This is a genomic window from Providencia vermicola (assembly GCF_020381325.1).
GTDB classification, from domain to species: domain Bacteria; phylum Pseudomonadota; class Gammaproteobacteria; order Enterobacterales; family Enterobacteriaceae; genus Providencia; species Providencia vermicola.
In genome coordinates this window covers 1-57671 of the sequence record NZ_JAGSPI010000011.1, presented here as the reverse complement: position 1 = coordinate 57671, position 57671 = coordinate 1, and the positions used below count along the sequence as shown (strand labels likewise).

The 57671-nt window shown below is 43.1% G+C and carries 46 protein-coding genes and 1 pseudogene (1 of these 47 running past the window's edge); 33 read left to right on the top strand and 14 right to left on the bottom strand.

The window, feature by feature from the left end; genetic code table 11:
• From KDJ85_RS16105 to hycI, 6 genes and pseudogenes are all read left to right on the top strand, one after another.
• Nucleotides 1-102, top strand: partial view of a hydrogenase 4 subunit F gene (locus KDJ85_RS16105; protein WP_225820516.1) — the final stretch only. It extends 1476 nt beyond the left edge of the window; 102 of the gene's 1578 nt are visible here — the last part of the coding sequence; its start codon lies off the left edge, out of view; its stop codon occupies nt 100-102.
• A gap of 1 nt (nt 103) precedes the next feature.
• A complete protein-coding gene (locus tag KDJ85_RS16100; RefSeq protein ID WP_225820515.1) occupies nt 104-1837 on the top strand; it encodes a hydrogenase large subunit in 1734 nt (577 codons plus the stop codon).
• A gap of 14 nt (nt 1838-1851) precedes the next feature.
• A complete protein-coding gene (hyfH, locus tag KDJ85_RS16095; protein ID WP_225820514.1) occupies nt 1852-2400 on the top strand; it encodes a hydrogenase 4 subunit H in 549 nt (182 codons plus the stop codon).
• The gene (locus KDJ85_RS16090; RefSeq protein ID WP_225820513.1) at nt 2400-3182 is read left to right on the top strand and encodes an NADH-quinone oxidoreductase subunit B family protein; all 783 of its coding nucleotides are present in this window, start codon (nt 2400-2402) and stop codon (nt 3180-3182) included. Before hyfH ends, KDJ85_RS16090 begins: the two co-directional genes overlap by 1 nt.
• Nucleotides 3175-3594, top strand: a pseudogene (locus tag KDJ85_RS16085) (formate hydrogenlyase maturation HycH family protein); the annotation flags it as partial. The gene KDJ85_RS16090 and the pseudogene KDJ85_RS16085, both read left to right, overlap by 8 nt.
• Nucleotides 3595-3708: 114 nt before the next feature.
• Entirely contained in the window at nt 3709-4161 is a 453-nt protein-coding gene (hycI, locus tag KDJ85_RS16080) for a hydrogenase maturation peptidase HycI (RefSeq protein WP_225820620.1), read from the top strand.
• A 54-nt stretch (nt 4162-4215) separates the two neighbouring features.
• Here the strand turns inward: hycI and hybG are convergent, their stop codons facing one another.
• From hybG to hydN, 3 genes are read right to left on the bottom strand one after another with little or no spacing between them, the layout of a single operon-like run.
• Nucleotides 4216-4488: a hydrogenase maturation factor HybG gene (gene hybG / locus KDJ85_RS16075; RefSeq protein ID WP_225820512.1), complete on the bottom strand. Its 273-nt coding sequence runs from the start codon at nt 4486-4488 to the stop codon at nt 4216-4218.
• Nucleotides 4489-4509: 21 nt separating this feature from the next.
• Complete coding sequence (gene hypA / locus KDJ85_RS16070) at nt 4510-4851, bottom strand: hydrogenase maturation nickel metallochaperone HypA (RefSeq protein WP_225820511.1); 342 nt, start codon at nt 4849-4851, stop codon at nt 4510-4512.
• A gap of 10 nt (nt 4852-4861) precedes the next feature.
• Nucleotides 4862-5410: an electron transport protein HydN gene (gene hydN, locus KDJ85_RS16065; protein WP_225820510.1), complete on the bottom strand. Its 549-nt coding sequence runs from the start codon at nt 5408-5410 to the stop codon at nt 4862-4864.
• Between the two features lie 397 nt (nt 5411-5807).
• Here hydN and KDJ85_RS16060 point away from each other — a divergent pair, with 397 nt between their 5' ends.
• Complete coding sequence (locus KDJ85_RS16060) at nt 5808-7424, top strand: sigma 54-interacting transcriptional regulator (RefSeq protein WP_225820509.1); 1617 nt, start codon at nt 5808-5810, stop codon at nt 7422-7424.
• Between the two features lie 283 nt (nt 7425-7707).
• Here KDJ85_RS16060 and fdhF read toward each other — a convergent pair whose 3' ends face one another.
• On the bottom strand, nt 7708-9855 hold the full coding sequence (gene fdhF, locus KDJ85_RS16055) for a formate dehydrogenase subunit alpha (protein WP_225820508.1): 2148 nt from the start codon (nt 9853-9855) through the stop codon (nt 7708-7710).
• 185 nt (nt 9856-10040) lie between these two features.
• Nucleotides 10041-10862 (bottom strand): LysR family transcriptional regulator, encoded by an 822-nt coding sequence (locus KDJ85_RS16050; RefSeq protein ID WP_225820507.1) that lies wholly within the window; start codon nt 10860-10862, stop codon nt 10041-10043.
• 109 nt (nt 10863-10971) lie between these two features.
• On the opposite strand from KDJ85_RS16050, the gene KDJ85_RS16045 reads away from it, so the two are divergent.
• Nucleotides 10972-11703 carry an SDR family oxidoreductase gene (locus KDJ85_RS16045; protein ID WP_225820506.1) on the top strand — a complete coding sequence of 244 codons (732 nt, stop codon included), beginning with the start codon at nt 10972-10974 and terminating at the stop codon, nt 11701-11703.
• 98 nt (nt 11704-11801) lie between these two features.
• Complete coding sequence (gene olsF / locus KDJ85_RS16040; RefSeq protein ID WP_225820619.1) at nt 11802-13502, top strand: bifunctional ornithine lipid synthase OlsF; 1701 nt, start codon at nt 11802-11804, stop codon at nt 13500-13502.
• 57 nt (nt 13503-13559) lie between these two features.
• On the opposite strand, the gene pgtP is transcribed toward olsF, so the two are convergent.
• Nucleotides 13560-14939, bottom strand: a complete 1380-nt coding sequence (gene pgtP, locus KDJ85_RS16035; protein WP_225820505.1) for a phosphoglycerate transporter PgtP — start codon at nt 14937-14939, stop codon at nt 13560-13562.
• 493 nt (nt 14940-15432) lie between these two features.
• On the opposite strand from pgtP, the gene KDJ85_RS16030 reads away from it, so the two are divergent.
• Genes KDJ85_RS16030 through pgtA form a run of 3 tightly spaced genes read left to right on the top strand, consistent with a single transcriptional unit; the run spans nt 15433 to nt 19944 of the window.
• Complete coding sequence (locus KDJ85_RS16030) at nt 15433-16701, top strand: ABC transporter substrate-binding protein (protein ID WP_225820503.1); 1269 nt, start codon at nt 15433-15435, stop codon at nt 16699-16701.
• Complete coding sequence (pgtB, locus tag KDJ85_RS16025; RefSeq protein WP_225820502.1) at nt 16698-18704, top strand: two-component system sensor histidine kinase PgtB; 2007 nt, start codon at nt 16698-16700, stop codon at nt 18702-18704. The genes KDJ85_RS16030 and pgtB overlap by 4 nt, the downstream gene beginning before the upstream one ends.
• Nucleotides 18697-19944 (top strand): two-component system response regulator PgtA, encoded by a 1248-nt coding sequence (gene pgtA, locus KDJ85_RS16020; protein WP_225820501.1) that lies wholly within the window; start codon nt 18697-18699, stop codon nt 19942-19944. The genes pgtB and pgtA overlap by 8 nt, the downstream gene beginning before the upstream one ends.
• A 72-nt stretch (nt 19945-20016) precedes the next feature.
• On the opposite strand, the gene KDJ85_RS16015 is transcribed toward pgtA, so the two are convergent.
• From KDJ85_RS16015 to KDJ85_RS16000, 4 genes are all read right to left on the bottom strand, one after another.
• Nucleotides 20017-20841: a MetQ/NlpA family ABC transporter substrate-binding protein gene (locus tag KDJ85_RS16015; RefSeq protein ID WP_206083340.1), complete on the bottom strand. Its 825-nt coding sequence runs from the start codon at nt 20839-20841 to the stop codon at nt 20017-20019.
• 64 nt (nt 20842-20905) lie between these two features.
• A complete protein-coding gene (locus KDJ85_RS16010; protein ID WP_377210621.1) occupies nt 20906-21592 on the bottom strand; it encodes a methionine ABC transporter permease in 687 nt (228 codons plus the stop codon).
• Between the two features lie 2 nt (nt 21593-21594).
• The gene (locus KDJ85_RS16005; protein WP_225820500.1) at nt 21595-22593 is read right to left on the bottom strand and encodes a methionine ABC transporter ATP-binding protein; all 999 of its coding nucleotides are present in this window, start codon (nt 22591-22593) and stop codon (nt 21595-21597) included.
• A gap of 255 nt (nt 22594-22848) precedes the next feature.
• On the bottom strand, nt 22849-24117 hold the full coding sequence (locus KDJ85_RS16000; protein WP_225820499.1) for a cytosine permease: 1269 nt from the start codon (nt 24115-24117) through the stop codon (nt 22849-22851).
• Between the two features lie 631 nt (nt 24118-24748).
• Between KDJ85_RS16000 and KDJ85_RS15995 the strand changes: the two genes are divergently transcribed.
• The 3 genes from KDJ85_RS15995 (at nt 24749) to KDJ85_RS15985 (ending at nt 28128) form a co-directional block, all read left to right on the top strand.
• Nucleotides 24749-25411 (top strand): ABC transporter ATP-binding protein, encoded by a 663-nt coding sequence (locus KDJ85_RS15995; RefSeq protein WP_225820617.1) that lies wholly within the window; start codon nt 24749-24751, stop codon nt 25409-25411.
• Between the two features lie 61 nt (nt 25412-25472).
• On the top strand, nt 25473-26405 hold the full coding sequence (locus KDJ85_RS15990) for an ABC transporter substrate-binding protein (protein ID WP_377210623.1): 933 nt from the start codon (nt 25473-25475) through the stop codon (nt 26403-26405).
• Nucleotides 26406-26469: 64 nt separating this feature from the next.
• Nucleotides 26470-28128: an ABC transporter permease gene (locus KDJ85_RS15985; protein ID WP_225820497.1), complete on the top strand. Its 1659-nt coding sequence runs from the start codon at nt 26470-26472 to the stop codon at nt 28126-28128.
• Nucleotides 28129-28173: 45 nt separating this feature from the next.
• On the opposite strand, the gene yghU is transcribed toward KDJ85_RS15985, so the two are convergent.
• A complete protein-coding gene (gene yghU, locus KDJ85_RS15980) occupies nt 28174-29013 on the bottom strand; it encodes a glutathione-dependent disulfide-bond oxidoreductase (protein ID WP_225820496.1) in 840 nt (279 codons plus the stop codon).
• A gap of 480 nt (nt 29014-29493) precedes the next feature.
• Between yghU and KDJ85_RS15975 the strand changes: the two genes are divergently transcribed.
• The 7 genes from KDJ85_RS15975 to KDJ85_RS15945 all read left to right on the top strand — a co-directional run bounded on the left by KDJ85_RS15975 (nt 29494) and on the right by KDJ85_RS15945 (nt 38432).
• Nucleotides 29494-31011, top strand: a complete 1518-nt coding sequence (locus tag KDJ85_RS15975; RefSeq protein ID WP_225820495.1) for a class I adenylate-forming enzyme family protein — start codon at nt 29494-29496, stop codon at nt 31009-31011.
• A 68-nt stretch (nt 31012-31079) separates the two neighbouring features.
• The gene (locus KDJ85_RS15970; RefSeq protein WP_225820494.1) at nt 31080-32648 is read left to right on the top strand and encodes an acyl CoA:acetate/3-ketoacid CoA transferase; all 1569 of its coding nucleotides are present in this window, start codon (nt 31080-31082) and stop codon (nt 32646-32648) included.
• A 26-nt stretch (nt 32649-32674) separates the two neighbouring features.
• Nucleotides 32675-33412 carry a 3-oxoacyl-ACP reductase FabG gene (fabG, locus tag KDJ85_RS15965; RefSeq protein WP_225820493.1) on the top strand — a complete coding sequence of 246 codons (738 nt, stop codon included), beginning with the start codon at nt 32675-32677 and terminating at the stop codon, nt 33410-33412.
• A gap of 9 nt (nt 33413-33421) precedes the next feature.
• Nucleotides 33422-34606 (top strand): thiolase family protein, encoded by a 1185-nt coding sequence (locus tag KDJ85_RS15960; protein WP_225820492.1) that lies wholly within the window; start codon nt 33422-33424, stop codon nt 34604-34606.
• Nucleotides 34607-34725: 119 nt separating this feature from the next.
• Nucleotides 34726-36066 (top strand): MFS transporter, encoded by a 1341-nt coding sequence (locus KDJ85_RS15955; protein WP_225820491.1) that lies wholly within the window; start codon nt 34726-34728, stop codon nt 36064-36066.
• A 33-nt stretch (nt 36067-36099) separates the two neighbouring features.
• The gene (locus KDJ85_RS15950) at nt 36100-37263 is read left to right on the top strand and encodes a glycerate kinase (RefSeq protein ID WP_225820490.1); all 1164 of its coding nucleotides are present in this window, start codon (nt 36100-36102) and stop codon (nt 37261-37263) included.
• A gap of 14 nt (nt 37264-37277) precedes the next feature.
• A complete protein-coding gene (locus tag KDJ85_RS15945; protein WP_225820489.1) occupies nt 37278-38432 on the top strand; it encodes a CdaR family transcriptional regulator in 1155 nt (384 codons plus the stop codon).
• A 12-nt stretch (nt 38433-38444) separates the two neighbouring features.
• Here the strand turns inward: KDJ85_RS15945 and narL are convergent, their stop codons facing one another.
• Together narL and narX are read right to left on the bottom strand one after the other, a co-directional pair.
• Nucleotides 38445-39101: a two-component system response regulator NarL gene (gene narL / locus KDJ85_RS15940; protein ID WP_225820488.1), complete on the bottom strand. Its 657-nt coding sequence runs from the start codon at nt 39099-39101 to the stop codon at nt 38445-38447.
• 21 nt (nt 39102-39122) lie between these two features.
• Nucleotides 39123-40850: a nitrate/nitrite two-component system sensor histidine kinase NarX gene (gene narX / locus KDJ85_RS15935; RefSeq protein WP_225820487.1), complete on the bottom strand. Its 1728-nt coding sequence runs from the start codon at nt 40848-40850 to the stop codon at nt 39123-39125.
• Between the two features lie 334 nt (nt 40851-41184).
• Here narX and KDJ85_RS15930 point away from each other — a divergent pair, with 334 nt between their 5' ends.
• The 5 genes from KDJ85_RS15930 to narI all read left to right on the top strand — a co-directional run bounded on the left by KDJ85_RS15930 (nt 41185) and on the right by narI (nt 49347).
• Nucleotides 41185-42582: a NarK family nitrate/nitrite MFS transporter gene (locus tag KDJ85_RS15930; protein ID WP_275967695.1), complete on the top strand. Its 1398-nt coding sequence runs from the start codon at nt 41185-41187 to the stop codon at nt 42580-42582.
• A 69-nt stretch (nt 42583-42651) separates the two neighbouring features.
• Complete coding sequence (locus tag KDJ85_RS15925; protein ID WP_225820486.1) at nt 42652-46413, top strand: nitrate reductase subunit alpha; 3762 nt, start codon at nt 42652-42654, stop codon at nt 46411-46413.
• The gene (gene narH, locus KDJ85_RS15920; protein ID WP_225820485.1) at nt 46413-47954 is read left to right on the top strand and encodes a nitrate reductase subunit beta; all 1542 of its coding nucleotides are present in this window, start codon (nt 46413-46415) and stop codon (nt 47952-47954) included. The genes KDJ85_RS15925 and narH overlap by 1 nt, the downstream gene beginning before the upstream one ends.
• Complete coding sequence (gene narJ, locus KDJ85_RS15915) at nt 47951-48673, top strand: nitrate reductase molybdenum cofactor assembly chaperone (protein ID WP_225820484.1); 723 nt, start codon at nt 47951-47953, stop codon at nt 48671-48673. The genes narH and narJ overlap by 4 nt, the downstream gene beginning before the upstream one ends.
• The gene (gene narI, locus KDJ85_RS15910; RefSeq protein WP_219244761.1) at nt 48670-49347 is read left to right on the top strand and encodes a respiratory nitrate reductase subunit gamma; all 678 of its coding nucleotides are present in this window, start codon (nt 48670-48672) and stop codon (nt 49345-49347) included. Before narJ ends, narI begins: the two co-directional genes overlap by 4 nt.
• A 120-nt stretch (nt 49348-49467) precedes the next feature.
• Here the strand turns inward: narI and KDJ85_RS15905 are convergent, their stop codons facing one another.
• A complete protein-coding gene (locus tag KDJ85_RS15905; protein ID WP_225820483.1) occupies nt 49468-50250 on the bottom strand; it encodes an IclR family transcriptional regulator in 783 nt (260 codons plus the stop codon).
• A 253-nt stretch (nt 50251-50503) separates the two neighbouring features.
• On the opposite strand from KDJ85_RS15905, the gene KDJ85_RS15900 reads away from it, so the two are divergent.
• Genes KDJ85_RS15900 through KDJ85_RS15875 form a run of 6 tightly spaced genes read left to right on the top strand, consistent with a single transcriptional unit; the run spans nt 50504 to nt 56776 of the window.
• On the top strand, nt 50504-51499 hold the full coding sequence (locus tag KDJ85_RS15900; protein WP_225820482.1) for a 2-dehydro-3-deoxygalactonokinase: 996 nt from the start codon (nt 50504-50506) through the stop codon (nt 51497-51499).
• Nucleotides 51500-51531: 32 nt separating this feature from the next.
• A complete protein-coding gene (locus KDJ85_RS15895) occupies nt 51532-52158 on the top strand; it encodes a 2-dehydro-3-deoxy-6-phosphogalactonate aldolase (protein ID WP_225820481.1) in 627 nt (208 codons plus the stop codon).
• An 18-nt stretch (nt 52159-52176) separates the two neighbouring features.
• Nucleotides 52177-53613 carry an N-acyl-D-amino-acid deacylase family protein gene (locus tag KDJ85_RS15890; protein WP_225820480.1) on the top strand — a complete coding sequence of 479 codons (1437 nt, stop codon included), beginning with the start codon at nt 52177-52179 and terminating at the stop codon, nt 53611-53613.
• A gap of 12 nt (nt 53614-53625) precedes the next feature.
• Nucleotides 53626-54021 (top strand): RidA family protein, encoded by a 396-nt coding sequence (locus tag KDJ85_RS15885; RefSeq protein ID WP_206083793.1) that lies wholly within the window; start codon nt 53626-53628, stop codon nt 54019-54021.
• Nucleotides 54022-54045: 24 nt separating this feature from the next.
• Nucleotides 54046-55497, top strand: coding sequence for a sodium:solute symporter family protein (locus KDJ85_RS15880; RefSeq protein ID WP_225820479.1), 1452 nt, complete (start codon nt 54046-54048; stop codon nt 55495-55497).
• A gap of 22 nt (nt 55498-55519) precedes the next feature.
• On the top strand, nt 55520-56776 hold the full coding sequence (locus KDJ85_RS15875) for an amino acid deaminase (protein WP_225820478.1): 1257 nt from the start codon (nt 55520-55522) through the stop codon (nt 56774-56776).
• The last annotated feature ends 895 nt before the right edge of the window (nt 56777-57671 follow it).

Genomic DNA, 57671 nt, shown 5'->3' with positions numbered 1-57671 from the left:
ATTGTCTTAACCGATAGCGCAGCATCAACAGAATCTACTCAAATATATTATCAATGGCCGTGGGGTGCTAGCGCCTCTACCGCATCAGTGCAGGAGAAATAACGTGAGCTATCAGAACTATACAGATACCCTTCAAGGCGTTCGTAAAGGCGTTGGCTACCTGGCACAAGTCCGCGAGAAATTTCCCCATGCGGTACTGGATGAAGAGTGGCAAACCGCTAATCAGCTCACCATTACCGTAAAAACGGATATGCTACCTGAAGTGGTAGAGTTTCTTTACTACGGCTGTGGCGGTTGGTTACCTGTTTTATGGGGCAATGATGAGCGCCCGCTCAATGGCCAGTTTGCCGTGTATTACGCGCTTTCCATGGAAGAGGGGGAGAAATGTTGGGTAACGGTAAAAGCGTTTGTCAGCCCAATCACCCAAGAGTTCCCGTCTGTAACGCCGCGTGTCCCTGCTGCAGTGTGGGGAGAACGTGAAATCCGCGATATGTACGGCCTGCGTCCTGTTGGTTTACCTGATGAGCGTCGCTTAGTGTTGCCCGATGATTGGCCTGAAGATTTATACCCGCTGCGTAAAGACACGATGGACTATCGCCAGCGCCCAGCACCAACCACAGATACTGAAACCTACGAGTTTATTAACGACAGCAAAACCCAGAGCCGTGTTGTGCCAATCGGCCCATTGCATATTACTTCTGATGAACCAGGTCACTTCCGCTTATTCGTCGATGGTGAGCGTATTGTCGATGCGGATTACCGTATGTTCTATGTGCACCGTGGGATGGAAAAACTCGCGGAAACTCGTATGGGCTATAACGAAGTGACGTTTTTATCTGACCGTGTCTGCGGGATCTGCGGCTTTACTCACAGTGTGGCGTATACCTCATCCGTAGAAAATGCTCTTGGTATCTACGTGCCGCAACGTGCGCACACCATTCGCAGTGTCCTTTTAGAAGTTGAGCGTCTTCATAGCCACTTGCTAAATATTGGCCTAGCGAGTCACTTTACGGGGTTTGACACAGGGTTTATGCAGTTTTTCCGTGTGCGTGAAAAATCCATGACCATGGCGGAGTTACTGACAGGAGCGCGTAAAACTTACGGAACTAACCTGATTGGTGGTGTTCGCCGTGATTTTCTCAAAGAACAGCGCGTAAAAACCATTCAATTGGTACAAGAAATGCGCCGCGACGTCACTCAATTAGTGGATATGCTACTGAGTACGCCAAATATGGAGCAGCGTACCGTGGGGGTGGGACGTTTAGAACCACAAGTTGCTCGTGATTACAGCCCTGTCGGGCCCATGATCCGCGCGAGTGGTTTTAAACGTGATGTGCGCTTTGACCACCCATTTGCTGATTATGGCAACTTACCAAAAACCTTATTCAGTCTTGATGGCTGCGATGTGTATTCAAGGGTGATGGTGCGTATTAAAGAAACACTGGATTCCTTGTCGATGATTGAATACGCACTGGATAACATGCCAGAAGGGCCAATCCTCACAGAAGGCTTTACCTATCAACCGCATAAATTTGCGTTGGGCTATACCGAAGCGCCGCGTGGGGAAGATGTTCACTGGAGCATGTTAGGGGATAACCAAAAACTGTATCGCTGGCGTTGTCGTGCGGCGACCTATGCCAACTGGCCAGTGCTGCGCTATATGCTGCAAGGTAATACCGTTTCTGATGCGCCGCTGATCATCGGTAGTCTTGACCCTTGTTACTCTTGTACCGACCGTGTGACGCTGGTGGACGTGAAAAAACGTAAAGCGAAAACAGTGGCATACAAAGAACTTGAGCAGTACAGCATCGACCGTAAAACGTCGATAATGAAATAGGCGGAGGGCATATTATGTTTAAACTGTTTAAAACCCTTCAAAATGCAGGAACGGCAACGGTGAAATACCCGTTCAAGCCTCTCGAAGTGGCACACGGATTTCGCGGTAAACCCGAGTATGACCCACAGCAGTGTATTGCCTGTGGGGCTTGTATTTCGGCATGTCCCGCCAATGCATTAACCATGGAAACTGACTTAGCAAATGGTGAGCGTCGTTGGCAGTTATTTCTCGGGCGCTGCATCTACTGTGCCCGTTGCGAAGAGGTGTGCCCGACTCGTGCTATCCATTTAACGGAAGAATTTGAAACAGCAGTCATGAACAAGGCTGACTTGTACATGAAAGGTACTTTCCGCTTACAACATTGCCGCGAATGTGGCGAAGCATTCGCCCCTAAAAAATCGGTGGATTACGCGATGGCATTAATGGTGGCATCAGGTATCGAAGAAAGCGGTATTGAAGCACTCCGCCCAATGTATGAAACCTGTCCATCTTGTAAACAAAAAAACAATTTGCTGAACAATGGCCGCCAAAATTTCCGCTTGCACATTGAGGGAGATAAATAATGAGTCTGCCAGATATTCCTGTTAATCATCACGTTAGCCAGCCTATCCAATTGGATGAGCAAGTGGCTAAACTGAAAAGTACGCTGCTCAAAGACATCAAGCGCTCTGCCTATGTGTATCGTGTTGACTGTGGTGGCTGTAATGGCTGCGAAATCGAAATTTTCTCGGCAATTACCCCCGTTTTTGATGCCGAACGTTTTGGGATTAAAGTGGTTGCCTCCCCGCGTCATGCGGATATTTTGTTATTTACTGGCGCAGTGACTCGCGCCATGCGCATGCCAGCACTGCGGGCTTATGAGTCCGCACCCGACCCAAAAATTTGTATCTCGTATGGGGCGTGTGGTTGCGGCGGCGGTATTTTTCATGATTTGTATTGTGTGTGGGGTGGCAGCGAGCACATCGTGCCAATTGATGTATGGATCCCTGGTTGCCCACCCACACCTGCGGCGACCATTTATGGTTTTGCTGTAGCACTGGGCTTACTGAAACAAAAATTGTCAGCGCAAGATCACCATGAAGCTGATGGTGAACGAGTAGAGCTTCTATTGCCATCAATTCCATTAGCCACTCGTGTGATGATCGAACGTGAAGCGCGCCGTCAAGCGGGTTATTACCAAGGCCGTGAAATTAGTGACCAATTTTTATCTTTATTAGATGGCGCAAGCCCTGCCCAAGTTCAAAGTACGTTACAAACGTGGCTTAACGAAGAACAAGACCCCCGTCTGCGTGACATTGTTAACCGTTTAGTCACTGTGTTGAAGCAAGGAGGCATTCATGACTAGTCCAGCTTCGGCTAGCGCTTTGCCAACGGAAGGCGAAGTCTTTTTTTGGTCTTTGCGCCAAAAGTTTGTCGACAGTGACGATGACATTCCAGAAGATGCCCAACAAGTGATGTATTACTCACTGGCGATCGGCCACCACGTTGGGATGATTGATTGCTTGAAAACCGAGTTAGTTTGCCCGCTAGCAGGTTATCAGTCTTGGGTTCAAGCCTTACCTGAGGGGGAGGCTCGTCGTAAGTTACAAGGCTTAATCACCTTTGGTGAAATTAATATCGACTCGACCCACACCAATATGTTGGCGCTGGCATTAGATGGCTTTGCCAAAGACCCGCAGTCCCCTTACCAAGCGTGGAGCGAAACGCTGATTCAGCTTCTAGGCGAAATTGAGCGAGAACCCGCCATTTATTTGATTGTGAAGCGACAGGGGGTAGGGCATACAACCCGACAAAGTTCGTCATCACTAGGCGATGAATGGGCTACCGAAAAAGTATTGCCCAAACAGAACCAACAGCCTGTGCAAAACCTGATGCTGGCAGTTGGTAATAGCATGATGGGGGATGACGGTGCAGGGCCGATGTTATTCGATTTAATGGAGGCTAACCCGATTGAAGGCTGGCAGGCAATTAACGGCGGGAGCAGCCCTGAAAGCGTGTCTCACCAAGTACGTGCATTAAAACCCCAGCGCTTGCTGATTGTGGATGCTGCCGATATTGGCTTAGCAGCAGGGGAAATACGAATTATTGACCCCGATGATATCGCTGAAATGTTTATTATGAGTACCCATAATTTGCCGCTCAATTTTTTAATCGACCAATTAAAAGAGGATATCGAAGAGATTATTTTCTTGGGTATTCAGCCAGACTTAGTGGGTTTTTATATGCCAATGAATGAGAAGGTGATTTCGGCAGTGCAACAAGTGTATGCCGCATTACCTCAGTGGCAAGGGTTAGGCGGATTTACCCTGTTTGAGGGGGAGTAAACAGTCCCTCAGGGGAGATCGCAGTGCGGTGAGGCACTGCGATTTGTCCTCGGTTTAAGCATTACCTCGTAAAAAGTAGCCTACATCTTCCTCGACTTCTTCCATTGCCATTAATGCGGCGAGGGTGTCTTGTGCTTCTTGTTCATCAATGATACTCATCGCAAAGCCCACGTGGACAAGCACCCATTTGCCAATCATTGCAGCAGTTTCCCCTTCACACACCAGCGCAATATTCACATCGCGTTTGACGCCGCAGACTTCAACTTGGGCGGTATCCATTGGGGACTCGCCTACGCTGACCACTTTTCCAGGGATGCCTAAACACATAACAAACTCCTACATAGAATATTATTCAACTTCAATCTGTTTGACCTGCATGCTACTGCTGCTGTCTACGTGCAAGTTTCGGCTGCCACAGTGTGGGCAGCCCGTTTCAAATTGGGTAATTTGCACGGTACGTTGGCAATCGCGGCATTGTGCCTGCGCGGGCACGGTAGACACATGGAGTGTAGCCCCTTGCGCAAGGGTATTGCGGCAAATAATGTCGAAGCAAAAATGCACTGCAGACTCTTCAACACAAGAGACCGCACTTAATTCGAGCCAAACCCCTGTGACGCGCTGTGCATGGTTTTGCTTAGCGTGCTGTTCAATGATTTCAAAGGCATTTTGGCATAATGCGACCTCATGCATGGCACGCTCCTTACAATAAGATTTCAGGGGGAATTTCAAAGGCAGCGCGGCGTCGACGTTCTTTAACGATTTCATCCATGCGGTTTCTATCGACAATCATTAATGCTTCGGTTGGACACACTTCTACACACGCAGGCCCGCCTTCACGGGTATGGCACAAATCACATTTATGGGCTTCAGCACGGTATTGTGGAATGGTATTGAGTGCGGTCACTTGTTGGTCGACTTGGCGGCTAATGACTTCCATGGTGCCGTAAGGGCAGGCGATGACACAGGTTTTACAGCCAATACATTTTGATTGGTCAACATAGACAAAATCATCTTTACGGCTAATCGCACCATTTGGACACACATTAGCACAAGGGGCATCCTCACATTGGCGGCATACCACCGCCGTACTGACGGTATAACCTTTTAGTACATGAATACGCGGGAAAAATTCATCTTTGACGACCGTGGCGATCCCCGTTTCTTGTTCTTGGTGGGACACCACACACGCAACTTCACAGGTATGGCAGCCAATGCATTTTTTTGGATCTGCAATGATGAAACGGTTCATCCTACTCTCCTGAATGATAGATAAGACAATACATTCAACGTTCCGATGTAATTGTTTTCAATTTAGATACTCAGTTATAAGCATGGATCGTGCCAAATTGATGGAATAATTAAATTCAGTTAAATCAGCGAATTAATAAATAACGAGGTGTTTTATTTGTGGAGAAAAATATATTCGACACGTTTTCGACAATAATGACGATGTTTAATTTTAATCGTTATATAAAAAAATATATTACATTTTAATTTACATAAAAAAATAGGGGATTGGATCAAAGTTAAATCAGTCAATGATATTATTTTTCTTTAGAGTCATTACAATAATCTTATTTGGTGTCGTATTGATGTTCAATTATATCAATGGCCATTAGTTTGAGTGTTTATAACATCTCAAGGAAATGATTAAAAAGAATGGGGTATTTGTGGGGATCTCTGAAAGCAATGAACGTATACGCCATGAACGCGACCAATATCGAATACTGGTAGATATTACTAATTCCGTTTTATCACACTTAGAAATGGATGGATTAGTTGCAGAAGTGTCTCGGGAAATTTACCGTTTTTTCGGTATTAGCCAAATTAGTATCGCCCTGTGTGATAATTATAGCTCCGCGGTATACCTTTGTTATTCAAGTTATTATCGCCGCGGAAAACCCGTCGAAAAGACCCAATATCACTTAAACGAATTACACCCTGATTTAACACAAGTACTTGAAAATAACCAATCTATGCGGTTGACTCTTGACCAATCTACCCAAGACCCGCTGTATCAACACGTGTGTGCTCAAGGGATGATGGAAACATTATTACTACCGTTAGCATTTAACCACAAACCCCTTGGTGTTTTGGTATTATCCCATGAAGATACCCGCATTTTCACCGACGATAACTGCAATTTACTCAAGCAGATTGCGGCGCGTTTTGCGATTGCGGTGGATAATGCGGCGGCATATGGTGAAATTACACGTTTAAAAGATAGCCTAAAAAATGAAAATCTCTGGCTGAATGAGCAAATTCACGGCAATGAAAGCTTTAGTGAAATTATTTTCCAAAGTGCAGCCATGCGTAATGTGCTCGACCAAGTGGATTTAGTGGCACGCAGCGACAGTACCGTATTGATTTTAGGGGAAACAGGGACAGGTAAAGAGCTAATTGCTCGCGCTATTCACAGGCTAAGTGACCGACATCGCCGTGCAATTATTAAAATGAATTGCGCCGCTATCCCTTCAGGCTTGTTAGAAAGTGACTTATTTGGTCATGACAAAGGCGCGTTTACTGGGGCAACGACCACGCACATTGGCCGCTTTGAAATGGCGGATAAAAGCACGCTTTTTTTAGATGAAATCGGCGATATGCCATTGGAATTGCAACCAAAATTACTTCGCGTGCTGCAAGAACGTGAAATAGAACGTATTGGAGGTAACAAAGTCATTCCTGTGGATGTGCGCTTGATTGCGGCAACTAACCGTGATTTAAAGGGCATGACGGATGAGCGTGAGTTCCGCGAAGATCTGTATTATCGGCTGAATGTGTTTCCGATTATGATCCCTCCGCTACGTGAAAGGCCTGAAGATATTCCGTTACTTGCGACCCATTTTACGCAAAAAATTGCGCAGCGTATGAACCGTAAAGTTGAGTGTATCCCCCGTGATGCACTAGCGCAGCTATCATTGTATCCATGGCCAGGTAATGTCCGTGAGTTGGAAAATGTCATTGAGCGGGCAGTGATTTTAACCCGCGGAAATACCTTGAATTTACAACTGCATGAACTCAATATCCCAAAGCCCTCACGCCTTAAAAATGCGTTTGAAAAACCGAGCGCTATAGAAAAGCGCATGCAAACTGCCGCCCCCGAGAGTGACGACGAAGAACGGGATCGAATTATTGCGGCGCTACGGGCAACAAATGGTGTGGTCGCTGGGGCGAGGGGGGCGGCAACTCGCTTAGGGTTAAAACGCACCACATTATTATCACGTATGCAGCGGTTAGGGATCTCGGTTCAAGATTTATTCTAATTCTTTATTCTTTTATTATATTTATCAGGTTGGTTATTGTTATTTTTGTATAATTGGTGGTCATATGAAAATAAATAATAATTTCCTTAATGAAATTAATTATTATTTATATTTAGAAGTCACTACTGTGATTAAATTTATTCAAATATAATTTAATTTTTTTGAAATCAGACTGAATAACAAATTATCAATATTTCATTAATATATTTATTGTTAACCAACTAAATAAAAAAAGCCAATGGTTTGATTGAAACCATTGGCTTAATTGATTGTTTAACGCAAATTAAAGGCCTTCTGCAGCCTCGCGTAAACGACGTTTAATTCCAGTGTATTCCTGAACAACGAAATACTCGGCTTTTTGTTGATCCGCAATTGGTTCAACTCGCACTGCACAGTACTTATATTCAGGGGTCTTGGTGATAGGGCTGAGGTTTTCTGCCACGAGCTCATTACAGGCACCAATCCACCACTGATAAGTCATATATACCGCGCCTTTATTGGGTCGGTCACTGATATTGGCTCGAGTAATGACTTTGCCTTGCCGTGATGCCACCCAAACCAGCTCCTGATCTTTTATCCCTAACGCTTTTGCATCTGCGGTATTGATTTGCACAAAACCAGGTTCATCCGCTAATGCTGCCAACGCTTTACAGTTCCCCGTCATTGAGCGACAGGAGTAATGACCCACTTCACGCACTGTCGCTAACACCATCGGGTATTCCGTGCTGACTTGATCAATCGGTGGACGCCAGTCGCAGGTAAAGAATTGGCCTTTGCCATTTGGCGTGTCGAATTGACCCCCTTCGTACAAATACTCCGTGCCGGGGCTTTCTAATGTCTTACACGGCCACTGAATATAGGCTAAGTCCGCCATTTTTTCATAGGTCGCGCCATAGTAAATCGGGCACAATTCACGTAACTCATCCCAAATTTCTTTGGTGTTGTTGTAGTGCATTGGGTAACCCATGGCTGTTGACATTAGGCTGATGATTTCCCAGTCTGTTTTCACGTCACCAACAGGTTCAACAGCTTTATAAAAGCGTTGGAAACCACGGTCAGCGGCGGTATATACCCCTTCATGTTCCCCCCAAGAGGTGGCAGGGAAAATCACATCGGCAATCGACGCAGTTTTGGTCATGAAGATATCTTGAACAATCAATAGCTCGAGCTTATCGAAGGTGCGGCGGATAGTGGCGAGGTCTGGCTCTGTTTGTAGTGGGTCTTCCCCCATCACATAGTGGGCTTTTAATACGCCCTCATCAATAAAGTGTGGCACTTCGCTAAGTGGAATACCGTTTTCTGCAGGCATGCTTTCAATACCCCAGAATTTGGCAAATTTTTCCAGTGCAGCGGCATCCGACACATATTGATAGCCTGGTAGAGTATTTGGTAGTGCCCCCATATCGCAGGCACCTTGCACGTTGTTTTGACCACGAACAGGGCCAACGCCAACATGTGGTTTACCTAAATTCCCCGTTAATAGTGCAAGGCTAGTAAGGGATTGAACAGTTTCAACACCTTGATAGAACTGGGTGACACCCATGCCCCACAAAATTGTCGCGCTTTCTGCTTTGGCGTACATGCGAGCCGTTTTGCGAATGTCTTCTGCTTTGATACCTGTCGTTTCTTCCACTGATTCAGGAGTATAAGGTGCGACTAAGGTACGATATTCATCGAATTTTTCAGTATGTGCATCAATAAACGCTTTGTCATACAGATTTTCTTCGATGATCACATGGGCAAACGCATTCAGTAACGCAATGTTTGACCCATTTTTCAAAGGTAAGTGAATATCTGCAATGCGCGCAGTTTCAATATAACGCGGATCGCAAACAATAATTTGAGCCCCTTTTTCTTTCGCTTTTAAAATTCGGCGAGCGACAATAGGGTGTGAGTCCGCGGCATTGTAACCGAAGACAAAAATACATTTGGTATCCTCAATTTCAACAATTGAGTTGCTCATGGCGCCATTACCGACCGAACGCTGCAGACCTGCAACCGAAGGGCCGTGTCAGACACGTGCGCAGCAGTCGATATTATTGCTACCGACTGCCGCTCGAACAAATTTTTGCATCACAAAGTTGGCTTCATTCCCTGGGCCGCGGGATGAACCTGTCGTCATGATAGCTTTAGGGCCGTATTTTTCTTTGATTGCCAGTAATCGAGAACTGGCAAATTCAATGGCTTCTTCCCATGAAACCACTTCAAGTTTGCCACCACGCTCACGACGGATCATCGGATTTTTTAAGCGAGGCGTTAAGATTTTCGTATCGTGAATGAAGTCCCAGCCATAATAACCTTTTAGGCAGAGCTCCCCTTCATTGGTGTGACCATTTGCGCCCTCTGCGCCGATGATCTTCCCGTTTTCCACCTTCAGGTATATTTTACAGCCTGAGGCGCAATACGGGCAGACGGTGATGACTTTTTCCATCAACATTGCTCCTGTGTTTTTATGTAGCGGTCATTGCCGCCTTAACACTTAAGCTAATGCAGGGTTTATGCCAATTTTTAAGGTAAATTTATTGTTATCTAACTGATTGAATTTATTGTTTTTGATGTGTCTAACATCGTGTTTTACTGTTTGGCGAACTCTGTGATCGTCAAAAGTGTCGACGGCTATTGACGAGCCAAATGGTTGATAAGCTGCTCTACCGCAGGGGAAGATAATGATTGGATGGCATAACACACGCCAATACGCCGGGAAAGTGCATGAGTTGGCAAAGGGTGAAAAACAATATTGGCATGTTCACTAGCAAGGGATTGCGGCACGATTGCCACGCCTAAGTTGAGCGCGACTAGACCAAGCGCGAGGGAAAAGGTGCTGGCATGGGCTGAAGGGGAGTTTGCCGTCGCGCCGTAAATCGGTAAAAAACGCTGGTGCCAAGTGAGTTCAGGGCACATAACCCAACATAAACCGTGTAAATCAGCGGGTTGAATGGCGTCTTTACTTGCAAGAGAGTGCTCTGGTGACATGGCTAAAACAAATGGCTCACTCGCGAGTGGAATAAACAGTTCATCCTCACAACGCATTTCTTCGCAGGCAAGGCGAATATCCCCTTTGCAACCCGACTCCAAGGTAATTAATAAATGAAAATCAGGGTCTTGAACCTGTTTGACAAACGCACAGACATGCTGGTTAGCGATGTCCTCTTCAATGCCAATTTGCAGAGGCTGGCGGTTTTTTTCACGTTTAAAGCTACTTGCCAGCGTGTCTAGTTCAGCCACCATGCGTTGTGCGTGAGGGTATAAAATTCGCGCATCTTCAGTGACATCAACGCCTCTTGGTAAGCGCTTAAACAGCTGAGTGCCTAGGTTATCTTCCAGCGTTTTGATCGTTGCTGAGAGCGCAGGCTGTGTGAGAAATAACCGTCGTGCTGCCGTGGTGATATTGCGTTCTTCGAAAACGGCGATAAAGGCGTGAAGTTGGCGATAATCCATAGGTTTTTTTGATGTCTGCGAGAAGAATAAACCATTTTAATGTAACTTTCGGATGAAATATAGTCTGCTCATGGTTTTAGGTATCAATTAAATTTATATGGGACGCAATATGCAAAACGTAAAATCATTAGTGGTGATTACTGGCGCGAGCTCAGGTATTGGCCTTGCGACGGCAAAAATGTTATCCAATGAAGGTTATGCACTTTTATTACTGGCACGCCGTATTGAGCCAATGTTGGCATTAAATTTACCTAATACGTTATGTAAAACTATAGATGTTACGGATAGAACCGCATTTTTGAATGCCGTTAAAGAAGCAGAGGTGCAGTTTGGCCCTGTTGATGGCTTAGTCAATAACGCAGGTGTTATGCTTTTAGGTGATATGACTAATCAAGACCCTAACCAATGGGATACCATGGTGGATGTGAATATTAAAGGCGTGTTGAATGGCATTCATGCCGTTGTTGATGGCATGGTCGCGCGTAAAAGAGGCACCATCATTAATATTAGTTCAGTCGCAGGACGAAAAACCTTTCCAAATCATGTGGCGTATGTGGGAACCAAATTTGCTGTGCACGGTATTTCTGAAAATTTACGCGAAGAGCTTGCCCCACATGGTGTTCGTGTGATCACTATTGCTCCAGGGGCGGTTGAAACGGCGTTACTTAGCCATACCACAGATGAAGGGATTAAATCAGGTTATCAAGAGTGGAAAAAAGAGATGGGGGGACTTGTGTTGTCAGCAGAGGATGTTGCCAATACCATTCGTTTTGCTTACCAACAGCCACAATCGGTGTGTATCCGTGAGATTGTTTTAGCAGCAACTCGGCAGCAGGCTTAGTCTGTTCATTGTTTCATCATTTTGTCATAAAACTACCATCATGTTGTCATGCATCTGACTTAAGTTCGCAGTAACTCAGCTTGGATGGAGATAACATGATGTTTAGTGTCGATGCTTTGCTCCACGATATATACCCACATCAAGCCCCGCCTGCATGGAAACGCAGTGTATTAAAACGCCTACTTTTCGAAAAAGAATTTAGTCAATTTGCCCAAGATTACCCCCATTTGAAAGGGTTGGATCTTATTGAACAAGTCATTGAGCATTTCAATATTCGCTGTGAATTAACAGAGGGTGACTTGGAGAATATCCCCGCAGAAGGCCCTGTTGTTTTAGTGGCAAACCATCCAATAGGTTCATTGGATGGGTTAGCGCTATTAAGAACCGTCGCAACGGTGCGCCCTGATGTGAAAATCGTTGCAAACCAGTTGCTTAATTATATTGAGCCATTAAAAAGTCTATTTATTGCCGTTGATAATATCAGCAACCGCACTAATCGCCAGCAAGTGGAAGCGATGCAGCAGCACTTGGATAACCGCGGGGCGCTAATTGTATTCCCAGCGGGAGAGGTTTCACGGCTCAGTAGTAAAGGTATTCGCGATAATCACTGGCGCACGGGTTTTTTACGCTTAGCCGCGAAAGCGCGCGCTGCGATTGTGCCAATGCATATTCAGGGGCGAAATAGCCATTTGTTTTATTTGGCTTCATTGCTTTACAAGCCGTTGTCCACGCTGATGTTAGTCAGGGAAATGTTTCAACAACGGGGTAAAAAACTCAAGATTCGTGTTGGAGGGCGTATTCCTTTTAGTCATTGGTATGATGGCCACACGAAAGCCCACGAATTGGCTGAACGCTTTCGCCGCCATGTCTATTTATTAGGAAAAGAGAAAGAAGGGCTGTTTTGCAGCGAAGCGGCAATTGCGTTACCTGAAGACCGACTTGAGCTAAAAAAAGCCTTGGCGGCTTGTGAGCGTTTGGGGACATCGCCAGATGGCAAAGCGATTTACCTTTATCAGCGCCATCAAGAGGTTCGTTCGCCCATATTGCGTGAATTAGGGCGACTTCGTGAAATTTCGTTTCGTGCAGTAGGGGAAGGTTCAGGCAAGCGCCGTGATTTAGATAGCTACGATGATGATTATTATCACTTGGTGTTATGGGATGACGATGAGCTCGATATCGTTGGCGCTTATCGTTTTATCCCCACTGAAAAGCAAATTGAAGCCAAAGGGTTAGCAGGGATCTACAGCTCTAGCTTATTCCACTATGATGAAGGCATGTTTCCCATTCTTGCTCAAGGTATTGAACTAGGGCGTAGTTTTATTCAGCCTAAATATTGGGGAAAACGTGGGTTGGATTATTTATGGTTAGGCATTGGGGCTTATTTAGCCAAATACCCCCAATACCGTTATCTATTTGGCCCTGTCTCTATTTCGGGAGCGATGCCGATTGCGGCGCGTGATTTATTGATCACGTTTTACCGCTTATATTTTTCTGCTGAACAGTCAATGGCGCAATCTCACAAGCCCTATCCAGCCTCTTTACCGCAGGTGTTGGCGCAATTCGCCGGTGATAATTACCAAGAAGACTTGGTGAAACTCAAAAGCTTATTAAATAACATCGGGTGTTCTATTCCGACACTTTATAAGCAGTACACTGAGCTGTGTGAGCCTGGTGGCGTGCAATTTATGGATTTTGGTACAGACCCATCATTCAATGATTGTATTGATGGTTTGGTGTTGGTGGATTTAACCAAGCTAAAGCCAACACGTTATCAGCGATATGTTGGGGTGCACTTATAACTTTTCATATATTCATCGTGTGCTTTTATTTATTGCACACGATGAATAGCTTGAGGTTTATGCATTCGCTAACTGAACAGGTTTTGACGCTTCTTGGCGATTACGTTCTAATTCTAGAGCCCCTAAATGAGACAGAATACAGAAGATGATGCAGCAAACAATACCACCTAAAAGTAGATAGAAACCTGCGTGCCAGCCCATGCGGTCAACAATGAAACCGAACAAACTTGTTCCTAACGTTGCGCCTAAAATGTAGCTTAGAAAGCCGCGTAAACCCACCGCTGAACCGACGGCGAAACTTGGTACAATTTCCATTGTTTGTACAGAGGCTAAGAATTGAGGCACGTAGATCAAGCAACCAACAACCGCGGCAAAGAAAGTCACGAGTGCAAGGGATTGGCTCTGCCAGTAACCAATTAAGCAGAAGAAAATCAATATCATGCACATAATAGCTAATGGCATTCTGCGGCCTTTAAACAGTTTATCTGTTAACCAACCTGCCAATAATGTGGAAGGAATTGCTGCCCACTCGAAGAATAAGAAAGCCACACTCATTTGGTCTTTAGAGAAGTTTTTCTCTGTGAGTAAGTAAATTGGTAACCAGCTGATCACCCCAAAGCGCACCATGTAAACGAACACATCCACGAACGAGATATACCATGCATTTTTATTTTTCAGCACATAAGTACAGAAAATTTGGAAGGCACTCATATTTTCTGGTGATTTGTCTTTCTGCTCGGTGGTGAGGAGGACTTGTTCTTCAGGCATCATTTTATCAAGGGCAGGTAAACCTTCTTGAACAGGCGTGCCTTTACCTAAAATTAAGACCACAGCCGCAAATAAGATAGCGATAACTGCAGGCACCATATAACTGGCACTTTGCCAATGTTCAGTACCGAGTACTGCAAAAGCGGCACCCACAATAGGTGCGACGATACCGCCCCCGACATTATGGGAAATATTCCAAAACGCGCCGATTCGACCTCGTTCTTTACGTGGGAACCAATTAGCAATGGTAATAAATGAAGGCCCTACCCCCATTCCTTGAAATAAACCATTAAGAATAACAAAGCCCACAAATAACCAAAAAGCGTTACTGAAACCCATACCAAAGTTAACGATAGCACAGAGGATCAATCCAAACGCCATAAAGGCTTTTGGACTCGCTTTATCGGCTAAGCTGCTCATAACACCTTTACTAATACCATATGCAATTAACATGCAGCTACTTAACATACCAATTTGCGTGGTGGTTAAATCTAAATTTTCTTTTAAATAGGGCGTAGAGAGAGTGAAATTATTACGAACAATATAATAAGCTAAATAACCAAGAAATACACTGAGTAGTGCTTGAACACGATAACGTTTATAGGTTGCAGAAATATCTTTGGATGCAACACTATTTTTTGCCGTAGCGGGTTTTAAAAATGACAGCATAAATTCACCTGTGTAAATAATTTTAAAAAATATTTTTTGAATTTTTGTCGTTTTTTATTGTTGACCCGTTCATCATGTTCTTCTTTAAAAAATATCTCAATATCATGTATTTGAGTCAATTTTGACTCAATTTTAGAAAAGTAAGAGTCATTTTGACCCAGGGATATAACTCGCTCATTTTATTTTTATTCAGAATGTGTTGGCGGTTACATTAATGGCTTAAATAGAGGAACAATGAAAGAAAACGCGATAAACTTATCACTATTGTTTTATTTAATTATTGGTTTCTATTCCTCTTTCAGTCGTATTTCAGGATATTTAAGCATCCCAATAATTCGCAAAAATGATATTTGATTTTTTTTAGTTATTTCAAAGAAATAAAAAATAAAGATAAAAGGGTGAAAAATGCCTCAAACACCTTTTTCGCTAAAATAAAAAGATTGTTACTTTCTTGATGTAAATCACATCTGCTCACAGGGCTTAGGATCATCGTATGCAGAAAAATACAATTCGACTTAAGATAGTATTTTTAATATTGCTAATACCTATCATAGGGTTAGCCTTTCCTAGTCGTTTGGCTGCCCTGCAAAATGACGAACTGGTGATTGCAACAACGCTCTCTCCTGAAGCCACTATCCATATTATGGAGAGTTGGAATGCCTTGCCAGATGCAATACCCATTCGCACCATTAACCGAACAAGTGCCTCTTTAGAACGTCTACTTGATACACAGGTAATGGAAAATGTGGATTTAGTTTTGACCTCTTCCCCAATGTTAATGCAACATTTACAACAACATGACCGTCTAGCGACGTTGCAAGATCCTCCAAATATTTCACAGAGCCTAGTCCCTGCATCATTAAAAGGCACCGTGGCTGCTGTCGCATTTTCTGGCTATGGTATTTTTGCTAACCGCCACTGGATGGCAGAAAACCAGTTACCGATCCCGAAAACATGGAACGAGCTAACCGATAGCCGTTATCAAGGCATGTTATTGATCAGTAGCCCATCGCGCTCAGATACTTACCACCTAATGATTGAATCGCTGTTACAACAGCGGGGATGGGATGAAGGGTGGCGAATTTTACTCAATGTATCAGGGAATTTAGCGACAGTATCATCACGCAGTTTTGGCGTTGCAGATAAAATTAAAACGGGGTTAGGGGGAGCGGCGCCTATTATCGATAACTATGCTAACTTACTGCTCGGGGAGCCTGACCTTGAGTTTCATTATTTACCTGACTCAGCGACACTTCCCACTTTTATCGCGATTACTCGCTACAGTTTGCATCAAGAAAAAGCTCTGCAATTTATCAACTTTTTGTTGAGTGAACAGGGGCAAAAAATATTGGCAGATAGTAATACAGGAAAATACCCAGTAACGCCATTGCCTGATAGCGACCCACGTAAAGTGCAGCAAAGCCAGTTACTAAATCAACCCAAGTTATTAGATGAACATTTAGTGTTAAAGCGCCAACGTCTCGTTCAGCAATTATTTGATTATGCGATCACTTACCGTTTGATGGAGTCTAAAGATGCATGGCGAGCGGTTTATATGGCTGAATCCCAATTGAAAAAGCCGTTACCTGAAGCACGTGCGTTACTGACCGCAGTGCCAGTCACTGAGGCGGAAAGCCGTGATCCTGAATATTATTCACGCTTCGAGGATAGTGGCAAAGCTGAAGTCGAATATATGCGTTGGCAGCGCTTCTTTCAGGAGCAACAACGCCGTGCCATTGCTTATCTGGAAACGGTCAAATGAAGCGCTGGATTATTCATTATTTAGGTTTATTTAGTTTAAGCGGAATTTTGCGCAGTGCATTTATTGCGGTGACGTTGATGACATTAATTGTCAGCGGTGCAAGCTTGTATGCATGGCACGAGCAAAACCAACAAATTCGTTATGCATTGGGGGATTATTTTCCACGTATTCAATCGTCATTCTTAATTGATGGGCAATTAAATACGTTAGTTGAAGAACTCAATGAATTTCTAAAAGCCCCCAATACAGGCACTCGGCTGCAACTGCGCAATCAAATTACGGAGCATTTGAGTAAAATTGATGGGATCAATCAAAATTTAACGGGGCGTGACCATCAGCAGATTGCTGAAATCATTTCTGAAAGCCAAGATTTACTTTCTCAACTTGATAAAGCGCTCTACACATTGTTTTTAGCCAATGAAAAAGTGAATACGTTATCAGCGCGTATTAGCTGGCTACATGATGACTTTAATACGGAACTGACATCGTTATCGCAAGATATTAGCTTACAGCAAGGGTCTTTATTAGATAAGTTTGAGCAAGAACCAAATCAGGCAAAAGCCTTGCAGAGTCGGTTGCGTAGTGTACAAAGCGAGCTGCAATTAATTTATACCTTGGCACGCTTAGAAGATCAGATAGTCAACGTGTTGGTTAACCGACTCAAAAGCACGCAAGATAATATCTCGCAAGATACACAAGAAGAAAATAATAGTTATATCCGCTACTTACGTTACTTAAAAAGCAATATTGCAGGGAATGAAGGGGCATTAAATCAGTATCCAAGCACGGTGACACTCTACCAAACTATCGATGAACTTCTCGATATTGGTTTATCTGAAAGTAAAATGCCCTCAGCGTTGCAAAATTACCAAAGTGCGAAAGCTGCGCTAGCAGAGATGACAACGGAAAAAGACCGAATTCTGGGGCGTTTTCGCAGCCAGCTTGACTTGCAATTAGGCAATAGCCACTCTCAGTTACAGACCTTAAATCATCATTTATCGGACATTATGTCACTTAGTGGCACGGTGATTATTATTACCGCCTCATTAGCTTTATTACTGGCGGTGTTATTTAATTATTTTGTGATTCGCTCACGACTTGTTAAACGCTTTAATTTGTTGAATCAGGCGGTAGTAAAAATTAGCCTTGGGGATCTAACAACACAAATTCCTGTTGAAGGGCGAGATGAGTTAGGGCGTATCGCGATGCTGCTACAAAGAACCTTAGATCAAATTAATCAACAAAAATATCAACTAGAGCAAGAGATTAGCGATAGAAAAGTCATTGAGCAGAACTTAAGAACCACGCAAGATGAGCTGATCCAAACCGCAAAATTAGCTGTCGTTGGGCAGACCATGACATCATTGGCACATGAAATTAACCAACCGTTAAATGCGCTATCGATGCATGTGTATATGGCCAAAAAAGCGCTGCAACGGGAAGATAACGAAGGTGTTATTGCCTCACTTAATAAGTCGGAATCATTAATTGCGAGAATGGACGGGATTATTCGTTCATTGCGGCAATTTGCTCGTAAACGAGATAGCCAAGAAGTCTTACAACCTATTGATTTAGTTAGAAGCCTAAAAAGCGCGTGGGATATTTTATTATTGCAGCGTAAAACCCGTGAGGCAGCATTGTATCTTCCTGAAAAAATCCCATTGGTGCTGGGGGATGAGATTGGTATTTCACAAGTTTTAGTGAACTTGTTAGTGAATGCATTGGATGCCAGCTCAAACCATGCAGAGATTTCGATTGATTACAGTGAATCGAATGATAATTTAACGTTGTATATCAGTGATAACGGTGAGGGGTGGCCCCTAGCGTTGGCTGACTCATTAATGAAGCCGTTTACGACCAGCAAAGAAATTGGCCTAGGAATGGGGTTATCTATTAGTTATTCGATTATGCAGCAATTAGGCGGAGAAATGCGAATTGCTTCAACACTGAGCCGCCATGGATGTGTCATTCTAAGTTTTAAGAAGGTGCAGGAACATGCTTGATGATAATAATGATATTTTACTCATAGATGACGACAAAGATGTACTTGAAGCTTATTGCCTGCTGCTTGAACAGGCGGGTTATCGCGTATTTAGCTGTGACGATCCAATAGCGGCAAAAGACCTTATTCATCGGGATTGGTGCGGTATTGTTTTGAGCGATGTCTGTATGCCTAATTGCTCAGGGATTGACTTAATGAGCTTATTCCTTGAAAAAGATAAACATTTACCTGTTTTGCTGATCACTGGTCATGGTGATGTGCCGATGGCGGTTGAAGCTGTCAAATTAGGTGCGTGGGACTTTATTCAAAAGCCTATCAACGCAGAATATCTGTTATTAGAAGTCGAAAAAGCGCTTGCCGCTCGCAAGCAACGGGTTATTCAACGGCGTTGGGGACAAAAGCAATTGTCACTCAATTTTGTGGGGAAAAGTGAGTGGGCTCAGCAAATTCATTTGCAATTACAAGGGCTAGCAGAGACCCATGCCGCCGTATTTTTACATGGAGAGTTAGGAACAGGGCGGGTTTATTTATCCCGTTATCTACACCAAATTAGCACTAACCGAGGCTCTCCTTTGGTGATTAAAACGTTATTAAATGCGGAAGAAACACCGTTAGATACGTGGTTGAATGAAGTCGCAGATGGTACTTTGGTGATTAAAAATATTGAATTGATGCCATTAGCTCAGCAGCGTTTTTTAGCGCAGCACCTTCAGCAGGAGCATCGGCAATTTCGCTTAATTGGGATTTCAGAAACGCCACTAATTTTACTCACTAAACAGCAAAAATTAATTGCTGAGCTTTACTATTGTTTTTCAATGACGCAAATTAATTGTTTGCCATTATTACAAAGAAAGGCCGATATCGCTCCACTTTTTGAGCATTACCTTGAGTTGGCATGCACTCGCTTAAATTTACGTTTCCCTGCACTGGATGACTCTTTTGTTAAAAAATTAACGCGTCGCCATTGGCCTGGGAATGTCGGTGAATTAGCAAATGCGGCAGAGCTCTATGCGGTTGGTATCATGCCGATGGGGGAAACGGCAAACCCGCTTCTGGCATCTGTTGCGCCTACTGCGTTAGATCAGAAAATTGAAAATTATGAACGGCAAATCATTACAGAAGCACTTAATATTCATCAAGGTCGAATTAATGACGTGTCGGAATACCTGCAAATGCCACGAAAAAAATTGTATTTGCGCATGAAAAAATACGGCTTGGACAAACACCATTACCGAACTTAGTCATAACAAAAAAGGTGTTGAATAGATAGCTCCATTCAACACCTAAATTCAGATAACTATGTGATAGATGACTTAAGGAACCGGCACCGCCTCACCTTTGTAGTTATCTAAAATAAATTTCTTCGTTTCATCACTTTTCAGTGCAGCCATCAGCTTCGTAATTCGTGGGTCATTTTGGTTATCTTCACGTGTTACCACCACATTGGCAAATTTACTGTTAGCCGCAGGTTCGCTGTAAATAACATCTTTCGTTAAATCTAAACCGGCATTAATCGCAAAATGGCTATCAATAGAGGCAACATCGGCCTCGCCATTTTTATAAATTTGCGGCATTAATGGTGCATCATAAGTAAATAAAAACTGTAAGTTACGTGGGTTTTCAACAATATCGTCAATGGTTGCATCATCCGGGTCAATATCACTGCGTAATTTAATTAAACCTTCATCTTGGTACAATTTTAGAATATGACCGTGTTGGGAAATATTGTTGCTGCTCAGTACTTTGGCCCCATTGGGTAAGTCTTGCAAGCTTTTATGCTTTTGCGAGAAAAAGCGGTACGGATGCATATGCACTGCGCCAACAGACACGAGTTTCCAATCGGGGTGGTCTGCTAATGTTTTATTTAAATACGGAACATGCTGGAAAAAGTTCGCATCTAATTCTTTGTCAGCCAATGCTTGGTTTGGAATAATGTAATCATTAAATACACGGATATCTAAATTAATTCCGTCTTTTTCAAGCTGTGGTTTTACAAACTCTAATATTTCTGCATGGGGTGTTGAAGATGCCCCTATTGTTAATTTATTGCTTTTTTCTTGTTGGTCTGGCTGGCAAGCAGTGAGTGCTAAACTGGTAATTAATAATGCCCCGAAACGCGTTAATAATGATAATTTCATACTGTTATTCCTAATTAGCTGAGTGTAGATAAAATTAATAATTTATTGGCCTAGGTTGATGTTATTAACGTTTATCAATCCACCGAACTAGGGTGTCTCCTATCACTTGAATACATAAAACAATAGCTAAAATCACTAATGTAGCGACCCAGACGACATCCATATGGCTGCGTTGGAAGCCTTCTAAATAGGCCAAATTTCCTAACCCGCCTGCACCAATTGCACCAGCAACCGCGGTGCCTCCGACTAATGAAATTAGCGTAACCGTTAAGCCTGAAATCAAGGCAGGGGAAGACTCGGGTATCAACACATTAAAAATCAAGGTGTGCAGTTTTGCTCCCATAGACTGGCTAGCTTCAATAACCCCTTTATCGACTTCGCGTAAAGCAATTTCCACTAACCTTGCATAGAAAGCACTCGCTGAAATCACTAAGGCTGGAAGCGCCGCGTTAACCCCTAAAATAGTGCCAACGATCCATTTGGTTACAGGGAATAATAAAATGATTAAAATAATAAACGGCACAGCACGGAAGATATTCACAATAAAAGAAAGCACACGGTAAACCGCAATATTCTCTTTTTTACCTTCTTGTGCAGTTAAAAATAAAAAGGTACCAATTAAAATTCCCAAAATGCCCGATAACGCACCAGAGACCAATGTCATATATAAAGTATTGAGGGTTTCAATGCCCAAAACATGCAATTTTAAATAGGGTAAATAGCCACTAACCCAACGCTGTATCTCATCCACGACTAAATCACCTCAACAACGATATTTCTTTTATTTTTAAGATACTCAACGGCATCCGTTAATTTTTCAGTTTCAGGTAGAAATTGAAGATATAAAAAGCCAGTACCTTGGTTAAACGCCCCTTTAATCAATTTAATCGGCTCGTTAAATTGAGAAATTAAGTCATACAGCAAATAATGGCTCTGTTTTTCTTCATCTAAAACGACGCGAATAACCGGGCCATCAGCCAATATTGTCTCTAAGTCTTCTGGGGTATCTGTTGCAACCTCACTTTGTGATAAAAACTGCCGTGTAATTGCATGTTGTGGGTCATGAAATACTTGGCTGACGAACCCTTCCTCAACAATACGGCCTTTATCAATGACGGCCACTTTATTGCAGATACTTTTGACGACCTGCATTTCGTGGGTAATTAGCACGATGGTGATATTCAGCTCGCGGTTAATACGTGCCAATAATTGCAAAATAGTTTGTGTAGTTTTTGGGTCTAGCGCAGATGTTGCTTCATCACACAATAAAACATCAGGGTTGTTGGCAAGGGCGCGTGCGATACCAACCCGTTGTTTTTGCCCTCCACTCAGCATGGATGGGTATTCATCAGCTTTATCGGTTAGCTCAACTAACGCCATCAATTCATCAACACGGGCTTTACGTTTCTTTTTATCGAACCCTGAAATTTGCAATGGAAATTCAATGTTCTCTCGCACTGTTCGTGACCACAGTAAATTAAAGTGCTGAAAAATCATGCCTATAGATTGGCGTATTTTTAAAACTGCTTTTTCATCACTGTGGGTAATATTATGTTGCCCAACAATTATTTCACCGCTAGTGGTGTCCTCTAACCGATTTAGCAAGCGAATGAGGCTACTTTTGCCCGCACCGCTATAACCGATGATGCCAAAAATATCCCCAGCCGCAATATTGAGGTTGATGTTATCAACCGCGACGGTCTGTTTTTTATTACGGCTGTAGATCTTGCTGACATTCTTGAGTGTTATCACGCTGATCCCCTTGGATGAATTGGTTATATCATAGATCCAAAAATGGATATCTAGACGTCTATACTGCTAAAGTAATCAGGAATGTGATGAATGTCAAATAAAAGATAGGGATGAGTTAGATGAAAATAGTCTAATCAATAAAAAACGTTAATAATCATTGGATTATTATTTTTGTTCATTATTCAAAATAAGGATTATGGGATAAGGTTGAAATAGAAGAAGTTGAGGGAGTGATCCCCCCTCAACCATTAAAGATTATTTCGAAAATTGATGGCCAATCAAATAGATAACAGAGGAAGAAACTAACCCAGCAACGACAACGGAGAGTTCTGGAGCATAAGCATTCACGATTAACGCAATGCCAGAGGCGAGTATCCAAGAAACGAACGCTAAGGGCTGCCAATTTTTTGCTTCGTTATTTTTACGTTTGAGTACTAACTGATCCATGATGATAATGGCAGCGATTGGCGGCACAATTAAACCCAGCAAATTCAACCATGTTTGGAATGCATTCCAAATGCCCGTTACAGCAACGATGATCCCGATAACCCCCAGAATAATGGTTAAAGTTCTCATTTTGCCTTTTGTAATATGAGACCAACCCACCGCACCATTGTATAAACAGTGAGTACAGCCAACGCCTAAGTTAACAAACACAAAAATAATCGCGAGTACAGAAAGCAGCGGACTTGAATTTGCTAAAATAGTGATGAAATCCCCCCCCGTGACTTCTGGGTGCATGACCACACCAGTCGCCACAATAATTGCACCAATCACTTCTGCAAAAAATTTGGAAATCGGGAAGGCAGTAAAGGCAGCGAGAAAACCTTGTTTGCCGTTTTTTGCCCAGCGAGTGAAGTCAGCCGTCATGGTGCCTGAATCTGTAAATGTAGAGAAAATCATGGTAACCGCAACACCAAAAGAGAGTGCTCCAGCCCCTGCTAACGGTTGGTAATTGAGAATATCTGAAGAGCCACTTTTCATCGCAATGTAAACGGAGATTAGCCCTAAAATCAAATACATTGGTGCTGCGATATACCCCAAAATGGCGAGAGCTTTAATGCCGATGAAGGTTGCGCCAACATATAGCACTCCACCTAAAATCGTCATCAGTAATAAGTCCTGCCCAAATGAGCGGAACATTGTATCACCCGTAAGGCCGACCATTAATGCAAACCAGCCGATAACAACAGTGGCAAGCAAACCTGAAACGGCGATATATCCACGCTGTCCAAAGGTTCTTTTCGCGGAGATCGCGAAGTTTTCCCCTGTTTTACCTGCCAAATAACTTAAAGACCCAATGACTAAACACAGCAATAAGTTACCCACTAAAATAGCGGTAACGCCCATTTTAAACCCTAACATGGCGGTGACAACACCACCAATAACAGCACTGGTTAAGACTAATGGGAAACTGTACCAAACAGCAGAAACAGAGGCGAAACTTTTACGGTGTTCGAGGGGAACGGGAACATGTTCATATTCGGAATCTAATAAAACATTATCTTTTTCTTTATTTGACATATTAGGTGAACCTCATTTTAATTAAAATTAATTGGAGTACCTATAAAAATTAATAATAAAATTTCTATAATTTAAATCTTATGGATATGAATTAATTCGCTAAAAAAAGAAAATAAATCCCTTGGTGAATAAATTACTTTATTAACCTGTAATTAATTGATTTTTTGGTTTGTTTTATGGTGTGGCAAGCATACCAACAGTTAATAAAGAATAGAATCCATTTAAAAAGTATTCATCAATAGGGGGGATGATTGTTGATTTTTTTTCAATAAAGGCGCTTTAATGTGATTGCACGCATCGTTAATGAGTGAATTAATGTTGTTTTTAGATGATATTTAAAAATTAAAAATATATTTTTATATTCATATTAAAAAATAAATTTAAAATTGTGATTTCAATCAAATTGAATGTTTTATATTTGTTAAAATATTATTATATATAAATATAACATATTTATTAGGTTGTCATTTTCCATTCATAAAACCTTCATCAATCTGACGTATTGGCACCGTAGCATCATCGGCAACGATTAAGTCCCAAAGAGGATACCAAGATGATGCAACAGGCTCTCTCTTCATCGAGTGAGTGCTCGACTATTTTGCCTTTCAGGCAAACAGCGAGCGACTTACCCATGATCGCAATACAAAATCTATCACAGGCTTTTTCACAACAATATGTGCTTAATGGCATCGACTTAACGGTGGAAAAAGGCACGGTTTTAGCACTACTTGGGCCATCTGGTTGCGGCAAAAGTACTTTGCTCAAACTGTTAGCAGGCTTATTGCAGCCCACCAATGGCACTATCCAATTTGCGGGTAATATCGTCGCAAGTGCCCACCACCTCGTCCCCCCAGAGAAACGCAACCTCGGCATGGTATTCCAAGATTATGCTTTATGGCCACATATGACCGTTGCGCAGAATGTTGCATTTCCTTTGAGAATGCGGGGGGTAGGCCGCCAACAGATTGAAGCTCGCGTAGTTAAAGCCCTTGAGCGTGTCGGATTAATGGATTTTGCCAAGCGAAAACCCGCGGATTTGTCTGGTGGGCAGCAGCAGCGCGTCGCACTGGCTCGAGCCATTATTGCTGAACCTGAAATTTTGTTATTCGATGAACCTCTTTCCAACCTTGATATCGCTCTGCGCCAATCTCTTTGTGAAGAAATGGCGCAATTGCTGAGGACATTGGAAATTACTGCGGTGTATGTCACTCATGATCCCGCTGAAGCCAATACGTTAGCACACCAAATAGCCCATATGCGAAATGGCAAAATTGACCGTTTGACGACCTTATGAAGAGAGAAATCCCATGCAAAAGTTAACCGCAAAACACGTTTTTTCAATAAAGGGTATTACCATGAGCCTTAGCCTTTCCTGTGCACTGTTTTCTGTTTCAACGCAAGCCATTACGGTGTATACCGCGGGGCCTGGCGCGATGGCAAAACAACTGGCCGCAGGGTTTGAAAAACAAACAGGCACGAAAGTGGATGTATTCCAAGCCACAACGGGCAAAGTGATGGCAAGGCTTGAGGCTGAACAAGCAAACCCGCGTGCGGATGTGCTGATTTCTGCTTCATGGGATACCGCCGTTGATTTACAACAAAAAAACTGGTTGTTGGCCTATGAAAGCCCAAATGCACAGCAAGTGCCTGCGCGATTTAAAACTCCTTATTATGTCGCCCAAGGGATTTCAGCTCTCGGTATTGTGTGGAACAGTAAAAGTGGCACGCCAAAACCAACGGATTGGCAAGATTTAGCACAGCCTGTATTTAAGGACAAAGTGACGATGCCAGACCCAGCATTATCTGGGGCATCACTGGATTTAGTCTTGGGTCTACAAAATGCCAAAAAAGAGGCGGCATGGTCACTTTTTGCTGATTTAAAAGCCAATGGTATGGTGATTTCGGGGCCAAATGCACAAGCGCTCACCCCTGTACTACAAGGAGCGAAGGCCGCTGTATTTGGTGCGGTGGATTACGTGGCTTATGGCAGTATTGCCAATGGTGAATCCATTGAAGTTATTTTTCCCAGTAGCGGTACCGCGATAGCCCCGCGGCCAATGATGATTTTAAAAAGCAGTAAACAGCCTGATGAAGCGAAAGCGTTTATTGACTATGTGTTGTCTGCAGAGGGCCAAGAGATCGTCGCTAATGCATGGTTGATGCCTGCCCGTGCTGACATTGCGGGGAAACGCCCTGATTTTTCAACACTGACATTATTGCCAGAAGCCCCAACTGATAGCGCAGAGCGCAGCGATGTTCTCTCACGTTTAAGTGCCTTGTTCCGTTAGTTTTCTCGGCAATAATTAGCAAACCGCTGGGTAGGTTTCTTACCCAGCAGGAGTGTTGTTTCTAATGATAAAAATTCGTTTTCTCCCTTTAATCATCATTATTGCACTCGCCGTTTTAGTGGTGATCCCTCTGTGCTTTATTGTGCTACAGGCGCTATTTCCACAACTCGGGCAAGGGCTATTTTCCCAACCGTTCGCACCTATTATTCATTTAATTAATGAGCCAGAGCTACCCGAGCTACTACAAAATACATTATTGCTCGGCGTCGGCGTTGCACTCATTAGTGCGGTGATTGCGATTCCTTTAGGGGCGTTACGTGGCTTATTTAATTTGCCGTTTGCCAAGGTTTGGGACTTGCTTTTTCTGATCCCATTTTTGATCCCGCCTTATATTGCAGGCTTATCGTGGATGCTGACATTGCAGCCGAATGGGTATTCCCAACAGCTGTTTGGTGTTAGCCCTGGAAGCGCGATATTTTCCTTAGGTGGTATGATGGGAATTATGGCGCTGAATTTATTTCCTGTGCTGTACTTTGCCGTTTCACGCAGTATGGCGGCAAATGGTAACCGCCTTGCCGATGTGGCTCGAGTTCATGGCGCGCCGCCTTGGCAAGCCTTTTTCAGGATTACTTTTCCGTTATCCTTACCGTCAATAGCGGCTGGGTTATTGTTGGTGTTTACCTTAGCGATTGAAGAATATGGCATCCCTGCTGCAATAGGCGCACCAAATGGTATTCGTGTATTAACAACAGATATTGAACAGCGTTTAGCGGATTGGCCGATTGATTTACCTGGTGCGGCGTCGTTATCGTTGATTTTAGCGAGTGTGGCGATTTTTGCTTATACGCTACAACGTTCTATTGTTTCGGGGAAAAATGTGGCGACGACGACAGGGAAAGCTGCGGCGTTGGTGACTCGTTCTCTTGGGGTATGGCGTTGGCCTGTTGTCGGGGTATTTGCAGTGGTGGGCTTTTTAGCCGTCGGGATGCCGCTACTGGCAATGTTTGGTACTGCATTTTCATCGACGGTCTCAGGCGGTTTAGCGTGGGATAATTTAACCTTAAGGCATTTTTCTGGTTTGGTTGATTCCCAAGCGGAAGCGCTAGATGCGTTATTAACCAGTGTGTCATTAGCCAGCGCAACGGCGATACTAACGGGGGTTTTAGGGTTTTTATCTGCGTGGCTGGTGGTTTCTCAACGTATCCGTGGGGCTGTTATCATTGATGCCTTGTCTTTATTACCCATTTCCATTCCAGGGATAGTGATTGCCGTAGGGATGATTTTGGCGTGGAATCAGCCTTTCTGGCCTGTCACGCCATACCATACTTGGGGCATTTTATTGCTCGCTTACAGTTGTTTGTTGTTGCCATATCCCGTGCGGTATTGCAGCGCAGCGCTAACACAAATTAGTGGTAGTCTAGCGGATGCGGCGAGGGTACATGGGGCATCTGCAATAACGACGTTGCGTTTGGTGCTGTTCCCATTAGTGCTGCCAAGCTTATTGGCCGCGATGATGTTGGTATTTGCCGTGGCATCGAGGGAACTCGTTTCCTCACTTTTACTCGCCCCCGCAGGAATGCAGACAGTATCTATCTTTGTGTGGCGGCAGTTTGAGCAAGGCTCCATCGGCAGCGGCATGGCGATGGCCTGCGTCGCCGTGTTGATCAGTTTAAGTTTGATGCTATGCGCACAATGGGTGCAGGGGCGGTATAGCAGAGAATAATGTGAAAGAACTCAAGGTGGCAACATGCCACCTTGATTATATTGGTTAGTTAATATCACTCGCATCGTGGCGTTCGCGTACTTGCTGTGCGGGGTCGCCTTGTAAGCGATTGACGCGGCGGCCGCGTTGTACTGCAGGGCGTGCATAAACTTCATCTGCCCAGCGAATGACATTCTTGTATTCATGCACCGATAAAAATTCGGCGGCATCATACAGCCAGCCTTTGACTAAGGCGCCATACCACGGCCAAATGGCGATATCAGCGATCGTGTAATTATCACCTGCCACGTATTTATTATTTGCTAAACGCTTATCGAGCACATCGAGTTGGCGCTTGGTTTCCATGGCAAATCGATTGATTGGGTATTCGTATTTTTCAGGGGCATAGGCGTAAAAATGACCGAAACCGCCTCCTGCAAAGGGGGCAGAGCCCATCTGCCAAAATAACCACGATAATGTTTCGGCGCGTTCAGGCTGTGTGGTAGGTAAAAAGGCAGAAAATTTTTCCGCCAAATAGGTAAGAATTGAACCTGACTCGAACACGCGGATAGGCTCTTTACCACTTCTATCGACCAATGCAGGGATTTTTGAGTTCGGGTTGATATCCACAAATCCAGAACCAAATTGGTCACCTTCACCAATATTAATTAACCAGGCATCATATTCTGCCTCTTTTATGCCCAGAGCTAATAACTCCTCGAGCATAATTGTCACTTTTTGCCCGTTAGGCGTGCCCAGCGAATAGAGCTGTAGTGGGTGCTTACCAATTGGAAGCTCTTTTTCGTGTGTAGCACCAGAAACAGGGCGGTTAATATTGGCAAATTTGCCGCCATTGCCTTGCTGCCATTGCCATACTTTGGGTGGAATATACGGTGTGTCTGCCATTGAGCATCTCCTTAATTATTTCGAAGAATTTGATTCAATAATCCCATTGTTAATGGTTCCACTGTAGCAAGCCATTGCCAATTCGCCAGCTTTTTTATCGATTCTTGGGTGTGATCAGGTTGTGAACCGCGCAGCGTGCATGAACTCCATCTTTAAACAGAATGTTTTTTTGCATAAAATCTGACTGATAAAATTATGCTGATATTGTTAATGCGCACAACGAGTCAGTAAAAAAATCTCCCTTAAGCTGAGATAGCTTAAGTGTTAAGTTGATAACTAAAGGTAAATATTTATCTCGGCAATCAAAAAAACACCTTTAATTGACACTTAAGCGAAAAATATTTAACAAACGAATTGTGCAAATAACTAATCCTTTTAAAAAAAGGATGTGAACAATATGTGAACATTGGCACTAATTTCGCAGGGGGCATTTTATACATTGAATACCAATAAGAGATATCCGTTGGTTGGAGTGCGCCCATGTTTGCATCAAATTCAAATATCTATCAAAGCCTATTAAATAGGGCAAACACGCAGCCTGATGCTGTCGCCATTGTTTTTGAAGAGCAGCATTGGCGTTATCGCCAGTTATTGGTGAAGGTCAACCAAACGATGTTTTGGCTAACATCAACCCTACAATTGCGAAAAGGCGACCGTATTATTTTGGGTTGGGGAAACACCATAGAGTTTTGCCAGCTATTTTATGCAGCGGTGGGGCTGGGTATTCAGGTTATTCCATTAAGCACCAAAATGAAGGAGTTTGAGGGCAAAGAGCATCTTTCACGTATTAATGCAGATGCCATTTTTTGGGATGATACCTACCAGCCGTGGTTGGGGGACTTTAATGTAAAAGGTATAAGCCTTTCTCAATGGAAAGCATTAACACTGACGGATGAAATGACGTTTGTGAATCATGTTAATGAAGAAGACCCTGCCGTCATTATTTTTACATCAGGGACAACAGGGGCACCAAAAGGTGCTGTCATTACGCATAAAAATATTTTGTCAGCGGTTTATGCTTATCAACAAACATTAAAATTAACTGAAAATGATAAAACGATATTAGCCGTACCGATTTACCATATTACTGGGCTATCGGCTATTTTGGCATTATTTATTCATATTGGTGGAACTATTTTTCTACATCAAAAATTTAATGCTAAAGAAATGATTTCAACAATTGCGAAAGAAAAAATTACTTTTTTACATGGCTCGCCGACAGTTTTTATTTTATTAGTTCAAAAGATAAAAGAAAATAAAAGCATTAATTTAGAAAGATTTAATTCGTTGAAAATGATTGCCTGCGGTGCAGGGCATTTAAATGAAGGAACGATTAAAGAGCTATCTTATATTTTTACAAAAACATCAATTCATTCTATATATGGTTTAACGGAAACATCGTCCCCTGCAACGGTATATTTAGATGATATTCGAAACAGTCCGAAAAAAGCCAGTTCAGGCACACCAGTTCCAGGGCTGAAAGTTTCGATTAGAAGTGAAAAGGGTGAAGAAAAACAGGTAAATGAAACGGGGAACATTTGGGTTAAAGGGGATGTTGTCATTCAGCGTTATTGGCCTGATAGCCCTGCAAATACCACGTCGTTTCAGGATGGATGGTTCTTTACTGGGGATATTGGCTATCTGGATGAAGACGGCTTTCTTTATATTCAAGATAGAATTAAAGATATGATTAACCGAGGTGGGGAAAAAATTTATTCTATCGAAGTGGAAGATTTAATTTCCAATTACCCTGGTGTCAATGAAGTCGCCGTTATTCCAGTAGAAAGCCCAATTTATGGTGAAGAACCAATAGCGTTTATTATTCCAGAAAGCCAAGTTTGTTTAACCAGTAAAGAAATTATGGAATGGCTAAAAGAACGGATACCTAATTATAAAGTTCCTGTAAAAATTATGTTTACCCGTAATTTCCCAAGAACATGGAATGGGAAAATAAGTAAGAAAGATTTAAAACAGCGATATTATTCTTTAAATAGCTAACAGCTAATTCTTTTTTTAATTTATCAAATAAAGGGCTATGAAATATTAGCCTTTAGGTAGGTTTTATCATGAATAATAAGTTTATCTCTAAACAAGAAGCCGCTGAATTAATTAATGATGGCGATACAATTTGCACTGTGGGAATGACATTAACCAGCGCAGCTGAGTCTATTTTGTCTGCTATTGAACAGCGTTTTTTATCAGAAGGTTCGCCAAAACAATTAACGCTAGTACATGCGGCTGGGCAATGTAACCGTATTCGCGGCAATCAACATTTTGCACATCAAGGCATGGTGAAACGCATTGTTGGCTCTCACTGGGGACTAGCGCCGCGTTGGATGCAGATGATCAACGATAATGAAGTTGAGGCCTACTGCTTACCTCAAGGGCAAATGGTGCATTTGTATGGCGCGATGGCAGCAGGTCTTCCTGGTCGTTTATCCAAAGTCGGTTTAGGGACATTTATTGACCCTGACTTAGAAGGTGGCCGAATGAATGCCAAAACGCTAGCACTGCCACCGCTAGTCGAAAAAGTGAGTTTTAAAGGGGAAGATTGGCTGTGGTATCCCGAAATTCCGCTGGATGTTGTGGTGATCCGCGGTACGCATGCAGATAGCAAAGGTAACCTGACCACCGATGAAGAAGCCATGTCGTTGGAAGTGTTGCATGCGGTTTTAGCGGCAAAACGCTTCGGTGGGAAAGTCATTGCTCAGGTGAAATATTGCGTGGAAGAAGGCACTTTGCACCCGAAACGCGTTACCGTCCCTGCCAGTTTTATTGACCACATCGTGATTTGTGATAACCCAGAAGAAGACCACCGCCAGTCTTCGAGCTGGTTCTTTGACCCTACATTGTGTGGTGATATTCGCACGCCTGTGCAGCAAACCACGCCACTGCCTCTCGATATTCGTAAGTTGATCGGGCGTATTGCTTGTCGTTATCTCACTGAAAACTGTGTGATCAACTTAGGGACAGGGATCCCCAACGATGTGATCGGTTCGATTATCCAAGAGGAAGATGCCACGAAACGCGTTGATATTACTGTGGAATCTGGCATTTGGGGCGGAGTTCAAGCGGGGGGGATTGATTTTGGTATTGGCCGCAACCTGTCTGCGATGATCAGCCACCAAGATCAGATGCTTTACTACAACGGGGCTGGGGTAGATATCACTTATATGGGCGCGGGAGAAATGGATGCCAGCGGTCATGTGAATGCCACTTTGCTTGGCAATATTTGCCCAGGAGCCGGTGGGTTTATTGATATCACACAAAATGCTCGTCATGTGGTTTTTTGCTCAACATTTACTGCGAAAGGGTTAGATATCCACTGTGAAAACGGGCAGTTAAAGATTACCCGTGAAGGGGATATTCGTAAGTTGGTGAATAACGTTAGGCAGATTTCTTGGAACGCAGATGTGGCGCGTCAGATTAACCAAACCATGCATTTTGTCACGGAACGAGCGGTATTTACTTTGGGTGGAAAAGTGCCTGTATTGGTTGAAATCGCACCAGGGATTGACCTTGAACGCGACATTCTTGCCCATATGGATTTCGTGCCAGAAATCTCCCCTGATTTGAAAGTGATGTCCTCTTCATTATTTGAAGAAGCGCCTTTTGGTTTGGTTTCGTATTTATAGTTTCAATATTAAAGAGGGATTTATTTATGTTAGTCAAAGACAAAGTTGCCATCGTCACGGGCTCAGCAAGAGGTATTGGTTTTGCTATTGCACAAGTACTAGCAGAAGAAGGTGCAAAAGTGGTGATTTCCGACCTCGCGATGTCCTCAGGTGAAGAAAGCGCAAAACAATTACAGCAGCAAGGTTTTGAAGCCGTGTTTATCCCTTGTGATATTGCTAAACGTGAGCAAGTAAACGCACTCTTTTCACAAGCTAAAGAACACTTTGGCGGCATTGACGTGATTGTGAATAACGCAGGGATTAACCGTGATGGAATGCTGCATAAGTTAAGTGACGACGATTGGGATAAGGTTATCGACATTAACTTGAAAGGCACGTTTAACTGTATGCAAGAAGCAGCAAAATTGATGCGCGAGCAAGGAAGCGGTCGCATTGTGAATATCTCTTCCGCAAGCTGGTTAGGGAATGTGGGGCAAGCTAACTATGCCGCCTCAAAAGCAGGTGTTATCGGCTTAACGAAAACTGCTTGCCGGGAATTGGCGCGCAAAGGCGTCACTGTCAATGCTATCTGCCCTGGATTTATTGATACCGACATGACCCGTGGTGTGCCTGAAAAAGTATGGGACATCATGATCAGCAAAATCCCAGCGGGCTTTGCGGGTGACCCACGAGACGTTGGGCAATGTGTGGCGTTCTTAGCGTCAGACAAAGCGCGCTATATCAATGGCGAAGTGATTAATGTTGGCGGCGGTATGGTGCTGTAGGAGAACAGAATGAAAAACGCAAATGATATTGTGATTGTCAGTGGTGTGAGAACGGCTATTGGTACCATGGGTGGCAGTTTTGCGAACACGCACCAACACGATTTAGGGGCTGAAGTGATCCGCGAAGCCGTAAAACGAGCAGGGATCGCACCAGAAGATGTGGATGAAGTGATTGTCGGAAACGTGGGGCAAATCGCAGAAAGTGGTTTTATTGCGCGGATCTGTCAACTACGTGCTGGCTTACCAAAAGAAACTACCGCTTATTCTGTTAACCGCCAATGTGGCTCGGGGCTACAGGCACTGGCAGATGGCATGATGTTGTTGCAAACAGGGCAGTCGAATGTGGTTGTGGCATGCGGAACGGAAAACATGACCATGCTGCCGTACTACTTGCGTAAAGCGCGTTATGGCTATCGCATGGGCAATGATGTTTTAGAAGATGGATTGACGTCGATTTTAACTTGGCCTGAAGGCCCATACCACAATGGGATGACGGCGGAAAATGTTGCAGAGCAATTTAATATTTCCCGTGAGGAAATGGACGATTTTGCCTGGGATAGTCAGCAAAAAGCGCTGAAAGCCATCGAAGCAGGTTACTTTAAAGAGCAAATCTTGCCGATGGAAATTCAAGAAGGGCGTAAAGGGACACGTATTTTCGATACGGATGAGCACCCACGAGATACGCCAAGGGAAAAACTGGCAAAATTACGCCCTGCATTTAAAGCGGATGGTGTGATTACTGCAGCCAACTCTTCAGGGATTAATGATGGTGCAGCGGCATTAGTGATGATGCGCCGCGAAGAAGCGGAAAAACGTGGTTTGAAGCCACGAATGAAAGTGGTGGATTGGGCGGTTGCGGGCTGTGAAGCTGCCATTATGGGTTTTGGCCCAGCACCTGCGACACGCCGCTTGATGGAAAAAATAAAGATGGATGTCAAAGACATTGATCTTATTGAGTTAAATGAAGCTTTTGCCGCTCAAGCGATAGCAGTTATGAATGATTTGTCATTAGATAGTTCACGGGTCAATGTGAATGGCGGCGCGATTGCACTGGGTCACCCCGTTGGGGCGAGTGGGGCGATTTTACCCGTTAAGTTAATGTATGAAATGGAACGCCGTCAGGTTACTACAGGGTTAGTGACGATGTGTATCGGTGGTGGTCAAGGGATATCAATGTTGTTCGAAAGAGAATAAGAAATACCGCAAGTAAAAGCCCGACGTGGGGCGTCGGGCTGTTGCTGAGGTAATAACAACAGGTAGGGGAATGTAAGAAAGCACCTAGCCTGTTTCACTGCAACATGAGGATCTTATCTATGTTTTCTACAAATGCAAAGTTAGATTATGCGGCACAGGGTAAAAAGACCAACGCAAAGATATATCGCAACCTGATGCCGTTATTAATTTTGGCTTATATTATTAGCTTTATTGACCGCACGAATATCGGGATGGCAAAACATGCGATGTCGATAGACCTCGGATTATCTGCCACAGCATTCGGGATCGGCGCGGGGTTATTTTTCCTGACCTATTCAATTCTTGAGATCCCAAGTAACCTGATCATGGAAAAAGTGGGTGCGCGCTTTTGGATCACGCGGATCATGATCACGTGGGGATTATTGTCTGCCGCAATGGCATTCGTTACAGGGCCTACGTCTTTTTATATTCTGCGCCTATTACTAGGGGCAGCAGAAGCGGGGTTATATCCTGGTGTGATCCTGTATATGACCTACTGGTTTAGCCAAGAAGAACGGGCTAAAGCAACAGGGCTATTCTTATTAGGGGTGTGTCTTGCCAATATTATTGGTGCACCATTGAGTGGTTTATTGCTAAGCATGGACGGGCTATTAGGTTTCCATGGTTGGCAATGGATGTTTGTGATTGAAGGTTTACCTGCGGTTATTTTGGCTTTTGTCGTGTGGTTTGTTTTACCGAATAAACCCGAAGACGCAAAATGGTTAGATGAAGACGATCGGAATTATATTAAATATAAACACGAGCAAGACCAAAACAGCATTAGCGTCAGTAATAACAAATTCTCACTTAAGGCGGCATTTAAAAATAAAGCGTTTATGATGATTGTCGCGATTTATTTTACGCACCAATTCTCTGTATATGGCTTAAGTTATTTCTTACCAACGATTATTGGTGAATACGGCAAATTAACGCCAATTCAAATAGGCTTATTAACGGCAATTCCTTGGATTTCAGCGGCTATTGGCGGCATTTTTGTGGCAAGAAAAGCGAATACTCCGCGTCGTTCGTCCCGCATTTTAATTTCGGGTTATGCAGTAATGGCTGTTGGATTGGTGATTGGGGCACTTGGCGGGCCAGTGGTTGGGTTAATCGGCTTTTGCTTAACTGCCTTTATGTTCTTTGTTGTGCAATCTATTATTTTCTCACTTCCACCAACGTATATGAGTGGTAGTATGCTGGCAGGGAGTCTGGCCTTATTGAACTGTTTAGGGTTGTTTGGCGGTTTCTTAGGGCCATTTATTTTAGGGTTCTTTGAAGATTACACAGGTACTGCTACCTCTGGATTATGGTTTGGTGTTGGTTTGTTGGTTATCGGAACACTTATCGCTTCGCGAGTGAACACCAACGGTATGAGCAACAGTGAGAAAGTACAAACGCCAACATCGGTACAAGTAAAATAACGCAACATCGCCATTTACAATAGGAAAGCCTACATGAAAATTGTTATCGCACTTGATTCCTTTAAAGGAAGTTGCTCAGCACAGCAGGCATGCCAAGCAGTTGCTGAGGGTTTCAAGCGTGTATCCTCCGATTTGGATATGACGTTATTGCCGATATCCGATGGCGGAGAAGGCCTGTTGGAGTCACTAGAGCATAGTCCAGTTTTATCTGGTGTAACGCCTTACATATTGACGTGTACAGGGCCTTATGGCAGCCAAGTTGATGCACGGCTGCTGGTGCTGGACGGAAAAACCGCTTTTATTGAAATGGCACAATGCAGTGGCCTAGAGCTTGTCAAACCTGAATTTCGCCATGCAGAAAAAGCCTCAACATACGGTTTGGGGGAAATGGTGAAATATGCCCTCGACTTGGGGTGCAACCGCATTATTATTGGTATAGGTGGAAGTGCAACAAACGATGGCGGGGCGGGCTTTGCGCAAGCACTTGGCGCACAATTTTACGATAAAAACCATCAACTGATTAGCTCGCCAATAAATGGTGAGAACCTTATTAATATCGCAAAAATTAACGTGGATAAGTTTGATCCTCGTGCTGCGGCGGTTGAATTTAGCGTATCTTGTGATGTGGAAAACCCGTTGCTTGGCAAAAATGGGGCAACATATATTTATGGCCCACAAAAAGGGGCTGATAAAACTGTACTAGACCAGCTGGAAGCAGGTATGACGCATTATGCACAATTAATGTCGAGCACCTTAGGGAAAGATGTCTCATCAGAGGCGGGAAGTGGCGCGGCTGGCGGACTAGGTGCAGGGTTGCGTTGGTTTGTTGATGCTAAGCTCGAAAAAGGGATTGACCTTGTTCTCGGGTTATTGGGTGCAGAGGCTTATATCCAACAAGCAGACTTAGTGATTGTTGGAGAGGGGCGGATGGACAGCCAAAGTGCCAACGGTAAAGCACCCGTCGGTGTCGCCCGTATGGCAAGCCGCTTTGGTGTACCGACAATCGCCTTATGCGGTGGGTACAGTGAAGATAGCCGAATTTTGTATCAACACGGGATTACGGCGATGTGGTCACTTTGCCCTGGACCTGTCTCTTTAGAGCAAGCGATGGTTAATGGAGAGCGTTACTTAGAGGATACCGCTGAAAACTTACTAAGAACAGTATTATCAAGCCAAAAAAATTTAATAAAACAATAAGATGAGGCGGTAATATGCTACTGACTGAAAAATTAGCTAATGATATTGTCACGCGTGCAATGGGGATCATCCACCACAACGTCAATGTGATTAACAGTCAGGGGATGATTATCGCTTCAGGTGAAAAAAAACGTATCGGTGAAACGCATGAGGCCGCAGTGGAGGTGATCCGCTGCGGCAAACGGATCACGATTTACAATGAAAATGAAGCCCGCGCTTATTCTAATGTTGCTCCAGGGATCAATCACCCGATTATTGTGGCTGATAAAGTGGAGTTGGTGATTGGCGTGAGTGGCGATCCCGTGGTTATTCAGCGTTATGCGGAATTAGCGATTCTTACCGCGGAGTTACTTATTCAGCAGGAAATTGAGCGTCGTAGCATCAATTGGCAGCACCGCTTACGGGATATGCTATTTGTTCAGTTTATTGAAAGTGCCACACCTATTCAGGGGCGTAGTGCATTATTAAAGCTGCATAACTCAGGTTTTTCGTTTTCGCTACCTACTATCCCAGTGATTATTAATATTGAAGCGATTCAATATCGCCCTGAAATCTTAGATACCATCATTACAGAATTATCGGCGATAGAAAAAAGTGATGTTCTGCTACTCAATAGCCGTGAAGTATTGATGCTATTTCCCTCAAAACACTATCAAAATGAATCATTTATTCCTAACCTACATTTTATTTTAGATGGTCAACTAAGTCAGTACTATATTGGTGTTGGTGTGCAAGCCGATAGCGAAGAACATGTGCGTGATGCGGTGCATTTTGCTCGCTCAGTGATTGATGTGGGACGCCAGACAGTGCCTGAAAAACAGGTTTTCTTATTTAAAGAAATGGCCTCATTTTGTTTATTTAATGAGTTAGAAAACAGTTATTTATTTAATTTCTTTTTGGATATTTGCAATAAAATCTTATTGCATGATTCAGGGGAAAGTTTGTTGGAAACGTTAGAGTTATTTTTATCGCAAAATGGTGAAATTGGTAATACCGCTTTGCAGCTTGGTATTCACCGCAACACGTTAAGTTATCGGCTACAACAAATTAAAAAGCAAACGGGGCTCGACCCAACAAAATTCACTGATTTGATTCAATTATCGGTGGCAATGCATGGCTACCGCCGGCGTTACCCAAAACAGCAGCCATGGTTAGATGCATTAACCTAATTGGCGGTCAGATTACTTTTGCTGTAAAACCCAAATAGCGGCTTCAATACGCGATTTTAAATTGAGTTTTTTCAGTAAATGCTTCACATGTACTTTAACGGTACTCTCCGTAATATTTAATTTATTAGCAATTTGCTTATTGGATAGCCCCTGTGAGATTAAATCTAAAATATGCGTTTCTCTTGGGGTGAGTACCGATAAATTATGTTCAGTAGATGTGCGATTATCTCTTAATGATTCGGCTAAAACAGAGGCTAATGTTGGGCTTACAACCATTTTACCGCTGGCGGCTTCTTTCAATGCAACAATGAGTTTTTCGGGTTCCATATCTTTTAATAAATAGCCATCAGCACCGTGTTTTAACGCATTAATTAAATCTTCACCATAGTTAGAAACAGTGAATAAAATAATACGACCAGAAAGTTCGTGGTTGCGTAAATTACTGAGGACTTCAAACCCGTTCATTCCTGGCATATTTAAGTCTAATAGGATTAAATCCGGATCATATTCTTCGGCGATTTTAATGCCTGTTTCTCCGTCATCAGCTTCCCCAATGACTCGCAATGTCGGCTCTAAGCTGATTAGTTGCTTAACCCCATTACGCAGCATCGGATGATCATCAATGAGTAAGATAGTGGATTGCCCAGTTGTGATATTTTTGCTTTCCATCAACAAGTAACTCCAATTTTATTAAGCCACAGCTAGTGGGAATGTGACACTGACTGTTGTTCCCCCCTGAACACGAGGTGCAATTTTGTACTCCCCGTTTAAGCTCAGAGCCCTTTCCCTCATGATAATCAGCCCATAATGGTTATTTTTCGTGGGCTGGGGTTGAATACCGTCACCATTATCTTCAATGGTAACGGTGATAACGTCTGCATTTTCGAATAACGAAACTTGCGACCAATTTGCATTGGCGTGCTTGAGAATATTGCTCAAGGCTTCTCGGATTATCTGTATGATATGAATAGCTTGGTGAGGCGAAATACTTTTCGCTGGCAGTTGGTAATTCAAATTTATTTCAAAGCCAACACGTTGGCTAAATTCATTGATAGTACTTTCTAAAGAGGGCAACAAACCTGGTTCAGTGAGTTTTAATCTAAAGGTGGTTAATAATTCACGTAATTGGCTATAAGCAGAGTTAATTTCATTACGCATTTCATTGAGTAAATTTTGTTGTTTATTGGGCAAAGGTTCTGGCTGCATTTGCAGGTAGCTAATTTGCATTTTTAAACATGATAACGATTGGGCAATCGAGTCATGGAGTTCTCTGGCGATTGCCGAGCGTTCATCCATAATCAGCAATTGTTGTTGCTGCTCTAATTGGTGCGCCATTGCTAACATGCCAGTGATTTGTTTGACCAACATTAGCACTAAATTATTTTGTTCATCAGATAAAGGCCTATCTATTGAGATCTCAGCGAGGATAACCCCATAGCGGTGTAAATTATCGGAGATATCCCACGACAACACTGTTGGATGTTCCACGGTTTCAGGGGCTGGAAATTCACCACAGTGGATATCATGAAAATAGGTATCGTTATTTTCTTCATATAGCCGCAAGCTAATATTTTTAAGGGGGGTTAGGTTTTGTAGCTCTACCAGTACTTTTTCTAGTCGTACCGCCAGTGGGTCAATGGAGTGCAATGTACGGTTTGATTGATATAAATACAGCAATACTCTGTTTTTATTCTGTAAATCTGCCGTTTTTTCTTCGACATGAGACTCTAATTGGCGGTAACTTTGCGCTAATTCGTCAGACATTTGATTTAATGTTTGCCCAAGGGCGCTTAGCTCATCATGTTTTTTATATGTTGGATAGCGTTGGCTAAAATCCCGATGACCAATCGCATTCACCATATTTAACAGCGTTAGCCAAGGGTAATAAATTTTCTTTCTAAAATGGCAAATTGTGAAGAGTAATAATAAGGAAACGAGGCCGATAAATACCATTTGAGTCATAGCGACATAGATCATCTTACGTTCTGTTTTTTCGTCGATATTTTTCACTAACTCATCGATTTTATTAACAAAAGTGATAACCTCAAAACGTGCATCATTGGGGGTAGTGGCTTTTGCTAGCGCAGGCCTTAAACCGTTTAGCCAATATTGGAGAAGCTCGTTAAATTGATTAGTTAAACTCTCTATTTCGACCACTTGGGTTAATTCAGAACTTAATAAATCACGTTCAAGTTCATTCAGATAAATATCCGAATAGGTATTGAGTGGTGTTAATGAAAGCAAATGATAACTTTGCATTCTTAGCGACCCCGATTTATTTATTGCGTGAGCGTTCCCTTGCACGCTAATAATCATGTGGTTGGAAATTGCCATGCCAATAATACCGAGTACAGCAATCAATAGCATTAAGCCAATAACTTGGTTAATGATTGAAAATCGGCGGTTCGCAGTTGGCATACATAATCCTTAATTCCATGACATCATTATTCAATATTTTTTATAACGCTATTATTGTTCCTCTATTAGACAAAATTGAATATGCCACTTCGGTATTACTCCCTAATATCTCGCTGAGTATTTTTGCTAAAATTCGCACCAATAAATGTTTTTAATGTATGAAATTATTCGTTTATATTTAATTGGTTAACTAAAAATACCCCTAATACCCCTCTGGTGGACGGTCTGAATTTCGTACCAAATTTGATTTAAATCTACCTTGATTTAGATCAGCTTCATGCTGGCTTATTCGCCACACACTGCGCTCAGAAAATCGTATTTATCGGGGTGAATTATGTCTCAACGAGAGAGGATGAATAATACGGCTGTGCAGCCAAAAGGTGTAATTCAGGATTGGCGTCCTGAAGAAAGTCAATTTTGGCAGCAAACAGGTCAGCGAATTGCCAAACGTAATTTGTGGATTTCAATTCCGTGTTTATTGCTCGCATTCTGTGTATGGATGTTATTTAGTGCGGTTGCTGTTAATTTAAATAAAGTGGGTTTTAATTTTACCACTGACCAATTATTTTTATTAACCGCACTGCCTTCCGTTTCTGGCGCCTTATTACGCGTGCCCTATTCTTTTGTTATTCCTATCTTTGGTGGTCGTCGTTGGACGGCAATTAGCACTGTATTTCTGATTATCCCGTGTATTTGGTTGGGATATGCGATTCAAGACCCAACAACGCCATACCAAATCTTTGTGATTATTTCCCTGCTTTGTGGTTTTGCGGGAGCAAACTTTGCGTCGAGCATGGCGAATATCAGTTTCTTTTTTCCGAAAGCTCGCCAAGGTGGTGCGCTGGGCTTAAATGGTGGTCTAGGAAATCTAGGCGTTAGCGTGATGCAGTTAGTCGCCCCGTTTATTGTCGGTATGGGTGTGTTTGCTTTTGCGGGTGGAACAGGGGCTGTTCAGCCGGATGGTTCTGTACTGTGGCTGGAAAATGCAGCGTGGGTTTGGGTGCCATTCTTGCTGTTCTTTACGGCGATGGCATGGTTTGGCATGAACGATTTGGCAGCAAATAAAGCCTCTTTAAAACAGCAGCTTCCTGTGTTGAAACGTGGACACCTGTGGATTTTAAGCCTGTTATATCTTTCAACATTTGGTTCATTTATCGGTTTTTCCGCGGGTTTTGCCATGCTGTCGAAAACCCAGTTTCCCGATATCGTCATCTTGAAATTTGCCTTTTTTGGTCCATTCCTAGGCGCATTAGCCCGTCCACTTGGTGGCATGCTGTCTGACCGTTTTGGTGGCGTCAAAGTCACTTTCCTGAACTTTATCGCCATGGCTATTTTTTCAGGTTTACTGTTCTTCACCTTACCAGAGAACGGCCAAGGCGGCTCCTTCGGTGCGTTTTATGGTGTGTTTATGGTGCTGTTTTTAACGGCAGGTTTAGGCAGTGGCTCCACATTCCAAATGATTGCCGTGGTTTTTCGCAAATTAACTATGGACAAGTCCTTATTAAGAGGTGCTTCAGAGCAAGAAGCACAAAAAGAAGCAGTAACAGAAAGTGCGGCAGCACTTGGGTTTATCTCTGCCATTGGTGCAATTGGTGGTTTTTTCATTCCAAAAGCTTTTGGGACGTCGTTAACCCTGACGGGCTCGCCCGCTGATGCCATGAAAGTGTTCTTTGTGTTCTATCTCTCTTGTGTGTTTATCACGTGGCTAGTTTACGGACGTACCCACAAATAATAACAAGTTATAAAAACCCTTTTTAAGCAATGTACGGCGGCGGTCGCCGTCTCTTTGGAGGCAATCCGAATGAGCAAATTTTTAGATAGATTTCGTTATTTTAAGCAGCTGGGTGATACCTTCGCAGGCAACCATGGTCAAGAACTCAATGTTAACCGTGATTGGGAAGATGGTTACCGCAGCCGCTGGCAGCACGATAAAGTCGTGCGTTCGACCCACGGCGTTAACTGCACTGGTTCATGTAGCTGGAAAATTTACGTCAAAAATGGCCTTGTAACGTGGGAAACACAACAAACTGACTACCCACGCACCCGCCCAGATTTACCTGATCACGAGCCTCGTGGTTGTCCGCGTGGTGCCAGTTATTCATGGTATTTATACAGTGCAAATCGCGTGAAATACCCGATGATGCGTAAGCGTTTACTGAAATTATGGCGCGATGCAAAAGCAGAGCACCAAGACCCTGTCGCAGCATGGTTATCCATCATTAGCGACCCAGAAAAAGCGCAGAGTTACAAACAAGCTCGTGGTCGCGGTGGTTTTGTTCGCTCCAGCTGGCAGGAAGTGAACGAGTTAATTGCAGCTGCTAACGTGGCGACGATTAAGGAATTTGGCCCTGACCGCATTGTCGGTTTTTCGCCAATCCCTGCGATGTCGATGGTGTCTTATGCGTCAGGTGCCCGCTATTTATCCCTTATTGGTGGCGCTTGCCTGAGCTTCTACGATTGGTACTGCGACTTACCGCCTGCCTCCCCAATGACGTGGGGCGAGCAAACGGACGTACCAGAATCTGCAGACTGGTATAACTCATCCTACATTATTGCTTGGGGCTCGAACGTCCCGCAAACTCGTACGCCTGATGCTCACTTCTTTGCAGAAGTCCGCTACAAAGGGACGAAAACTGTTGCTGTCACGCCAGATTACGCAGAAATCACCAAATTCTGCGACCATTGGCTGAACCCAAAACAAGGGACTGACAGTGCCATGGCGATGGCGATGGGGCATGTCATCCTTAACGAATTCCACGTCAAACGTGAAGCGGAATATTTCCGTGAATATGTTCGCACCTACACCGATATGCCTATGTTGGTGATACTCGATAAGCATGAAAACGGTGCCTATGTTGCTGGGCGTATGCTGCGTGCTTCGGATCTCGTTGATTCTTTAGGCGAAGAGAAAAATGCGGAATGGAAAACCATCGCGATTGATGAAGAAACAGGGGCTCTGTGTGCCCCTCAAGGCTCGATGGGATTCCGTTGGGATGACAGCCAAAGATGGAACTTAGAACCGCGTGCAGGGCAAGATGCACACCAGATCAAAATGCAACTCAGCCTTGCAGATACGCACGATGAATTTGTTGAGGTTGGTTTTCCATACTTTGGTGGTTTAGAAAGCGAACATTTCCAACATGTTGAACTGAAAGATGTTTTGCTGCACAAATTACCCGTGAAACGTATTCAGCTTGCGGATGGCAGTGAGTCACTGGTTACTAGCGTGTATGATTTGATGCTTGCTAACTACGGCATTGACCGTGGTTTTGGTGATGAAAACTGTGCCATTGATTACGATGATATGAAAGCCTATTCCCCTGCATGGGCTGAAAAAGTCACTGGGGTGAGCCGCCAAAATATCATTCGTATCGCCCGTGAATTTGCGGATACCGCAGAGAAAACCCACGGCCGTGCGATGGTGATTGTCGGAGCGGGTATCAACCACTGGTATCACATGGACATGACTTACCGCGCAATTATCAACATGCTGATTTTCTGTGGTTGCGTGGGGCAAAGCGGCGGTGGTTGGTCACATTACGTCGGTCAGGAAAAATTGCGCCCACAAACAGGCTGGACGCCACTGGCTTTTGGTCTTGATTGGCAGCGCCCACCACGCCATATGAACAGCACATCATTCTTCTATAACCATTCAAGCCAATGGCGTTATGAAACAGTGGGGACGGAAGAGTTACTTTCACCTTTAGCGGATAAAAAAGCATTTAGCGGTAGTTTAGTGGACATGAATGTGCGTGCGGAAAGAATGGGTTGGTTGCCATCTGCACCACAATTAAGCGTTAACCCAATCAATATTGCTAAACAGGCACAAGACGCAGGGCTTTCCCCAGTGGATTACACTGTTAAGCAATTGAAAGACGGCAATATTCGTTTTGCAGCGGAACAACCAGATGACCCGCAAAACTTCCCACGTAACCTGTTTATTTGGCGCTCAAACCTGTTGGGTTCCGCAGGGAAAGGCCATGAATATTTATTGAAATATTTATTAGGTACTGAAAATGGTATTCAAGGCAAAGACTTAGGTCAACAAGGTGGTGTGAAACCTGAAGAGGTGGAATGGCAAGATGACGCTGCACAAGGGAAAGTGGATTTAGTGGTGACTCTCGATTTCAGAATGTCGAGCACCTGCCTGTTCTCAGACGTTATTCTACCGACCGCCACTTGGTATGAAAAAGACGATATGAATACCTCGGATATGCATCCGTTTATTCACCCATTATCTGCCGCGGTTGATCCCGCTTGGGAATCAAAAAGCGATTGGGAAATCTACAAAGGCATTGCCAAGGCCTTCTCAGATGTCAGTGTCGGCCATCTAGATAAAGAAACGGATGTCGTCACACTGCCAATCCAGCACGACAGTAAGGCTGAAATGGCGCAACCTCTTGATGTGAGAGATTGGAAAAAAGGCCAGTGCGAGCTGATTCCTGGAAAAACGGCACCGCACATTATTTGTGTTGAACGCGACTACCCCAATACTTACGCACGTTTTACCTCCCTTGGCCCATTAATGGACAAGTTAGGGAATGGCGGGAAAGGGATCAGTTGGAATACACAAGATGAAGTTGATTTCCTGAAAAAACTGAATAAAACCCAGCCTGCTGGGGCTAATGCAGGCCGCCCTAAAATTGACACTGCCATTGATGCTGCCGAGGTGATTTTAACCTTAGCACCTGAAACCAATGGACAAGTGGCCGTGAAAGCGTGGGATGCATTAAGTCAGGTGACAGGGCGCGACCATACGCATTTAGCACGCTACAAAGAAGATGAGAAAATTCGCTTCCGCGATATTGTGGCTCAGCCACGTAAGATCATTTCCAGCCCAACGTGGTCAGGCTTAGAAGATGAACATGTCTCTTACAACGCTTGTTATACCAACGTTCACGAGATGATCCCATGGCGTACGCTTAGTGGTCGTCAGCAGTTATATCAAGACCATGAATGGATGCGTGCCTTTGGTGAAAGTCTCGTGGTATATCGCCCGCCAATTGATACGCGTGCGGCTCAGCCTTTAATGGGTAAAAAATCCAACGGTTACCCTGAAAAAGCGTTGAATTTCCTAACGCCACACCAAAAATGGGGTATTCACTCCACTTATAGCGACAACTTATTGATGTTGACACTCGGTCGTGGTGGCCCAGTAGTTTGGCTAAGTGAGGACGATGCCCGCGAGTTAGGTATTGAAGATAATGATTGGGTCGAAGCGTTTAACAGCAATGGGGCGCTGACAGCAAAAGCGATCGTCAGCCAACGGATCCCTGATGGCATGATCATGATGTACCACGCACAAGAGCGGTTGATCAACTTGCCAGGGTCAGAAATTACGGCGCAGCGCGGGGGAATTCATAACTCAGTAACGCGTGTTTGCCCGAAACCGACCCATATGATTGGCGGTTACGCCCATCTCGCTTATAGCTTCAATTACTACGGAACCGTGGGTTCTAACCGTGATGAATTTGTGGTTGTTCGCAAAATGAAACAGGTCGACTGGCTGGATGGGGAAAACGATGCCTATCAGCAGACCTTGAGCGGAAAGGAGAAAGCATAATGAAAATTCGTTCTCAAGTCGGCATGGTGCTAAACCTCGATAAATGTATTGGTTGCCATACGTGCTCAGTGACCTGTAAAAATGTCTGGACCAGTCGCGAAGGTATTGAATACGCGTGGTTTAATAATGTTGAGACCAAACCAGGTATCGGTTATCCCCACCACTGGGAAGATCAGGAAAAATGGAAAGGCGGCTGGATTCGCACCATTAAAGGCAAACTGGTTCCTCGTATGGGGAATAAAGTGGGCGTGCTGTCTAAAATCTTTGCTAACCCAGATGTGCCTGCTTTGGATGATTATTATGAGCCATTTAATTATGACTACGGCCATTTAAAAAATGCCAAAGAAGGCAAACATGTGCCAACTGCGCGTCCACGGTCATTGATCACAGGCGAACGGATGAGCAACGTGAAAATGGGGCCTAACTGGGAAGATGACCTCGGTGGCGAATTTGCGAAACGCGCTGCAGACAAAAACTTTGAGCACATCCAAAAAGAGATGTATGGGCAATTTGAAAATACATTCATGATGTATTTGCCACGCCTGTGTGAACATTGCTTGAACCCTGCTTGTGTTGCAACGTGCCCAAGTGGTGCGATTTACAAACGCTCTGAAGACGGTATCGTCCTGATTGACCAAGACAAATGCCGTGGCTGGCGCATGTGCCTGACAGGCTGCCCGTACAAAAAAATCTACTTTAACTGGAAAAGCGGCAAGTCAGAAAAATGTATTTTCTGTTACCCACGCATTGAATCTGGCATGCCAACAGTTTGCTCGGAAACCTGTGTTGGGCGTATCCGTTATTTAGGTGTATTGCTGTATGACGCCGATAAAATTGAATCTGCGGCGAGTGTGGAAAAAGAGACGGAGCTATACCAAAGCCAGCTTGATGTATTCCTTGATCCACACGACCCGAAAGTGATTGAAGAAGCGCAGAAACAGGGGATCCCATTAAGTGTGATCGATGCAGCACAGAAATCGCCAGTGTATAAAATGGCGATGGAGTGGAAACTAGCGCTGCCGCTGCACCCTGAATACCGCACATTGCCAATGGTATGGTATGTGCCGCCTTTGTCGCCAATTCAATCTGTCGCTGATTCGGGGTTATTGGCGAACAACGGCGTATTACCTGATGTGGAAAGCCTGCGCATTCCCGTGCAGTATCTCGCCAATTTATTGACCGCGGGGGACACGGAACCTGTGCTGTTAGCGCTAAAACGCATGTTAGCGATGCGCCATTATAAACGTGCAGAAACCGTGGAGAACCAATGTGATACTAGTGCGTTAGAGCAAGTAGGGTTAACGGAAGCGCAAGCACAAGAAATGTACCGTTACTTGGCAATTGCTAACTATGAAGACCGTTTTGTGATCCCATCCAGTCACCGTGAATTAGCGCGTGAAGCGTTCCCTGAAGCCAAATCTTGTGGCTTTAGTTTTGGTGATGGTTGCCATGGTAGTGATAGCAAAACCAACCTGTTTAATAGCAGACGTATTGATGCCATTGATGTGACGCCAAAAACAGCGCAGGAGAACACACTATGATGACGTTAAGAGTGATTTCTCGGCTGTTAGAATACCCGTCAGAGGCGCTGTGGCAGCACCGCGATGAGCTAATCGAAGCATTAGAGCAAGCAGATGAATTATCTGTTACTCGTGCTATTCAGTTGATGATGTTTGTGCGCGAATATCTCAATGACGACTTGTTAGATATGCAGGCGCAATATTGTGAGCTGTTTGATAGAGGGCGCGCAACATCGTTACTGTTATTCGAGCATGTTCATGGAGAATCCCGCGACCGTGGCCAAGCGATGGTCGATTTAATGGGGCAGTACCAGCAGCATGGCCTGCAAATTGATTGCAAAGAGCTGCCCGACCATTTGCCCATTTACTTGGAGTATCTCACCGTTTTATCACCTCAAGAAACCGTGGGGGGATTGCACGATATCGCGCCAATCTTAGCGTTATTAGGGGAAAGATTAAAGCAGCGTGAAAGCCGCTTTGCGAGCTTGTTTGAGATATTACTTGAGTTATCCAATAGCGAAATTTCCACTGAACAACTTAGCGAAAAAGTGGCATCAGAAGCGCGGGATGATACCCCTCAAGCCCTTGATGCTGTGTGGGAAGAGGAACAAGTGACGTTTTTTGCGGATGAGAAAACCTGCGGTGGGGAAGTCACCGCCCATCAACACCGTTTTGCCAATGCCATCACGCCACAATACTTGGATCTTGGTACGAGCAGCCATGTAGGAGTGCAAAAATGAATTTTCTCAATCAATTCTTCTTCGACATCTACCCATATATTGCGGGCACTGTGTTTATTGTCGGCAGCTGGCTGCGCTATGACTACGGTCAATACACGTGGCGTGCGGGTTCGAGCCAAATGTTAGATAAAAAGAATATGCGTCTGGCATCCAATTTATTCCATTTGGGAATTATTGGGATTTTTGTCGGCCATTTTCTGGGGATGTTAACACCACATTGGATGTATGAATCTTTCCTACCAATGCATATCAAGCAGTTGATGGCGATGATTGGGGGCGGCTCTGCGGGGGTGATGATGTTAATTGGTGGAGCGATGTTATTGAAACGCCGACTAACTAACCCACGTATTCGCGCAACATCTTCCTTTGGTGACATTATGATTATGGTGTTGCTGATGGTGCAAGTGTGTTTAGGGCTACTCACTATTCCATTCTCTGCGCAGCACATGGATGGCAGTGAAATGCTGAAGTTAGTAGGATGGGCACAGTCTGTTGTGACATTCCATTGGGGAGCGTCTAATTACCTTGAAGGCGTTGGTATCGTATTCAAGCTGCACATCGTGTTGGGGATGACGATATTCTTACTCTTCCCATTCTGCCGTTTAGTGCACATCTGGAGTGCACCTATCGAATACCTAAGTCGTCGGTATCAGTTGGTGAGAAATCGCCACTAAGTTCAGGTTTCACAGGGAAGTGAGCCAGTACATTGCTCTTGTGTAATTGATTCTTGTGTAAACAACAAATATGGCTATTTTGGCACCCCACCTAACATGTTAGATGGGGTTTTTTTGTGTTTATTTGCTGACGGCGGGTTCGATATAGCCCAGACGGCGAGAAATCAGCAAACAAACATGGGCAAGTTCATCGTTGACTCTATCTATTTTGGGTAGCATACGGTGTGTTGGGCCTGCAACACTGATAGCCCCAACAATATTGCCAGTGTAGTTAAATATTGGCCTTGCAACACACGTTAGCCCTTCTTCGTTTTCTTCATCATCTAAAGAAAAGCCTTTCAAACGAATATCTGCCAACAATTCATACAGTTTCATTCTATCGACAACGGTTTTTTCCGTGAATTTCACCAGCGGTTTATCCAGAACCTCATCAATTTCTTCCAAAGGTTGGAACGCTAAAAGTGCTTTCCCAATCCCTGTGCAATAGGCGGGTAGCCTTGCCCCTAATTTTGCAGTTGTTTGAATTGAGAGGGTACCTTCGCTTTTATACAGGTACACCACATGTCCGCTGTTATAGACCCCCAAAAAGCAGGTTTCGAATGTTGAGCTCGATAGTGTTTTTAAATAAGGGATTGAAACTTCAACTAAATTGACATTCATTAAACCTTTAATTCCAAGTTCAAGGCTTTTTAAATCAAGGTTATAACGCTCTGTAAGGTGATCGATGCTGACATATTGACGTTCTTTTAACGTCTCTAGTATCCGAAACGCAGTGGTTTTGGCGATCCCTGTGTTTTTAACCAATTCTGCCAATGAAATTCCATCGGAATGATTACTTATCTCTTCAAGGATGGTCAGTACTCTATCAATGTTTGATGAGTTTGCTTGGCTGTCTTTCGTCATTGTTGGCTCCTTACATGCGCTGGGGGTCATTGTACGCACAATTTCATGTGAATTAAACGTCGTTCCATTTTCTCCTTGTTATGACTCTTTTTGTACGTAAAGGCGAGAGATCTGTAATTAATTGATAAGCCTTATCTTTACGTTACTGATTGTGATCACGATCGTCATTCTCATATAAATGGAACGACATTCCTATATTTTAATGTATCTTCCTTAAAAAGGAACGACGTTCCATTATTTTAAAGGGATAAATATGTTGATAGTGACCATTGATACAGGGACAACAAATACCCGCGTGAGAGCATGGCGAAACAATATGGTTGTGGGAGAGCTGAGCGCGGAAGTTGGGATTCGGGATTGTGCGAAAAATGGAAATAATGTGCGTTTAATTCAATCAATAAAAACGCTTTTGGCACAACTTTTAGCAAAGTTTAGTGATGAGGAAAGGAAAAATTATCGCTTAGTGGCATCGGGTATGATTACTTCAGAAATTGGGTTATGCCATCTGCCCCATGAAGTGACTCCAGTTTCGATGAGACAGCTCGCACAAAAGACCAGTGCGCGTGTGATAAATGAAATTAGTGAAAAACCAATTATTTTTATACCGGGAATTAAAAATAAAACCACGGAATTAACGTTTGGCTCTATTGAAAGTATGGATGTGATGCGCGGTGAAGAGGTTGAGATCTTCGGTATCTTATCACAGCAGCCAAATTTAGGCGCTTCGCTGGTTATCTTACCAGGTTCGCATTCAAAGTTTGTTCGCATTGATGACAATAAAAATGTGATTGCACTGGCAACCACGATGGCAGGGGAAATCTTCGATACGCTGACGCACCAAACGATACTCGCAAGCTCATTAGAGCATCAATTTGTCCAGCAACTTGATCGCGAATATTTACTCAAGGGCGCTGAGTTAAGTCAGCAAGTAGGGATTGCCAGAAGCTGTTTTTCAGTCAGATTATTAGATCTTTTTACACAAGCTACTCTTGACCAAAAATCGAGTTTTTTATTAGGCGCGATTTTAGCATCAGATTTACTTGCGATAAAAAACAGCCAAGCCTTATGTGTGACTAACGATATAAAAATTGTGATTAGTGGAAAACCTATCTTAGCAAATGCGCTTCAATTATTAATTAAAAATGATAGTTATTTCACGGGTGAAATCAGCGTATTAAAAGATAAAAAGGAACAGCCGTATTCTGGGTTAGGTGCAATTTCAATATTAAACCTCACAGAATATAAATAAGCATTCTTAATAATTTGTTATTAGGTGATTAGATGAATATTGAAAATGAAATCCCTTTAATTGCAATACTGCGTGGAATTAAACCTGAAGAGGTTTTAGAACATGTTTCAATACTGGCGGAAGAAGGTTTTCAATATATAGAAATTCCGTTGAACTCCCCTGAATGGGAAAAGAGTATTCCATTAGCTATTCAGCACTATGGCAATAAATTAAAAATAGGGGCAGGAACCGTCCTGAATCAACAGAATGTTGAAAAATTAGCAGCAATGAACGCAAAGATTATTGTCACACCGAACATTAATGTTTCGGTGATCAAATCATCTTTAGCAAACAAGATGGAAATATATCCAGGTTGTGCAACAGCTACTGAGGCATTGACAGCGATTGATGCAGGTGCTTGTAACTTAAAAATATTTCCAACTGCGCCGCTAGGTGTTAACTATATTAAGTCACTGATGTCAGTGATCCCTAAAGAAATAGCTATTTATGCCGTTGGTGGCGTGACGCCACAAAACTTACATGAGTACCTAAGCATTGGCTGTTACGGCGCAGGGCTTGGGAACGACCTTTACCGAGTCGGCCAATCACCAGAGAAAACCAGAGAAAACGCGAAAGCATTTATATCTGCATATATCGCATTTAAAAATCAAAATTATTAATTTAAAAGAGATATTAAAATGAAATTCGATTATGTTTTTAAAAATGCCACTGTTATTGATGGCAGTGGTAAAAATGAATTTATCAGCGATGTGGCAATTAAAGATAGCCGCATTATTAAAATTGCTGAAAATATTAACGAAGAGTCTGAAAAAATAATTGATTGTTCAGGGTTAATTTTATCGCCTGGGTTTATTGATGTTCATACGCATGATGATTTAATTGTCATAGATAAACCAGAATATATTGAAAAAACATCACAGGGTGTTACCACCATTATTGTTGGTAACTGTGGGATCAGTGCTGCATGCGCCACATTGAAAGATGAAGTCCCTGACCCAATTAATTTGCTGGGGGAATTAAATGAATTTAATTTCTCAGATTTGGCTAGCTATAAACAGAAAATTAATGAAATTACGCCAACCGTTAATGTAGCGACATTGATTGGCCATACCACATTAAGAAATAACTGTGTTTCGGATTTATTAAAACCTGCGACTCAGAGCAATATCGAGCAGATGAAGCAAGTTTTAGAGTCTGCATTAAATGAAGGTGCTTTAGGGCTAAGCACAGGGCTGTCTTACGGTAATGCCATCAACTCATCCACAGAAGAAATCTGTGAGCTAGCTGAATTATTAGCAGAGTATCAAGGCATTTACACCACGCATATGCGTACCGAATATGACGGAATAATTGATGCAATGCATGAAGCTTTTCATATTGGCCGCCATGCAAAAGTACCCGTGCAAATTTCTCACCATAAGTGTGCAGGGGCAAAAAACTGGGGACGCACTAAAGAGACGCTCGCGTTAATCGAAAAATACCAAGTAATGCAAGATATTAACTGTGATTGCTACCCCTATAGAGCGGGCTCTTCAAACTTAGATATCACGCAAGTCACTGAGGATTATGACATCCTAGTGACTTGGTCAACGCCATTCCCTGATGTTGCAGGTAAGACACTGAAAGATATCGCCACAATGTGGGATATCGATATTTACCAAGTGGCGGAAAAAATCGTCCCTGCGGGTGCTATCTATTTTCAAATGCATGAAGACGATGTTCGCCGCGTATTGCAGCACCCAAGCAGCATGGTGGGCTCAGATGGCTTACCCCGCGACCCTAATCCGCATCCACGTTTATGGGGCACCTTTCCACGCATTATTAGTCACTACAGCCGTGATGAAAAACTGTTCCCAATGACCACCGCAATTTACAAGATGACGGGCATGTCGGCTCAGCGTTTTTCTTTGAAGGATAGAGGGCTTATCAAAGAAAACTTTTTTGCAGATATCGTCTTATTTGACCCAATAAAAATTAATGAAACCTCGACGTTCCAAGATCCAAAGCAGAAAGCAGATGGCATTGAATATGTTTTTGTTAATGGTGTTCTGACCTATACCGCAAAAGAAATGACTGGGGATAGAGCAGGTAAATTCTTAGAAAGAAATAAATAAAAGAGAGAAATAATAATGATTAAACGATTTGGCGTTGAAGGTTCAAAAGGGACTGGTGGGCAATCATTACCTTTTTCGAAAGCTGTGCTAGCGGACGGCTGGTTATATGTATCAGGGCAAACACCGATGGTTGATGGCGAAGTGATTGATGGCGGCATTATCGCACAATCAAAACTGGCTATCGAAAACTGCTTAAACATCATGAAAGACGCGGGCTTTGAGCGCCAAGATATTGTGCATATGAAAGTAGTTTTGAGTGATGCTCGGTACTTTCAGTCCTTTAATAAAGTGTTTCAGCAATTCTTTGCTGAACATCCACCAGCAAGAGTCTGTTTTGTTGCAGATCTTGTGGTTGATTGCATGGTTGAAGTGGACATCACCTGCTTTAACAGCAAGTTCAAATCTTAATCGCTGAGACGATGAGGGGCTATTATGGAACATAATAATTTCTTAATGTGGTTTTTGCTGTATGCGTTCGTCATGATGTTCATTGGTTGGTATGTAACAAGGCATCAAAAGACAGGTGAAGATTTCATTCTTGGCGGCAGAAAATTACCGATGTTACTCACCTTAGGGTCTACTGTCGGAACGATGGTGGGAACAGGGTCAAGTATTGGTGCGGTGAGTTTTGGTTATTCGAATGGTTGGGCTGGTATGTTATATGGCATCGGCGGCGCAACGGGGATCTTACTTACTGCTTGGTTATTTGCGCCAGTAAGAAACTATCGCTTTATGACAATGAGTGAGGAAATTTGTTACTACACAGGTGGCAGCCGCTTAGTCAAAAACCTGGTTGCAATATTAATCTTCTTAGCATCAATTGGTTGGTTAGGTGCGCACATCCTTGGGGGCGGCTTATACTTGGCATGGGCTGCAGACATTGATATCACAGTTGCGAAGATCATCATTGCTGTTGGGTTTGTATTCTATGTGGGTATCGGTGGTTATAAAGCTGTTTCATGGATCGATACATTACAATCCATCGTCTTATTCCTCGGGTTTATTATTCTTGCCGTCGCCTCAGTGAGCTACGTTGGCGGATGGGATGTCGTTGTACAAAATACGGATCCGAAAGCGTTCACGTTATTTGGGATTGGTAAACTTGGCATGCTACCTGCCATTTCACTTGCAATTGTGATTGGTATTGGTGTTCTAGCGACGCCTTCCTATCGTCAGCGTATTTATTCAGCAGCGTCAACAAAAGCCATTCGCCAATCATTCATTATTACTGGTGTCTTATATATGGGGTTCTCGTTCTTACCTGCAATTATCGGTATGGCAACCCATGTAATGGAGCCTAATTTAGAAAACAGCAGTTTTGCTTTCTTATATGCAACCAATGCGTTACCGCATGTACTGGCAATGGTGGTATTGATCGCAGGTATGTCAGCTAACATGTCATCAGGTAGCTCTGACGCTATCGCAGGGGTTTCGATAATTCTACGTGACATCTATACGATGGTAACAGGGAAAATGCCACCACCAGAAAAAGCGATTAACTTATCTCGGATTTTCTTACTTGGCGTTATCTTGCTTGCACTGGTGTTCGCATTGACCTCAAATGACATCATTGGCTATATCACTAAAATGATTTCAATGATTATGTCAGGGCTTTGTATCACCGTGTTATTAGGTAAATTCTGGCATCGCTTTAACTGGCAAGGTTGTATAGCCGCGCTGGTGGCGGGAAGTTCAACATCGTTAACGATTATTTTAACCCCAGAGTGGTCTGCAAAATTAGGTAACCCTGTGATCCCTGCATTATTGATCAGCTTGGTTTGTGCGGTGGTTGTTACTCTAGTGACACCAAAAAATAAACTCAGCCGTGAGGAAGTTTTAGAAAACATTACCCACGAAAGAGAAAATACGGCGAAAAGTAAATAAATGTTCAAATTGAGAGATGCAAATGACGAAATATAATTTTCTCGAAGAGATAAAGCATAAGTCGGCGAGGTTGCCTAACTCAGAGAGTGCGCAGATAAACATTCTTCACGAGGACGTGTGTTTACCGGCGGTGGTTGTGAAACAGCGTGAATTAGAAAATAATATTGTATGGATGCAACATTATGCGAACACCGTGAATGTGTCGTTATCACCTCATGGTAAAACGACGATGACCCCCGCAATTTTCAAACGCCAAATCGCACAAGGTGCGTGGGGATTGAGTGTTGGAACTGTTTATCAGGCAAAGGTGGCAATTGAATCGGGTATTAAACACATTGTGATTGCTAATCAGGTTGTCGGTAAAACGAATATTCGGTTACTTGTCGAACTGGTTAAACTCAATCAAGCCAACCTGTATTGTTGTGTTGATAGTATTCAAAATGCTAAGCAACTTGCCGAGGTTTTTTCACGCGAAAACCAAACATTGAATGTTTTGATTGAACTGGGTGTTAATGGTGGGCGTTGTGGTTGCCGTACAGAAAATGAAGCGCTGTTGTTAGCTGAGGAATTAAAAGCATTACCCTCTTTAGTCATCGCTGGAATTGAATTTTATGAGGGTGTTATTCATAGCGATGATGCAGAAAAAGACATTAATGAGGTACAGCAATTCTTACAGCGAGTCTTAGCGACGAGCCAAAAACTCGATAGATTGGGGGCATTTGATAGATATCAGGGTGAGGTATTACTCACAGGAGCAGGTTCAGTTTGGTATGACCTTGTGAGTAAGAAGGTGGCAGAGTTTACCTTTTCAAAGTCTTTTCGCTTTGTCATTCGCCCTGGTTGTTATATCACACATGACCATGGCATTTATGATGAGGCTCAAAAAGCCCTCAAAGCAAGGGACAGTATCGCTTGTCAGTTAGAAGGGGACTTGATGCCTGCAATGGAAATTGTGGCATTAGTGCAGTCGGTTCCTGAAAAAGGGCGGGCAATCGTTAATTTTGGTAAAAGAGATGTCGCATTTGATGCTGGGTTACCTCAACCTTTAGCTCAATATCGAGATGGTCAGCAACTTTCCTTCCAACGAGGGGGGGCAAAAACGATTGGTTTAATGGACCAACATGCCATTTTATCTTTTGATGAAAGTTGTTATTTTCAAGTAGGGGACATCCTTGTTTTTGGTACATCGCACCCGTGCATTACGTTTGATAAGTGGAAAGTTATTTACCTAACGGATGATGAATATAACGTTCTAGAGGATATGCCAACGTTTTTCTAAACCACATTCTTGTTTGTTAATTAAAACCAGCTTCTTTGTTAAGTAGCTGGTTTTTTTATTTATTTTTGTAATGTCAACTGCCAGTGCCATTGGACATTAGCGCACAACGTTTGAATTGCCAGCTTCAAAGTTTTACCTCATAAAGTGATTTTACGATATCAGATATATTTCAGTTTTTACTGGCAAGACGGTGGCAGGGTTGATGTTCTATCGCTATAAACTAAAAATTAGGTGTCAGGTATATTCAATTTTTCTAATATAGATAAAGGATTTCTTTGACCTAAATCAAAGAGTATTTAAGGGGATTTTTAAAAGATGACTTGAAGTTAATATTAGATAAATGAGGATAATAATAGATGGGATCATCTTCATTATTACGTAATCATCGCTAGTGTAAAGGATAAACTAATAATTATGAATAATATTGAAATGATGGAGTTATTCAGTGCTATTGAATCATTATAATTTCTAATATTTTTTTCCTAGAGAGTAGATGAATCTAGTGGATTATGTAAGGTAGCTTAATAACTTTATTTATTTATTTATTTATTTTTTTTTGACTTTGATTTTGTCGTTTTATAAACGGATGTTATGGTTTTTTTACTCTAAAATAAATATTGAAAGTTACAAAAAAACACACTTTGAATATTTTTGTAATGCTTTTCTTGGTGTTTTAATTTGGTTTGAAATTTTTTTACTGTTGTTGGTTTAATGATTTCTTGTTGTTTTGTTTTATTTTCACTATATATATATGAGTATGATTAATCATTAGTAATTGTTAATTTGTGTTTTTTTACTTGTTTGCTGTTATATGGGAAGTATCGCATAACTTATTGTAATAAAATGTTTATTTATTTATTATTAACACGTTTAATGCTGTCTCTTATACACATCT

Coding starts and splice junctions, on each gene's coding strand:
- hyfH (WP_225820514.1), top strand. CDS start 1,852: ATGTTTAAACTGTTTAAAACCCTTCAAAATGCAGGAACGGCAACGGTG.
- KDJ85_RS16090 (WP_225820513.1), top strand. CDS start 2,400: ATGAGTCTGCCAGATATTCCTGTTAATCATCACGTTAGCCAGCCTATC.
- hycI (WP_225820620.1), top strand. CDS start 3,709: ATGCTGGCAGTTGGTAATAGCATGATGGGGGATGACGGTGCAGGGCCG.
- hybG (WP_225820512.1), bottom strand. CDS start 4,488: ATGTGTTTAGGCATCCCTGGAAAAGTGGTCAGCGTAGGCGAGTCCCCA.
- hypA (WP_225820511.1), bottom strand. CDS start 4,851: ATGCATGAGGTCGCATTATGCCAAAATGCCTTTGAAATCATTGAACAG.
- hydN (WP_225820510.1), bottom strand. CDS start 5,410: ATGAACCGTTTCATCATTGCAGATCCAAAAAAATGCATTGGCTGCCAT.
- KDJ85_RS16060 (WP_225820509.1), top strand. CDS start 5,808: ATGATTAAAAAGAATGGGGTATTTGTGGGGATCTCTGAAAGCAATGAA.
- KDJ85_RS16050 (WP_225820507.1), bottom strand. CDS start 10,862: ATGGATTATCGCCAACTTCACGCCTTTATCGCCGTTTTCGAAGAACGC.
- KDJ85_RS16045 (WP_225820506.1), top strand. CDS start 10,972: ATGCAAAACGTAAAATCATTAGTGGTGATTACTGGCGCGAGCTCAGGT.
- olsF (WP_225820619.1), top strand. CDS start 11,802: ATGTTTAGTGTCGATGCTTTGCTCCACGATATATACCCACATCAAGCC.
- pgtP (WP_225820505.1), bottom strand. CDS start 14,939: ATGCTGTCATTTTTAAAACCCGCTACGGCAAAAAATAGTGTTGCATCC.
- KDJ85_RS16030 (WP_225820503.1), top strand. CDS start 15,433: ATGCAGAAAAATACAATTCGACTTAAGATAGTATTTTTAATATTGCTA.
- pgtB (WP_225820502.1), top strand. CDS start 16,698: ATGAAGCGCTGGATTATTCATTATTTAGGTTTATTTAGTTTAAGCGGA.
- pgtA (WP_225820501.1), top strand. CDS start 18,697: ATGCTTGATGATAATAATGATATTTTACTCATAGATGACGACAAAGAT.
- KDJ85_RS16015 (WP_206083340.1), bottom strand. CDS start 20,841: ATGAAATTATCATTATTAACGCGTTTCGGGGCATTATTAATTACCAGT.
- KDJ85_RS16000 (WP_225820499.1), bottom strand. CDS start 24,117: ATGTCAAATAAAGAAAAAGATAATGTTTTATTAGATTCCGAATATGAA.
- KDJ85_RS15995 (WP_225820617.1), top strand. CDS start 24,749: ATGATCGCAATACAAAATCTATCACAGGCTTTTTCACAACAATATGTG.
- KDJ85_RS15990 (WP_377210623.1), top strand. CDS start 25,473: ATGAGCCTTAGCCTTTCCTGTGCACTGTTTTCTGTTTCAACGCAAGCC.
- KDJ85_RS15985 (WP_225820497.1), top strand. CDS start 26,470: ATGATAAAAATTCGTTTTCTCCCTTTAATCATCATTATTGCACTCGCC.
- yghU (WP_225820496.1), bottom strand. CDS start 29,013: ATGGCAGACACACCGTATATTCCACCCAAAGTATGGCAATGGCAGCAA.
- KDJ85_RS15975 (WP_225820495.1), top strand. CDS start 29,494: ATGTTTGCATCAAATTCAAATATCTATCAAAGCCTATTAAATAGGGCA.
- KDJ85_RS15970 (WP_225820494.1), top strand. CDS start 31,080: ATGAATAATAAGTTTATCTCTAAACAAGAAGCCGCTGAATTAATTAAT.
- fabG (WP_225820493.1), top strand. CDS start 32,675: ATGTTAGTCAAAGACAAAGTTGCCATCGTCACGGGCTCAGCAAGAGGT.
- KDJ85_RS15960 (WP_225820492.1), top strand. CDS start 33,422: ATGAAAAACGCAAATGATATTGTGATTGTCAGTGGTGTGAGAACGGCT.
- KDJ85_RS15955 (WP_225820491.1), top strand. CDS start 34,726: ATGTTTTCTACAAATGCAAAGTTAGATTATGCGGCACAGGGTAAAAAG.
- KDJ85_RS15950 (WP_225820490.1), top strand. CDS start 36,100: ATGAAAATTGTTATCGCACTTGATTCCTTTAAAGGAAGTTGCTCAGCA.
- KDJ85_RS15945 (WP_225820489.1), top strand. CDS start 37,278: ATGCTACTGACTGAAAAATTAGCTAATGATATTGTCACGCGTGCAATG.
- narL (WP_225820488.1), bottom strand. CDS start 39,101: ATGGAAAGCAAAAATATCACAACTGGGCAATCCACTATCTTACTCATT.
- narX (WP_225820487.1), bottom strand. CDS start 40,850: ATGCCAACTGCGAACCGCCGATTTTCAATCATTAACCAAGTTATTGGC.
- KDJ85_RS15930 (WP_275967695.1), top strand. CDS start 41,185: ATGTCTCAACGAGAGAGGATGAATAATACGGCTGTGCAGCCAAAAGGT.
- KDJ85_RS15925 (WP_225820486.1), top strand. CDS start 42,652: ATGAGCAAATTTTTAGATAGATTTCGTTATTTTAAGCAGCTGGGTGAT.
- narH (WP_225820485.1), top strand. CDS start 46,413: ATGAAAATTCGTTCTCAAGTCGGCATGGTGCTAAACCTCGATAAATGT.
- narJ (WP_225820484.1), top strand. CDS start 47,951: ATGATGACGTTAAGAGTGATTTCTCGGCTGTTAGAATACCCGTCAGAG.
- narI (WP_219244761.1), top strand. CDS start 48,670: ATGAATTTTCTCAATCAATTCTTCTTCGACATCTACCCATATATTGCG.
- KDJ85_RS15905 (WP_225820483.1), bottom strand. CDS start 50,250: ATGACGAAAGACAGCCAAGCAAACTCATCAAACATTGATAGAGTACTG.
- KDJ85_RS15900 (WP_225820482.1), top strand. CDS start 50,504: ATGTTGATAGTGACCATTGATACAGGGACAACAAATACCCGCGTGAGA.
- KDJ85_RS15895 (WP_225820481.1), top strand. CDS start 51,532: ATGAATATTGAAAATGAAATCCCTTTAATTGCAATACTGCGTGGAATT.
- KDJ85_RS15890 (WP_225820480.1), top strand. CDS start 52,177: ATGAAATTCGATTATGTTTTTAAAAATGCCACTGTTATTGATGGCAGT.
- KDJ85_RS15880 (WP_225820479.1), top strand. CDS start 54,046: ATGGAACATAATAATTTCTTAATGTGGTTTTTGCTGTATGCGTTCGTC.
- KDJ85_RS15875 (WP_225820478.1), top strand. CDS start 55,520: ATGACGAAATATAATTTTCTCGAAGAGATAAAGCATAAGTCGGCGAGG.